50 protein-coding genes and 1 riboswitch (1 of these 51 running past the window's edge) are annotated in these 57,671 nt (G+C 43.8%); of the genes, 24 read left to right on the top strand and 26 right to left on the bottom strand.

Features of this window, described 5'->3' with window-relative positions:
* The 9 genes from ACVBIU_RS17415 to gloA all read left to right on the top strand — a co-directional run.
* On the top strand, positions 1–633 hold the 3' end of the coding sequence (locus ACVBIU_RS17415) for an EAL domain-containing protein (protein ID WP_447164387.1). 1,284 nt of this gene lie to the left of the window's left edge; the window shows 633 of its 1,917 coding nt (coding positions 1,285–1,917); the start codon falls outside the window, past its left edge; its stop codon occupies positions 631–633.
* A 108-nt stretch (positions 634–741) separates the two neighbouring features.
* Entirely contained in the window at positions 742–1,320 is a 579-nt protein-coding gene (rsxA, locus tag ACVBIU_RS17410) for an electron transport complex subunit RsxA (protein WP_012277028.1), read from the top strand.
* A gap of 2 nt (positions 1,321–1,322) precedes the next feature.
* The gene (gene rsxB / locus ACVBIU_RS17405; protein ID WP_447159818.1) at positions 1,323–1,892 is read left to right on the top strand and encodes an electron transport complex subunit RsxB; all 570 of its coding nucleotides are present in this window, start codon (positions 1,323–1,325) and stop codon (positions 1,890–1,892) included.
* On the top strand, positions 1,886–4,435 hold the full coding sequence (gene rsxC / locus ACVBIU_RS17400; RefSeq protein ID WP_447164388.1) for an electron transport complex subunit RsxC: 2,550 nt from the start codon (positions 1,886–1,888) through the stop codon (positions 4,433–4,435). The genes rsxB and rsxC overlap by 7 nt, the downstream gene beginning before the upstream one ends.
* Positions 4,436–4,438: 3 nt before the next feature.
* A complete protein-coding gene (gene rsxD, locus ACVBIU_RS17395) occupies positions 4,439–5,491 on the top strand; it encodes an electron transport complex subunit RsxD (RefSeq protein WP_447164389.1) in 1,053 nt (350 codons plus the stop codon).
* A gap of 18 nt (positions 5,492–5,509) precedes the next feature.
* Positions 5,510–6,148, top strand: coding sequence for an electron transport complex subunit RsxG (gene rsxG / locus ACVBIU_RS17390; RefSeq protein WP_447164390.1), 639 nt, complete (start codon positions 5,510–5,512; stop codon positions 6,146–6,148).
* A complete protein-coding gene (locus tag ACVBIU_RS17385; protein ID WP_447159822.1) occupies positions 6,141–6,836 on the top strand; it encodes an electron transport complex subunit E in 696 nt (231 codons plus the stop codon). The genes rsxG and ACVBIU_RS17385 overlap by 8 nt, the downstream gene beginning before the upstream one ends.
* 130 nt (positions 6,837–6,966) lie before the next feature.
* Positions 6,967–7,608 carry an endonuclease III gene (gene nth, locus ACVBIU_RS17380; protein ID WP_447159823.1) on the top strand — a complete coding sequence of 214 codons (642 nt, stop codon included), beginning with the start codon at positions 6,967–6,969 and terminating at the stop codon, positions 7,606–7,608.
* Positions 7,609–7,971: 363 nt separating this feature from the next.
* A complete protein-coding gene (gene gloA, locus ACVBIU_RS17375; RefSeq protein ID WP_447159824.1) occupies positions 7,972–8,382 on the top strand; it encodes a lactoylglutathione lyase in 411 nt (136 codons plus the stop codon).
* A 65-nt stretch (positions 8,383–8,447) separates the two neighbouring features.
* Here gloA and ACVBIU_RS17370 read toward each other — a convergent pair whose 3' ends face one another.
* The 7 genes from ACVBIU_RS17370 to ACVBIU_RS17340 all read right to left on the bottom strand — a co-directional run bounded on the left by ACVBIU_RS17370 (position 8,448) and on the right by ACVBIU_RS17340 (position 19,914).
* Positions 8,448–11,000, bottom strand: a complete 2,553-nt coding sequence (locus ACVBIU_RS17370; protein ID WP_447164391.1) for a TonB-dependent receptor — start codon at positions 10,998–11,000, stop codon at positions 8,448–8,450.
* Between the two features lie 968 nt (positions 11,001–11,968).
* Positions 11,969–12,982: a Holliday junction branch migration DNA helicase RuvB gene (ruvB, locus tag ACVBIU_RS17365; RefSeq protein ID WP_447159826.1), complete on the bottom strand. Its 1,014-nt coding sequence runs from the start codon at positions 12,980–12,982 to the stop codon at positions 11,969–11,971.
* Positions 12,983–12,991: 9 nt separating this feature from the next.
* Positions 12,992–13,609, bottom strand: coding sequence for a Holliday junction branch migration protein RuvA (gene ruvA / locus ACVBIU_RS17360; RefSeq protein ID WP_447159827.1), 618 nt, complete (start codon positions 13,607–13,609; stop codon positions 12,992–12,994).
* A complete protein-coding gene (gene ruvC / locus ACVBIU_RS17355; RefSeq protein WP_447159828.1) occupies positions 13,606–14,127 on the bottom strand; it encodes a crossover junction endodeoxyribonuclease RuvC in 522 nt (173 codons plus the stop codon). The genes ruvA and ruvC overlap by 4 nt, the downstream gene beginning before the upstream one ends.
* Positions 14,128–14,134: 7 nt before the next feature.
* Positions 14,135–14,878, bottom strand: coding sequence for a YebC/PmpR family DNA-binding transcriptional regulator (locus ACVBIU_RS17350; RefSeq protein ID WP_447159829.1), 744 nt, complete (start codon positions 14,876–14,878; stop codon positions 14,135–14,137).
* A 262-nt stretch (positions 14,879–15,140) separates the two neighbouring features.
* Positions 15,141–16,934: an aspartate--tRNA ligase gene (aspS, locus tag ACVBIU_RS17345; protein ID WP_447159830.1), complete on the bottom strand. Its 1,794-nt coding sequence runs from the start codon at positions 16,932–16,934 to the stop codon at positions 15,141–15,143.
* Positions 16,935–17,103: 169 nt separating this feature from the next.
* On the bottom strand, positions 17,104–19,914 hold the full coding sequence (locus tag ACVBIU_RS17340) for a transporter substrate-binding domain-containing protein (RefSeq protein WP_447164392.1): 2,811 nt from the start codon (positions 19,912–19,914) through the stop codon (positions 17,104–17,106).
* 150 nt (positions 19,915–20,064) lie between these two features.
* Between ACVBIU_RS17340 and cmoA the strand changes: the two genes are divergently transcribed.
* The 8 genes from cmoA to ACVBIU_RS17300 all read left to right on the top strand — a co-directional run bounded on the left by cmoA (position 20,065) and on the right by ACVBIU_RS17300 (position 28,810).
* Positions 20,065–20,796 carry a carboxy-S-adenosyl-L-methionine synthase CmoA gene (cmoA, locus tag ACVBIU_RS17335; protein WP_447164393.1) on the top strand — a complete coding sequence of 244 codons (732 nt, stop codon included), beginning with the start codon at positions 20,065–20,067 and terminating at the stop codon, positions 20,794–20,796.
* The gene (cmoB, locus tag ACVBIU_RS17330; RefSeq protein ID WP_447159833.1) at positions 20,793–21,785 is read left to right on the top strand and encodes a tRNA 5-methoxyuridine(34)/uridine 5-oxyacetic acid(34) synthase CmoB; all 993 of its coding nucleotides are present in this window, start codon (positions 20,793–20,795) and stop codon (positions 21,783–21,785) included. Before cmoA ends, cmoB begins: the two co-directional genes overlap by 4 nt.
* Before the next feature lie 22 nt (positions 21,786–21,807).
* Positions 21,808–22,563, top strand: a complete 756-nt coding sequence (locus ACVBIU_RS17325) for an ATP-dependent zinc protease family protein (RefSeq protein ID WP_447164394.1) — start codon at positions 21,808–21,810, stop codon at positions 22,561–22,563.
* Between the two features lie 11 nt (positions 22,564–22,574).
* Entirely contained in the window at positions 22,575–24,083 is a 1,509-nt protein-coding gene (locus ACVBIU_RS17320; RefSeq protein WP_447159835.1) for a UUP1 family membrane protein, read from the top strand.
* On the top strand, positions 24,083–25,033 hold the full coding sequence (locus ACVBIU_RS17315; RefSeq protein WP_447159836.1) for an alpha-L-glutamate ligase-like protein: 951 nt from the start codon (positions 24,083–24,085) through the stop codon (positions 25,031–25,033). The genes ACVBIU_RS17320 and ACVBIU_RS17315 overlap by 1 nt, the downstream gene beginning before the upstream one ends.
* Positions 25,002–26,759, top strand: a complete 1,758-nt coding sequence (locus ACVBIU_RS17310) for a M3 family metallopeptidase (protein WP_447164395.1) — start codon at positions 25,002–25,004, stop codon at positions 26,757–26,759. Before ACVBIU_RS17315 ends, ACVBIU_RS17310 begins: the two co-directional genes overlap by 32 nt.
* Positions 26,704–27,789, top strand: a complete 1,086-nt coding sequence (locus tag ACVBIU_RS17305) for a DUF3541 domain-containing protein (RefSeq protein ID WP_447164396.1) — start codon at positions 26,704–26,706, stop codon at positions 27,787–27,789. The genes ACVBIU_RS17310 and ACVBIU_RS17305 overlap by 56 nt, the downstream gene beginning before the upstream one ends.
* A gap of 88 nt (positions 27,790–27,877) precedes the next feature.
* A complete protein-coding gene (locus ACVBIU_RS17300; protein ID WP_447164397.1) occupies positions 27,878–28,810 on the top strand; it encodes a LysR family transcriptional regulator in 933 nt (310 codons plus the stop codon).
* A 45-nt stretch (positions 28,811–28,855) separates the two neighbouring features.
* Here the strand turns inward: ACVBIU_RS17300 and ACVBIU_RS17295 are convergent, their stop codons facing one another.
* Positions 28,856–29,956 (bottom strand): 5-(carboxyamino)imidazole ribonucleotide synthase, encoded by a 1,101-nt coding sequence (locus tag ACVBIU_RS17295; RefSeq protein WP_447159840.1) that lies wholly within the window; start codon positions 29,954–29,956, stop codon positions 28,856–28,858.
* Positions 29,956–30,438 carry a 5-(carboxyamino)imidazole ribonucleotide mutase gene (gene purE / locus ACVBIU_RS17290; protein WP_447159841.1) on the bottom strand — a complete coding sequence of 161 codons (483 nt, stop codon included), beginning with the start codon at positions 30,436–30,438 and terminating at the stop codon, positions 29,956–29,958. The genes ACVBIU_RS17295 and purE overlap by 1 nt, the downstream gene beginning before the upstream one ends.
* 199 nt (positions 30,439–30,637) lie before the next feature.
* Here purE and ACVBIU_RS17285 point away from each other — a divergent pair, with 199 nt between their 5' ends.
* Positions 30,638–31,588 carry a LysR family transcriptional regulator gene (locus ACVBIU_RS17285; RefSeq protein ID WP_447159842.1) on the top strand — a complete coding sequence of 317 codons (951 nt, stop codon included), beginning with the start codon at positions 30,638–30,640 and terminating at the stop codon, positions 31,586–31,588.
* Between the two features lie 255 nt (positions 31,589–31,843).
* Here ACVBIU_RS17285 and ACVBIU_RS17280 read toward each other — a convergent pair whose 3' ends face one another.
* Positions 31,844–32,104 carry a chemotaxis protein gene (locus tag ACVBIU_RS17280; protein WP_447164398.1) on the bottom strand — a complete coding sequence of 87 codons (261 nt, stop codon included), beginning with the start codon at positions 32,102–32,104 and terminating at the stop codon, positions 31,844–31,846.
* 232 nt (positions 32,105–32,336) lie between these two features.
* Between ACVBIU_RS17280 and ACVBIU_RS17275 the strand changes: the two genes are divergently transcribed.
* Positions 32,337–32,699: a response regulator gene (locus tag ACVBIU_RS17275; RefSeq protein WP_447159844.1), complete on the top strand. Its 363-nt coding sequence runs from the start codon at positions 32,337–32,339 to the stop codon at positions 32,697–32,699.
* Positions 32,700–32,850: 151 nt separating this feature from the next.
* Here ACVBIU_RS17275 and ACVBIU_RS17270 read toward each other — a convergent pair whose 3' ends face one another.
* From ACVBIU_RS17270 to ACVBIU_RS17235, 8 genes are all read right to left on the bottom strand, one after another.
* On the bottom strand, positions 32,851–33,189 hold the full coding sequence (locus ACVBIU_RS17270; protein WP_447159845.1) for a hypothetical protein: 339 nt from the start codon (positions 33,187–33,189) through the stop codon (positions 32,851–32,853).
* Positions 33,190–33,334: 145 nt separating this feature from the next.
* The gene (thiH, locus tag ACVBIU_RS17265) at positions 33,335–34,483 is read right to left on the bottom strand and encodes a 2-iminoacetate synthase ThiH (protein ID WP_447164399.1); all 1,149 of its coding nucleotides are present in this window, start codon (positions 34,481–34,483) and stop codon (positions 33,335–33,337) included.
* Positions 34,476–35,240 carry a thiazole synthase gene (locus ACVBIU_RS17260; protein ID WP_447159847.1) on the bottom strand — a complete coding sequence of 255 codons (765 nt, stop codon included), beginning with the start codon at positions 35,238–35,240 and terminating at the stop codon, positions 34,476–34,478. The genes thiH and ACVBIU_RS17260 overlap by 8 nt, the downstream gene beginning before the upstream one ends.
* A gap of 1 nt (position 35,241) precedes the next feature.
* Positions 35,242–35,499 carry a sulfur carrier protein ThiS gene (gene thiS, locus ACVBIU_RS17255; RefSeq protein ID WP_447159848.1) on the bottom strand — a complete coding sequence of 86 codons (258 nt, stop codon included), beginning with the start codon at positions 35,497–35,499 and terminating at the stop codon, positions 35,242–35,244.
* Positions 35,500–35,646: 147 nt separating this feature from the next.
* Entirely contained in the window at positions 35,647–36,447 is an 801-nt protein-coding gene (locus ACVBIU_RS17250; protein WP_447164400.1) for a HesA/MoeB/ThiF family protein, read from the bottom strand.
* Between the two features lie 13 nt (positions 36,448–36,460).
* Positions 36,461–38,074 carry a thiamine phosphate synthase gene (gene thiE / locus ACVBIU_RS17245; RefSeq protein WP_447164401.1) on the bottom strand — a complete coding sequence of 538 codons (1,614 nt, stop codon included), beginning with the start codon at positions 38,072–38,074 and terminating at the stop codon, positions 36,461–36,463.
* Positions 38,075–38,076: 2 nt separating this feature from the next.
* Positions 38,077–40,065 carry a phosphomethylpyrimidine synthase ThiC gene (gene thiC, locus ACVBIU_RS17240; RefSeq protein WP_447164402.1) on the bottom strand — a complete coding sequence of 663 codons (1,989 nt, stop codon included), beginning with the start codon at positions 40,063–40,065 and terminating at the stop codon, positions 38,077–38,079.
* 145 nt (positions 40,066–40,210) lie between these two features.
* A riboswitch (TPP riboswitch) is annotated at positions 40,211–40,309 on the bottom strand.
* Between the two features lie 164 nt (positions 40,310–40,473).
* On the bottom strand, positions 40,474–41,487 hold the full coding sequence (locus ACVBIU_RS17235; protein ID WP_447164403.1) for a hypothetical protein: 1,014 nt from the start codon (positions 41,485–41,487) through the stop codon (positions 40,474–40,476).
* Positions 41,488–41,785: 298 nt separating this feature from the next.
* Between ACVBIU_RS17235 and trhA the strand changes: the two genes are divergently transcribed.
* On the top strand, positions 41,786–42,493 hold the full coding sequence (gene trhA, locus ACVBIU_RS17230; protein WP_447159853.1) for a PAQR family membrane homeostasis protein TrhA: 708 nt from the start codon (positions 41,786–41,788) through the stop codon (positions 42,491–42,493).
* A 75-nt stretch (positions 42,494–42,568) separates the two neighbouring features.
* Here trhA and ACVBIU_RS17225 read toward each other — a convergent pair whose 3' ends face one another.
* Positions 42,569–43,117: a DTW domain-containing protein gene (locus ACVBIU_RS17225; RefSeq protein ID WP_447164404.1), complete on the bottom strand. Its 549-nt coding sequence runs from the start codon at positions 43,115–43,117 to the stop codon at positions 42,569–42,571.
* Between the two features lie 154 nt (positions 43,118–43,271).
* Complete coding sequence (gene def, locus ACVBIU_RS17220; protein WP_447159855.1) at positions 43,272–43,763, bottom strand: peptide deformylase; 492 nt, start codon at positions 43,761–43,763, stop codon at positions 43,272–43,274.
* Between the two features lie 235 nt (positions 43,764–43,998).
* On the opposite strand from def, the gene ACVBIU_RS17215 reads away from it, so the two are divergent.
* Positions 43,999–45,720, top strand: coding sequence for an MFS transporter (locus tag ACVBIU_RS17215; protein WP_447164405.1), 1,722 nt, complete (start codon positions 43,999–44,001; stop codon positions 45,718–45,720).
* A gap of 205 nt (positions 45,721–45,925) precedes the next feature.
* Here ACVBIU_RS17215 and ACVBIU_RS17210 read toward each other — a convergent pair whose 3' ends face one another.
* Positions 45,926–46,597, bottom strand: coding sequence for a hypothetical protein (locus ACVBIU_RS17210; RefSeq protein ID WP_447159857.1), 672 nt, complete (start codon positions 46,595–46,597; stop codon positions 45,926–45,928).
* 238 nt (positions 46,598–46,835) lie between these two features.
* On the opposite strand from ACVBIU_RS17210, the gene ACVBIU_RS17205 reads away from it, so the two are divergent.
* Both ACVBIU_RS17205 and ACVBIU_RS17200 read left to right on the top strand, forming a co-directional pair.
* The gene (locus ACVBIU_RS17205) at positions 46,836–47,162 is read left to right on the top strand and encodes an MGMT family protein (protein WP_447160012.1); all 327 of its coding nucleotides are present in this window, start codon (positions 46,836–46,838) and stop codon (positions 47,160–47,162) included.
* A gap of 73 nt (positions 47,163–47,235) precedes the next feature.
* The gene (locus ACVBIU_RS17200; protein WP_447159858.1) at positions 47,236–48,021 is read left to right on the top strand and encodes a DUF3108 domain-containing protein; all 786 of its coding nucleotides are present in this window, start codon (positions 47,236–47,238) and stop codon (positions 48,019–48,021) included.
* Between the two features lie 79 nt (positions 48,022–48,100).
* Here the strand turns inward: ACVBIU_RS17200 and ACVBIU_RS17195 are convergent, their stop codons facing one another.
* Positions 48,101–48,883 carry a class II glutamine amidotransferase gene (locus ACVBIU_RS17195; protein ID WP_447159859.1) on the bottom strand — a complete coding sequence of 261 codons (783 nt, stop codon included), beginning with the start codon at positions 48,881–48,883 and terminating at the stop codon, positions 48,101–48,103.
* Positions 48,884–49,130: 247 nt separating this feature from the next.
* Between ACVBIU_RS17195 and fadE the strand changes: the two genes are divergently transcribed.
* Positions 49,131–51,578 (top strand): acyl-CoA dehydrogenase FadE, encoded by a 2,448-nt coding sequence (gene fadE / locus ACVBIU_RS17190; protein WP_447159860.1) that lies wholly within the window; start codon positions 49,131–49,133, stop codon positions 51,576–51,578.
* A 160-nt stretch (positions 51,579–51,738) separates the two neighbouring features.
* Here fadE and katG read toward each other — a convergent pair whose 3' ends face one another.
* The 4 genes from katG to ACVBIU_RS17170 all read right to left on the bottom strand — a co-directional run bounded on the left by katG (position 51,739) and on the right by ACVBIU_RS17170 (position 57,177).
* The gene (katG, locus tag ACVBIU_RS17185) at positions 51,739–53,895 is read right to left on the bottom strand and encodes a catalase/peroxidase HPI (protein WP_447164406.1); all 2,157 of its coding nucleotides are present in this window, start codon (positions 53,893–53,895) and stop codon (positions 51,739–51,741) included.
* A 768-nt stretch (positions 53,896–54,663) separates the two neighbouring features.
* Positions 54,664–55,050: a hypothetical protein gene (locus tag ACVBIU_RS17180; protein ID WP_447164407.1), complete on the bottom strand. Its 387-nt coding sequence runs from the start codon at positions 55,048–55,050 to the stop codon at positions 54,664–54,666.
* Positions 55,047–55,439, bottom strand: coding sequence for a hypothetical protein (locus tag ACVBIU_RS17175; protein WP_447164408.1), 393 nt, complete (start codon positions 55,437–55,439; stop codon positions 55,047–55,049). Before ACVBIU_RS17175 ends, ACVBIU_RS17180 begins: the two co-directional genes overlap by 4 nt.
* 445 nt (positions 55,440–55,884) lie before the next feature.
* The gene (locus tag ACVBIU_RS17170; RefSeq protein ID WP_447159864.1) at positions 55,885–57,177 is read right to left on the bottom strand and encodes a serine/threonine transporter; all 1,293 of its coding nucleotides are present in this window, start codon (positions 57,175–57,177) and stop codon (positions 55,885–55,887) included.
* Positions 57,178–57,671 lie beyond the last annotated feature (494 nt).

Below are 57,671 nucleotides of genomic sequence, written 5' to 3'. Positions count from 1 at the left end.
TATAATAGCCAAGGTAAACTTTTACCTACGACAACCGTTATAGCAATGGCTGAGCGCCACGGTATGAGCGAAGAGATAGATAAACTCGTCGTCCTTAATACCATGCGCATACTGCTTACTCATCCTAACCTTAGTGGACTTATCGGCATCAACATCAGTGCAGCATCAGCCACCAATAAAGCCTTTGTTTCTTGGCTAAAAACCATCTTGAGTAGACAGAGGCAAATTGCAGCACGATTGGTGTTTGAAGTTAACGAATCAGGAATGCAAACAAACTTGAGTGCGACCTATCACTTTATCAATGAACTGCACAGTGTTGGCTCACGGATATCGATTGAGCGCTTTGGTTTAGGCTTTACCTCATTTAAATTCTTTAAAGAGGTCCGCCCTGACTTTATTAAATTAGATCATAGTTATACCCAAGGGATCAGCCAAGACCAGCATAATAAGTTCTTTGTAAAAATGATTATTGATATTGCTCGAAAGCTCAGCATTCGAGTAATAGCGACCGGTGTAGAGAAACAAGAAGACAAATTGATCATGGAGCAACTGCTCATCGATGGCTTACAGGGCTACTATATTGCCAAACCCACCCCATTTATGCAGGGCGAGGATATGAAAGAGCAAGCTTGATATTGGTTATTTATAAGGCAAACTTTTTAACCTTGCTTTCTATGTGTTGTTAATACCTAAGGAAAAGCCGATAATAGCTGTAATTCTGTCTAACAAAATTGATTCGAGATGAGTGAATATCTCCTTTTATTGATTGGCACTGTGCTAGTCAATAATTTCGTATTAGTAAAATTTCTTGGTTTATGCCCATTTATGGGTGTGTCTAGCAAACTTGAGTCAGCCATTGGCATGTCAATGGCGACCACTTTTGTACTAACCTTGGCCTCAATACTGAGTTACTTAGTCAATCAGTACCTTTTGCTGCCTTTTGACTTAGGCTATTTGCGCACTATGAGCTTTATTTTAGTGATCGCTGTGGTCGTACAGTTCACCGAGATGTTAGTGCAAAAAACCAGTGCGTCTTTGCATCGAGCGTTAGGCATTTACTTACCGCTTATCACTACAAACTGTGCAGTTCTCGGTGTTGCTCTGCTTAATATCAATGAAAAACATGGCTTTATTGAATCTGCTATTTTTGGATTCGGCGCAGCTGTGGGCTTTTCACTGGTATTGGTTCTTTTCTCAGCCATGAGAGAACGCCTTGCCGCTGCCGATGTCCCGACACCGTTCAAGGGGGGCGCAATCGCAATGGTCACAGCAGGACTTATGTCCCTCGCCTTTATGGGATTCACAGGGTTGGTTAAATAAACATGTCAGGTATTGTCATCGCTATTGTTGTACTAACAATACTCGCGCTAGTCTTTGGTGTTCTACTGGGATTTGCCGCTGAAAAATTCAAAGTTGAAGGTAACCCGCTTACAGATCAAGTCGAAGCATTATTGCCTCAAACACAATGCGGCCAATGTGGTTACCCTGGCTGCCGCCCTTATGCTGAAGCCATCGCTAATGGGGATAAAATCAATAAGTGTCCGCCGGGTGGAACGGCCACCATGGAGAAACTTGCCGACTTAATGGGTGTCGATCCTGAGCCTCTCAACGCGACTAATGAAGTGCAAGTAAAAAAAGTTGCCTACATCCGTGAAGAGGAGTGTATTGGCTGTACTAAGTGTATTCAAGCTTGTCCTGTCGATGCCATTCTTGGCTCTGGCAAGTTAATGCATACCGTCATTACAGACTATTGCACAGGTTGCGATCTATGCGTTGCACCTTGCCCTGTTGATTGTATTGACATGCTACCAGTAGAACAAACGACCAAAACTTGGGATTGGCAGCTTAATGCGATCCCCGTAAAACAGTTGCAAGAGGATAAGCCGTGTTAACTTTATTAGAGCAAATTGATAAAGGTACGCTTTGGCGCTCACATGGTGGCGTTCATCCTCCAGAGTTGAAAATATTATCTAACACCAGCCCTATTGGACAACTGCCACTCGCCAGCCAATACATTTTGCCACTAACCCAAGTTGGTGACAGTGCACTCTTGGCCATCAAGGTTGGCGATCGAGTCTTAAAAGGTCAACCTCTGACCACAGGAACCAGCTTTGCGTACAGTCCTGTGCATGCACCGACTTCTGGTACTGTCACAGATATTAAGCCAATGCCAAGTAATCATGCATCCGGTATTAGTGTTCTGAGCTGTATTATCGAAGCTGATGGCCTAGACGCAGCAGTTGAGGTAACCTCAGCCGAACCCGATAAGCTAACAAATCAACAGATCCTGCACAAAATCCAACAGGCTGGTATCGCAGGTCTTGGCGGCGCCGCATTCCCCACTCATATCAAGCTGAGCCCGGCAAGTGAGATTGAACTCGTTATTATCAATGGTATTGAATGCGAACCTTACATCACTTCCGATGACCGTTTAATGCGCGAGCATAGTGATGAGATCTTTTCTGGCATTACTATTATCGAAAAGCTTCTTAAACCTAAACGGATTATTATCGCTATTGAAGATAATAAACCTGAGGCTATCGAGGCGATGCAACATGCGCTTAATCGCAGCACGATGGCAACAGATAGCACCAGAATCACTTCCGTTCCCACCAAGTATCCATCCGGTGGTGAAAAACAGTTAATTCAAATTCTAACTGGCCAAGAAGTACCATCAGGTGCTATTCCTGCCCAGCTCGGTATGTTGGTGCAGAATGTCGGTACTGCTTATGCTATTCATGATGCCGTCATTAATGGCCATGCGCTAACCAGCCGAGTGGTGACCGTAACCGGACTTAATAGCCAAACGCCAGGTAACTATTGGATACCAGTGGGTACGCCGATAAAGCACATTCTTGACTCACTGGGTTTTAATGGCGACTTAGATAGCGATAAAATTATTATTGGCGGTCCTATGATGGGGCACGCATTACCTAACGTACAGGCTCCTGTTTTAAAGGGAACCAACTGCATCCTTCTTCCAAGTAATGAAGAGATAGCAGATGACGCGGTAGAAAAACCTTGTATTCGCTGTGGAGAGTGCGCAGTTGCCTGCCCCGCTCTTTTATTACCGCAACAACTATTCTGGCACGCCAAAGCCGAAGAATATGACAAGGCAGCCAGTTTTAACCTGCATGATTGTATCGAATGCGGTTGCTGCAGCTTTGTATGCCCAAGCGATATTCCACTGGTCGAATATTACCGTGTTGCAAAGTCCGCATTACGTACTCAAACCGAAGAAAAGAAACAAGCTGATTTTGCTAAGCAACGTTTCGAAGCGAGATTACAACGCTTAGAAGAAGAAAAGTTAGCCCGTGAAGCCAAGGCAAAAGAAGCGGCCGAGCGACGCAAAGGTGGGATGACGAATACAGACAAGAATGCAGTAGCGGAAGCTATGGCACGAATAAAAGCCAAAAAGGCTGCAGAAACAATGCAAGCCAGTACCTCAACGCCAGTCGATGACAAAGCGTTGGCTGAAGACAAAACGTTAATCGATAAAAAAGCGCAGGTGGCTGCGGCTATAGCCCGTGCTAAAGCTAAAAAAGACAAACCAAGCTCTGACACATCGGTATCAGCAGAGTCACAAAATGAGTCACAAGATGGGTCCTCGCGTTTATTAAACGACAAGCAGGCCCAAGTTGCAGCCGCGATAGCGCGCGCTAAAGCGAAGAAAGCCGCACAATCAGATTCTAGCTCTCAGGCGAGTACTATTGCCACTGACGAAAGTGATGCGTCCTCTGTCGCTGTTACAGGTGGCAACGATGACAAAAAGGCAAAAATTGCCGCTGCCGTCGCTCGCGCTAAAGCGAGGAAAGCCGCACAAACAGATACTGGCTCTGGCTCTGACTTAGGTTCTAGCTTGAACTCTGGCTCAGCTCAGGGCTCTGAAGCGACTGCTGATGTTGCCGCTTCCCCTGTAGAAAGTGACGTTCCTGTTGTCGCAGATACTGGTGCCAAGGATGACAAAAAGGCAAAAATTGCCGCTGCCATCGCTCGCGCTAAAGCGAGAAAAGCCGCTCAATCGGATACTGGCTCAGACTCTGACTTAGGTTCTAGCTTGAACTCTGGCTCAGCTCAGGGCTCTGAAGCCACTGCTGATGTTGCTGCCACGGTCGAAAGTGATATGCCCTTTGTCGCAGATACTGGTGCCAAGGATGACAAAAAGGCAAAAATTGCCGCTGCCATCGCTCGCGCTAAAGCGAAGAAGACGGCTTTAAATGCGGCAGAACCGCTGGCAATGCTTGAGGCAGAAATCCAGCAAGTAACAAATACACCAGAGACTGTTATGGAGGGAGATGTTGATACTAAGCCCGCAACAGTTCAAGAAAAGCAACAAGATATGACGCCTGAACAACGTAAAAAAGAGCGTATTGCCGCCACTATTGCGAAGGCAAAAGCCAAAAAAGCTCAAGCACAATTGCAGGAAAAGGAATAAACCATGGCGTTTAAGTTAGCCTCATCACCTCATTTAAAGGTACAGCTACAAACCCAGACCGTAATGCGCCGAGTGATTTTATGTGCGCTACCGGGTATTGCGACCCAGTGTTATTTCTTTGGCTGGGGCGTGTTAATCCAAGTGATGTTGGCAGTCGTAGTTGCACTCGCTGCTGAAGCCGCTGTATTAAACTTGCGAAAAAGAGCCGTACTCCCGACGATTAGTGATAATAGCGCTGTATTAACCGCAGTGTTAATTGGTGTTGCAATTCCATCTATTGCACCTTGGTGGATCGTCGTCATCGGCACTTTATTTGCTATTGTTCTTGTTAAACAGCTCTATGGTGGCCTTGGGCAAAATATTTTCAACCCCGCTATGGCTGCCTATGTCATGCTGCTAATCTCATTTCCTGTGCAGATGACAAGTTGGTCAATCCCAACCGCTATTGCGCAAAACCCTATGGATTTAGGGCTAACCCTGCAAGCTATTTTTGGCTCTATGTCTGCAGAGCAGTTAAATGTTTATAAGCTAGGTTTTGATGGTCTTGCGATGGCAACGCCGCTTGACACGGTAAAAACAGATTTAGCGCTTGGCTTAACCATGTCTGAAAGCCTTGGGAAATCGGTATTCTTTGACGGCTTTGGGGTCGGTTGGTTCTGGGTCAATATGGCCTATCTTGCTGGCGGTTTAGTGATGTTAAAACTAAAGGTGATCCGTTGGCATATCAGTGTGGCTATTTTAGGCTCACTCTTTGTCTGCAGCAGTTTTGGCTATCTGTTAAGTCCCGACACGCATGTAGGGCCATTGATGCAGCTGTTTTCTGGTGCCACCATGATTGCCGCATTTTTTATTGCGACCGATCCAGTCACTGCTGCGACAAGTGTACGTGGCAGACTCATTTTCGGTGCGCTTATTGGCGTGCTCGTTTATGTGATTCGAACCTTTGGCGGCTACCCCGATGCTTTTGCTTTTGCCGTACTACTCGCTAACCTTTGTGCACCATTTATTGACTACTACGTCAAACCTCGCACCTATGGCCACCGTACTGGCAACTGAGTATAAAGAGAGTTTACTTTGAAAAAATCTATGTTAAAAAACGGTTTATTACTCGGTCTATTTGCTCTTCTATGTACTGGGCTAGTGGCTGTTGTCAACCAATTTACCTTTGATAAAATTAAGCAGCAAGAGCAAATTGAACTCGCTCGAGTGTTACATCAAATCGTTCCTGATGAAATCCACGATAATGAACTCACGGCACATTGTATTTTGCTCAAGTCCGCTGAATTCTTAGGAACAAGTGATGCCCTACCCGCTTATATCGCGACTAAAAACGATCAAGGTGTGGCGATCGCTATCGAAGCCATTGCCCCAGATGGCTATAACGGAAATATTCGAATTATTATTGGCATTAGTCATACAGGTGAAGTGCTAGGGGTACGAACTCTCTCTCACCAGGAAACACCAGGGCTTGGTGACAAGATAGAGCTGAGGAAGTCTGAATGGGTAAAATCATTCGACGGATTGCAGCTATTATCAGACAAAGACAAGCGTTGGAATGTCAAAAAAGATGGCGGTGAGATAGATCAATTTACCGGTGCAACCATTACGCCGCGCGCTTATGTTAAAGCCGTCAAAAAAGCCGTGCAGTATTTTAATGCCCATAAAGCACAACTGTTATCAGCGCCAGCTAATTGTGAGGTTGGAAATGAGTGATTACAAAGAACTCGCCAGACAAGGCCTGTGGAAAAATAACCCAGGACTGGTTCAATTATTAGGGCTTTGCCCCCTACTTGCGGTAACCGCAACGTTGACCAATGCCTTAGGCCTGGGGTTAGCGACGATGTTAGTACTAATAGGCTCTAATATCCTCGTTTCTCTTGTACGTGATTTTGTCCCTAAAGAGATCCGTATTCCTGTTTTTGTGATGATAATTGCCGCTCTTGTTACCACAGTGCAGTTACTGATCAATGCCTATGCCTATGGGCTATATCTATCGTTAGGTATTTTCTTACCGCTTATCGTTACTAATTGCGTCATTATTGGCCGCGCCGAGGCATTTGCCTCGCGTAATAACGTAGCGAAATCTGCATTTGATGGATTAATGATGGGGCTAGGTTTTACACTTGTTCTTTGCATATTAGGCGCAAGTCGCGAGATCTTAGGTCAAGGCACGCTATTTTATGGTGCAGATCAGTTGTTAGGTGAATGGGCTAAATCATTAACTATTCAAATTTGGCAGGTAGATACCAGCTTCTTATTAGCAATGTTACCACCAGGGGCATTTATTGGTATGGGATTATTGATTGCACTTAAAAATGTCATCGACCAACACTTGGCATCTAAGCAACCTCAAACAGAGCCAGAAGCCCCAACTCGTGCTCGGATCACCAAAGTCAGTTAGCCCTAATATTACAAATATCGATATTACGAGTATTGATAAAACGAGATTTAGTATAAATGTAGTGTCTGCACTTGATAGTAACGGCGCTTACAAACGAGATAATAACAACAATTATTACGGATAATGGATAATGAACGCTGAAAAACGTCGCTTAATTCTGGAACGGTTACGAGCCAATAACCCCCACCCAGAAACTGAACTCAACTTCTCAAGCCCATTTGAACTGCTAGTTGCAGTTACATTATCCGCTCAGGCCACCGATGTCAGTGTCAACAAAGCCACTGACAAACTGTTTCCCGTTGCCAATACCGCCAAAGCCATTGCTGATTTAGGTGTTGAAGGGCTTAAACCGTACATAAAAACTATCGGCTTGTATAACAACAAAGCGATTAACGTGGTTAAGGCCTGTGAAATACTGGTCGAAAAATACAATGGCGAAGTGCCTGAAGACAGAGAAGCACTAGAATCGCTTCCTGGCGTTGGCAGAAAAACGGCTAATGTTGTACTTAATACTGCTTTTGGCTGGCCTACCATCGCTGTAGACACCCATATTGATAGGGTTTCGAATCGCACTAAGTTTGCTATGGGTAAGAACGTAGTTGAGGTTGAGAAAAAGCTGTTAAAAGTGGTCCCAGCTGAATTTAAAGTCGATGTGCACCACTGGCTTATTCTGCATGGACGTTATACATGTATTGCGCGTAAACCACGCTGTGGAAGTTGTATAATTGAAGATCTGTGTGAATTTAAAGATAAAGTCTACCCAGAAGAGTAAGAATACGTTCTATAACACTGATTAAAAATAAAAGTTTAAAACAAAAAAGCCGCTATATGCGGCTTTTTTAATTCAATATCTTAGAACATGCAGATGAAGAAAATAGATAAAGTCACTGCAATAATCGCGCTTAGAGCAAGCGACATTTTTAGTTCGGTTTGCATCAAAATCTCCTTAATTGTCTATTTGCATAATATAAGAAAAATGAGACTTTCTCAGTCTAATTTAAACGTTTTGTGATCTAGATACTGACTAAAAAAATTGATCTCGCTCAATATTTCTAAAAAGTATTTAATCACCTTTTTAGAACTCAATAATAACCGATATACTTGGAACATAAAAACCTTAACCCTAGGACATAAAATGGCACAATTACTACACACCATGCTTCGCGTAGGAAATCTAGATCGCAGTATTGAATTTTACACCAACATTTTAGGCATGAAATTACTCAGACAAAGCGAAAACAGCGAATATAAGTACACCTTGGCTTTTGTCGGCTATGACGACGAGTCTACAGGTAGCGCGGTTATAGAGTTAACTTATAACTGGGGCACTGAAACTTACGATCACGGTAATGCATTTGGCCATATTGCGATTGGTGAAGAGGATATCTATGCTCGCTGTGAAGCGATTCGCGCAGCTGGCGGAAAAGTCATTAGGCCTGCAGGCCCTGTTGCTGGCGGCAGTACTGAAATTGCGTTTGTAGAAGATCCTGACGGCTATAAGATTGAATTTATTCAGATGAGTTCAGCGCAGAAAGGTTTAGGTTAAGCGGTATTTATGACAATAAAAAAGCGCCTTTCGGCGCTTTTTTTAGATCAAATAGCGAGTGCTATTTAGAAGTTCATGGTTACACCAGCAAAGAATGTACGACCGATAACGTCGTATACTTCAGGTACTGTACCGCCGTCACTGCCGTTAGAGACTTTTGATGGCTCTTCATCAGTAAAGTTCTTAACACCTGCCGTTAACATCCAAGCATCGTTGATGAAGTATGATGCTGATAGGTTGTGATAAAGAACTGAATCAACTTTTTCACCGTTTCCTAAGTCATCCATTTCACCGATATAACGGTTAAAGTACATTACACTCCAATCGTCTTGGCCCGCTTTAATACTGAAGTTGTTACGAATTTCAGAATAAGCACCGAAGTTACCGTCGATTGTACCAGTATAATCAATACCGTCTTGCTCAAAGTTCAGCAAGTAAGTGGTATCGTTGCTAACTACCCAGTCAAGGTTCAACGCTTCAAAATTATACGCTAGGTTAAAGTCAAGACCGCTCGTGTCCTGGAATCCAACGTTCGTTAGTGAGTTAGTCAGGTTAGTCAAATCACCATTTGCGCCAATGTTAAAGGTTTCACACGCTTTACCATCCCCCTGACCTGCAGTTTGATAAGCATGACACTCGTTTAGACCTGCTTGCGTATCAAGGCGGGTAATCGCGTTTTTGACTTTAAAGCGCCAGTAATCAAGAGTTAGCGACAATCCTTCAACATAGCTTGGCGAGTAAACTAAACCAGCAGTGTAAGATTCAGACTCTTCAGGCTGTAGATCTTCATCAGATGTACGGTTAACTAAAATCTGTGGGTCTTGCTCTTGCTCCCATGGATCTTTTAGGTAATCGAATGAACCTGAGTTACCACCATATAGCTCGCTAACACTTGGCGCACGGAAACCTGTTGCAGCTACAGTACGAAGCATTAAGTCATCAGTTGCGGCATAAGTAAGACCAATCTTCCAAGTCGATGCGTTACCAAATGTTGAGTAATCATCAAAGCGTAGTGCGAACTCACCGGTTAGCTTATCAGTAAACGGTACGCTCACTTCTTGGAATACAGAGATAACGTTGTAGCTACCATCAGTTGGATCTTGCTGCGCGGCAGTACTTTCACCGGCAACAACAATTGGGTCTGGATTGAAATAGCCACTCTCATAGCGGTATTCTGCACCGATGGCAAATGCAACAGCACCTGCGTCTAGGTCAAATAGCTCGCCATTAAGACCTGCAGAGAACACATGCTGCTCGTTACCACCATCAGATTCTTGATCATATGAAACACTGTTTAGCAGTTCTTGGTCGGTCATAGGCTGACCCGTCATCCAAGGATCTTGATCAGCATAGATAGCATCAGCCATCAAGTTAGCGTTGATTGAGTTCTCTACTGCGGTATCCGCTTTGTTGTTACCGTAGGTATAAGACGCATCCCAGTTCATGCCAGTATTGATATCTAACGAGCCTTCAAGGCCAGCTGAAACACGCCATGTATCTGTATCTTGAGTGTAGACACGGGGGCCTACGTCGTTCATACGCTTTCTGTAGTTAACTTGACCTTTATCATTAGCAACAATTCCACCAGCAACCATCTCATCGGTTAGATTCATGCAACCTGGATCTTCCGCTCCATCTTCAATTTCGTAGCCTGAACCACATACATTTAGATCTAGATTTGCTGGTTGAGGCGCTAACTGTTGGTTTGACTTTCGCTTGGTGTATAAAATATCACCGGTCATTACGATGTCATCAGTTAGCTCTTGGGTCATGTTAGCGAATAAGCTGTAACGCTTACTTGGAGTCTGATAAAAACTGTCTTGGGTATAGTCGTAACCTTCTTCACGAGCGACCCAGTTGCCATCTTTATCTTTAACCTTACCGCCTAAAGAGCCATTTGGAATAAATGAGCTTGCACCTGGATCTGTCCAGTCACGGTCTGACTGGATGACACCTTTACGCTCAGAATATGCGGCACCAAATGTGTAGTTACCAGTATCGGTATTGAAACCGTAAAGTGCGCTTATCTCACCGTTTTCACCGTCACTCTTATCGGTCATGCCGCCTTGGACATCAACTTGAAAACCTTCAAAATCTTTCTTGGTGATGATGTTAACAACACCAGCAATCGCGTCTGAACCGTAAACTGCAGATGCGCCATCTTTTAAAATTTCTACGCGGGCAATCATTGCGACAGGGATAGCGTTAAGATCAACAGCACTATCGGCACCTGAACCAGAATTCACCATACGACGGCCGTTCAACAATACTAGTGTACGTTGCGAGCCCATACCACGTAGATCAACCTGTGCTACGCCGCCTGCTCCATTGTTTGTGCTTGAACCAACTGCAGCACCCGCCATAGATGTTTGCGCTTGAAGTAACTCATCAACAGTTGTAAAACCTTCAGCACGAATTTCAGCAGCATTAATCACAGTCACAGGAGATGCTGTTTCCATGTCTTGACGTTGAATACGGGAGCCGGTAACTGCAATGCGTTCTACATCGGCACCAGCTTCTTCAGCAAAGGCTGTATTTGATACGGTAAATGCGCTGGTAGAAACCGAAGCGATTAAACCAAACTTAATCGCAGAGGCCAATTTAGATGGTCTGTTCATTATGTAGTACTCCCTAAACCTAATTATTTTTATATATACGTCATTTGTTATTCCTGACGTTGATATGGATACTGCAATTTCACGTTTATGCCGTCAATCCAGCAATTCATTAACCATTCGCTATATTCTGTTAAAAAAAATAGCAATAAAGGTAACGTTAATTTTTCACACACCTATTTTACAATGTGACATTCGTCACGCAGCAGTACAATCAGCTGGAATATAATGGATATACAGAGGAACACTCCAAAATGCGCGTAACCATTCGGCAACACAGCGGATACCATTAAGTGTGACGCACGTCACACTTTTAAGGTGATATCTTTAGTAAGTACAGGTGGGTTAATGCGATTTTTTAGAAGTTGCTCATGTTTTTCCTAGTCAATCTAGGTTAGTACTCAGCTCTTGTTCAGCATCAAATTGCACACAATTGAGATAATGTGAATATATGTAACAATTCTAAATACCTGATATTCACAAGGCAACGCAATCAAATCACACTTTGAAACCTCAGTCTCATTGATCCCTGCTCAGTACAAATTCAGTACAAATAGAGTTCGCATCTTGGTACGCCGTTTGCGGATGAAGCTTAGTCTTATGATGTTGGATGTTGGATATTTGGTGTTAGTCACTGGATACAGGAATTCACCTAGCAGGTGATAAATGATGAGGATGGTAAGAGAAAGTGAGGCAGTTGATAGAAAGAAACTAGGCGAAACAGGCCGATAATAGTGTGTACCACTTAAGCCTTCTGGATTGAAACAGACTAACGTGCAAGACAAAACTATTTACTGGTACTGATTTACCGGTACAACATTACAGGTATAGGAGTTTTTGAGGAGCAACAATCTTTGCTCCTCTTACGCTATGCTCTATGCACTATGCACTATGCACTATGCACTATGCTCTATGCTCTATGCTCAGTGCTCAGTGCCGCTTAAGCTTGATAACATCACAAACCGATTGCTTTAAGCATCAGGTTTAATGATATTAAAGTGGTTATAAGCTCTTGGTGTTGCGATTCTGCCTCTTGGCGTTCTTTGTATAAAGCCTTGCTGGATAAGGAATGGTTCAAGGACATCCTCAATGGTTTCTCGCTCTTCGCCAATGGCTGCAGCGAGGTTATCTAGGCCAACAGGCCCCCCCATAAATTTGTCGATAATCGCCAACAACAGTTTTCTGTCCATATAGTCAAAACCTTCAGCATCGACATCTAACATGTCCAGCGCAGCTTCTGCAATCACTTTAGTGACATCACCGCTATGTTTAACCTCGGCAAAATCTCGAACTCGTCTAAGTAAACGATTGGCAATACGCGGCGTACCACGGGAGCGTCGCGCAATTTCTACAGCGCCTTCGTCGTCGATGTCAAGATCCATGACTTTCGCTGAGCGTGCCACGATACTGGACAGATCTTTGACGTTATAAAACTCAAGCCTTAGCGGAATGCCAAATCGTGCTCTTAACGGCGAGGTTAACGCGCCTGCTCGTGTTGTCGCGCCAACTAAGGTAAAAGGCGGTAAGTCTAATTTAATCGAACGCGCAGCGGGGCCTTCACCTATCATGATATCCAGCTGATAATCTTCCATTGCTGGATATAAAATCTCTTCTACGACGGGGCTTAAACGGTGGATTTCATCGATAAATAACACATCATTTGGCTCAAGGTTTGTCAGCAATGCTGCTAAGTCGCCTGCTTTTTCAAGTACGGGTCCAGAGGTTGACTTGATATTCACGCCCATTTCATTGGCAACAATCATCGCCAATGTCGTTTTACCGAGTCCTGGTGGGCCGTAAATCAACATATGATCTAACGCTTCGCCGCGTTTTTGAGCCGCTTCAATAAAGATTTTTAATTGTGCACGAGTATCATCTTGCCCAGTATACTCATCCAACATCTTAGGCCGCATCGCACGATCAACCGCTTCAATTTCATCGCGCTCTATTATATTGGGTTGTATGAGTCGGTCAGCTTCAATCATCTATATTCCTTAAAGCATCGATTTCAATGCAGATTTAATCAGCGTCTCTGAACTCATGCCATCGGTATAAACCGATGACACCGCTTTACTCGCCTGTGCAGGTTTATAACCCAAAGACAGTAATGCTGCGATAGCGTCCTCTTCTGCTGTATTGACCACTACTGGCGCCTTGTAATTCGATTGCAACATAAACTCACGCTCTGAGCCTACAGAAGCTTCCATCAAGCTCTTTAATTTATCGCGCATTTCAACTAATAAGCGCTCTGCCGTTTTCTTACCCACACCCGGTAATTTTACCAGTGTGGCTATATCGTCACGTTCAACACAGACAACAAATTCACCCGCGGTCATACCCGACAAAATTGTTAATGCTAATTTAGGGCCGACACCGTTTGCCTTAATCAATAATCTAAATAGACTTCTTTCTTGTTTAGATACAAAACCATAGAGTAACTGCGCATCTTCTCTTACAATAAAGTGAGTATAAATAACCGCTTCTTGACCCAGTTCAGGCAGCTCAAAAAAACTGGTGAGCGGCATTTGGATCTCATACCCTACTCCAGAGACATCAACTAGCACCTCAGGTGCTTGTTTCTCAATTAATAATCCGCGTATACGACCTATCATTTATATCGTCCATATGTTCTTACACTGGCTCTGCCGCTAAGGGCGGCCAAACTTTGGCTAGTATGATAATGACACACTGCCACACCAAGCGCATCAGCCGCATCTGCTTGCGGCGCACTGGGCAGTTTCAGTAATTGCTGGATCATGTGCTGCACTTGTGATTTTTGCGCACGGCCAGTTCCGACCACTGCACTTTTAATCTGAGTTGCGCTATATTCGGCTACAGGTAAATTAGCTGCAGTTGCCGCAACGATTGCAGCGCCACGAGCTTGTCCGAGTTTGAGCGCTGAATCGGCATTTTTTGCCATAAACACCCGCTCAATAGCAAACTCGTCAGGCTGGTATTGTCTAATAATCTCGGACAAACCATCAAAAATTTGTTTCAAACGAATAGGGAGTTCATCAGAACTCGTTCGAATACAACCACTGCCAACATAAACTTGCTGTCGACCGACGCATTTAATGACGCCGTAACCTGTGATGCGGGATCCCGGATCGACCCCTAAAATTATTGCCATATAGGTTTTATTCCAGACCTTCCATCACTTCGTCAGAAATTTCTGCGTTATGATAAACTTCTTGTACATCATCATGATCTTCTAAGTTGTCGATTAAGCGTAAGAACTTTGGCGCAGTACTCGCATCTAAGTCCGCTTTGGTTGAAGGAACCATGGTCACTTCAGCATTAATTGACTCTAAGCCTGCAGCATCGAGGGCATCTTTGACGCGGCCAAAATCTTCAGGCGACATCAGTACGTCAATAGAGCCATCTTCATGGGTCACAACATCTTCAGCACCCGCTTCTAATGCGGCGTCCATGATTGTGTCTTCATCGACTCCTTCATAAGAGATGATCCCCTTTTTATCAAAAAGGTAGGCGACTGAGCCATCTGTGCCTAAGTTGCCGCCAGACTTACTAAACGCATTGCGCACACCAGACACGGTGCGGTTCTTATTGTCGGTCATTGTTTCCACCAGCACCGCAGTGCCGCCAGGCCCATAACCTTCGTAGATAATTGTTTCTAATACTTGGCCATCAAGCTCACCGGCTCCGCGCTTAATAGCCCGTTCAACAGTGTCGCGAGTCATGTTGTTTGATAGCGATTTATCAATGGCTGCGCGTAAGCGTGGATTAGAATCAGGATCTGAACCACCTTCTCGGGCAGCAACCGTTAATTCTCGAATAAACTTGGTGAACAATTTTCCGCGCTTTGCATCTTGTGCCGCTTTGCGGTGCTTAATGTTTGCCCATTTACTATGTCCTGCCATGTCTATCTCCTCAATTCATTCCTATACCCAAACAACCTATTCCACCCAACGACGCATATGTATTTCACGATCAACAAAGTGACTTTAGTATTAGTGCTTTTAGCATTAGTTAATTGTATTAGTGTTTTTTGTAGCTAGTGTCTTTTTGTATTGGTGACTCTAGTATTCGTAACTCTAGAATTAATGTCTTTATTTTAAAGTGGCTTGGGTATATTTAATCGAAAAAAAAGCCGAGTCTTAACTCGGCTCTTATGACGCTGTATTATTCAGCGTCTTTTGTGTCTTCTTTGGATTCTGCTTCTACAACACTGACGCCAAGTTCAGCTAACTGCACCGGATTTGCAAATCCTGGCGCGTTCGTTAACGGACAAGCCGCTGTCGTTGTTTTCGGGAATGCCATCACATCACGAATTGAGCTCGCACCAGTCATCAACATGATGATACGGTCAAGACCGAATGCTAGACCCGCGTGTGGTGGTGTACCGTAGCGCAATGCTTCAAGTAAGAAGCCAAACTTCTCGCTCGCTTCTTCGTCATTAATACCTAGAATTCTAAATACCGCAGACTGCATTTTGCTATCGTGAATACGAACTGAACCGCCACCTAGCTCACAGCCATTTAGTACCATGTCGTATGCATCAGAGATAGCAGCGATTGGATTCGCTTCTAGCTCTTCAGGAGTCATGTTACTTGGGGCTGTAAATGGGTGGTGCATTGCATGCAGCCCGCCATCAGATGTGCGCTCAAACATTGGGAAGTCAACAACCCAAAGTGGCTTCCACTCGCCTTGTAGCAAGTCAAAATCTTCACCCGCTTTTAGACGCAGTGCGCCCATCGCTTCTGCAACGATATTGGCTTTATCTGCACCAAATAGAATTAGATCGCCAGTTTGTGCGCCAGTGCGCTCAAGTAAGGCCTTAACCACATCTTCGCTTAGGAACTTAAGGACTGGAGATTGAATACCTTCCATACCTTTATCAAGATCATTAACCTTCATCCAAGCTAGACCTTTCGCGCCATAAATAGTGGCATACTTAGCGTATTCATCTAATTGCTTGCGTGAAAGCTTAGCGCCGCCAGGAATACTTAGTACTGCAACGCGACCTTCTGGATCATTTGCTGGGCCGTTAAATACCGCAAACTCGACTTCTTTAACGATGTCTGCAACATCAATAAGCTCAAGAGGGTTACGAAGATCGGGCTTATCTGAACCGAAACGACGCATCGCTTCTTCAAATGTCATTTTAGGAAACTCGCCTAAATCAACATTCAATAGCTCTTGGAATAAACCACGAACCATCTCTTCAGTCTTATCCATCACCTGAGTAGAGGTCATGAACGACGTTTCGATATCGATTTGAGTAAATTCTGGCTGACGGTCAGCACGTAAGTCTTCATCACGGAAACACTTAACGATTTGGTAGTAACGGTCAAAACCAGACATCATCAACAACTGCTTAAATAGTTGTGGTGATTGTGGCAGTGCAAAAAATTGACCTTTGTAAGTACGACTTGGTACTAAGTAGTCACGTGCACCTTCTGGTGTCGCTTTAGTTAAGATAGGTGTTTCAATATCTAAGAAACCGTTACCATCTAAAAAGCGTCTTACAGCACTGGTCACTTTAGAGCGGAACACTATACGGTCAGCCATTTCTGGGCGACGCAAATCTAAGTAACGGTACTTAAGACGTTGCTCTTCAGTGTTGTGCTGGTTTTTGTCCATGTTGATTGGCAATGGCGCAGAGCTGTTTAAAACAGTTAGCTCTAGACCTAAAATCTCAATCTCACCAGTACGCATATCTGCGTTAATCTGGCTATCAGGTCTTGCTCTTACAAGGCCTTTAATCTGAACACAAAATTCGCTGCGTAGTGTGCTTGCAACATCAAACACTTCAGGAAGGTCTGGATCATAAACAACCTGAACGATGCCTTCTCTATCACGAAGATCGAGAAAAACAACGCCGCCTAAATCTCGGCTGCGATTAACCCAACCCACTAGGGTCACTTCTTGACCTACGTGAGACTTATTGACGTCTCCACAATAATGACTGCGCATTTAACTCTTCCTTTATTCCGCAAAGCGATGTTTGAGGTTCTGGTTCAAAACAAGACAAAAGCGGCATTATAGAGAAATATTGCCGTTTTCCAAATAACTTCTCGACTAGTCGGCTAACTATCAAGCAATTTCAATTAAAAATTAATAAGTTCAGCGTATCTTAGCAAAACTAGCAGCTTCTATATGCCCCGCCGCCCGCATTTTTTGCACGATACATCCGTGTGTCCGCGGTTTTTAATAGCGCATCAATGCAATCGCCATCGTTTGGATAGATGGCAACACCAATACTGGCCGATGCAGATACGACTTGCTGATTAATAACAAATGGCTCTGACAAACTATTTAATAAATTATCAGCCACATCGCCAACCGACTCAAAGTCTTTAATTTCATTTAAAATGATAACAAACTCATCCCCGCCCAATCGGCCAACGGTATCCGAGCGGCGGATCCCTTTAATTAAAACCTTGCTAACATGCACTAAGTACTCATCGCCAGCATGATGACCCAAGCTGTCATTCACTTGCTTAAAGCCATCTAAGTCGATAAAGATCACCGCAAACTGTGCCGTGTCCCTTCTATGCATTAAAATCGCTTGCTCTAGTCTATCTTCAAGCAAACTCCGGTTGGGTAACTGGGTCAAACTATCGTGTTTAGCAAAGTGTGCCATTTTATTCTCAGCATCGATGCGTCTTGCTATTTCCTTGCGTAAACGTCGATTAGCTAATAATGCAGCAATAACAACGAGTGATAAAATAACGAAGACTACAATACCTAGCTTTAATCTATTTTCATACTCTTCACGGCCAAACTCAACCGTCTGAGACACCCATTTTTGATGGATTTGCTGTTGCCTCGTTGTATCAATGTTAGCCAAAACAGCATTGACTAATGGCAGCAGGGCCTTTTTACTATTGTGCACACCGATATGACTTCTCTGTTCTGCAAAGTCGACTAACATCGACATCTTCAAACTTGCAAACTTACCGCCTCGTATATTACTGCCCAGGTTAACGACCTTATCAATAAACACATCAGCCTGACCCTGACTAACAGCACTTAAACCCGCATCAATATCAGGCACTAAGATTAATTTCAGGCTAGGATACTTTCTCATTAATTCGCCAACAATATGGTAGCCTTCAATAACGGCGATTCGTTGACCGGTAAGCTCATTCAAACTAAAAATACTCACGCTATTTAATGATGTGACTAATCCCCAAGGTGAAGGCCAATAAGAATCTGAAAAGCCAAGTTGGTATTCACGCTCAGGGGTTATGGCGACACTGCCAGCCATATCAACGCTGCCTGAGACGAGCGCATCGAGCAGGCTTTGCCACTCATCGAACGCGATAGGCTCAATATTCAAGCCAAGTTCCTCACCAATAATACCAATAACATCACTGTTAATGCCGGCGTACTGACCCTCTTCGATAAATTCCATGGGATGCCAGTTTCGTAAAAAACCCACTTTAACGCTGCCTAATTCCTCGACTAAATTCTGCTGTTCGGCGGTCAAGTTTATCTGCATCTGCTGATTGTTATATATTCTATCTTCTGGGTTTAGCATCCACTTTCGTTCAATATCGGCTAACTCGACATTCGACATTTGCAAAAAACCAGCAGCGATACGCTCTGAAAACCCCACATCGCCACTTCGATTTAACACATATAAGTTGGTTTTAAATTCAAGGCCTGCATATTGATGAAAAAGCTCCCAACTCTGATTGAGTAATAGATAATGTTGTGTCCATGCTCCCGCTGCAACGAAGGCGGAGACATCGCCCTGCTTTGCCGCTTCTATCATGTCATCTACAGAAGAGAAATATCGAATATTGGTGTCAGGAAGGGCATCAATTAGCTCCTGTAAATATGGCGATGTCGGCGAGACCGCCACAACCTGACCTTTTAATTCGTCCAAGTTTTGTAAAGGTGTCTGAAAAGAAAATAAACGGCTAGTGACGCTATATATCTTATGGGCATGATTTAGGCCTGTTTGCATTGTCTCGCTTTCTGGATAGCCTAACTGCACATCCGCAATACCGCGTTTTACATTATCTATGCTCTGTTTCATGCTCCCCGGGACGAATCGGATCGGTAATCCCGTTTTCTCAGACCATAGTTTCCAGATATCCACCAGCAACCCATGTGGCAAGCCATCTGTGCCGATATCGGCATAAGGGCCTACTCCAGTTTGCATAGCGATAACAATATCATTTTGATAGCGCTTCTCCCCTAGCCATTGATGAGTATACTGCTCAATAAGCTCAGGTTTTATCAAAGCAAATCCATCCGCCACTTTAGCCGCTAACGCATGATTGGCTTTGTTAAATGTAGGATAAAAAGACAACTCAGAGATAGCCTTACGGTTTTCGATTGGAAACTTTATCGATATGGCATTATTAATTTGGCTTTCTCGCAAAAAGCCTTCTAAGCCAACAAATACCAGCACCTCTTCGGTCATTACGGCCTTAAGTAAATCGGTACGACTTTCAAAATATCGAAATGTTAGGTTAGGCTCTTGCTGCTTTAAAATCTCTATTTGTGCAGCACCGGCAACTACACCAATTTTATAAGGTCGAAGGTCTGCTAATGTTTGTGCCTTAGGTAACTGGTAATTGACATAGAGGAAACTATTTACACTGGTGATTTTAGGGGAAAAAGTAAACTCTTGCTCTCTGCTAACCGTTTTTGCCATACCTATATGTAAGTCCGCAGTCCCCTGCTTAATACTCTCGACGGAGTCTACCCAGTCAGTCGGTTTAAACACCACTTTGGTATTGGTTTGCCTCGACCACTCCAACCAGATATCAACTAACAGCCCACTAGGCTGGTTATTTTCATCGGTAAACTGAAACGGATAAGTGTCATTACTCATCGCAATGATAAGTGATTTAGTCTCTCTAACCGAGTCTGAATAAGCCGGAAATGTGACAAACATCGTCGCCATGGCGAGCAACATACAAGTGATAGTTTTCAATTACATTTCCCAAAAAGGTTAAATTTATGAGTGCATTTTGTTTAATTAGTGCTATTAGACAAAATTTTATGAGTAAATTCCAGTACTAGTCTTGCTGCTTACTGACATGATTAGCTAGAATGAAGTGTTGAACTCCCACTATTTGATCACATGAACTCTTCTACCGATAATCTCTTTGCCAAGCCTTATGAACAAGTCAGCGATTTTCAATTCGATGACAAAGTAGCCGGTGTCTTTAATGACATGATCAGGCGATCGGTTCCTGGCTATGGACAAATCATCAATACCATTGGTGATCTCGCCCAAAAGTATGCGGCGACTAATACTAAAATTTACGATTTAGGTTGCTCTTTAGGCGCGGCAACTTTGAGTATTCGCCGCCGAGTAGAAGGTCGTAATTGCCAAATTGTCGCGATAGATAACAGCGAATCGATGATTGAGCGTTGTAATGAGAATCTGTCGGCATATGTGAGTGAGACGCCTGTCGAACTCGTGTGCGGCGATATTCGCGATATAAAGATTGAAAATGCCTCTTTGGTGGTACTGAATTTCACCATGCAATTTCTTTCTCCTGATGATCGTGAAAGCCTGCTTAAGAATATTTATGAAGGCCTGATCCCTGGTGGTTTATTGATACTGTCTGAAAAACTGTACTTTAAAGAAGATAAAATTCAATCGACTTTAGATGACTTACACCTCGATTTCAAAAGAGCAAATGGTTACAGTGAGTTAGAGATCAGTCAAAAACGCAGTTCATTAGAAAACGTGATGAAACCTGATACACTAGCTGAGCATGAAAATCGGATCAGATCACAAGGTTTTAGCCAGTTCAGCGTTTGGTTCCAGTGTTTTAATTTTGCATCTATGGTGGCAATTAAGTGATTAGTTTTAGTTCTTTCTATAAACAGATTTCAGACTCAAGCCTACAACATTGGCTTGAGACTCTTCCGTCAATTCTCGGCCAATGGCAGCGAGAACATAAGCACGGCTCCCTCCCTAAGTGGGAAAAAGTACTTAATAAACTGCATTACCCAGAAGCCGATATCATCGACTTTAAAACGAGCGTCAAAATTGGCTCAGGTGAGCAGCTTAGCGATGGTGAAAGGCAGAAACTTGAAAATCTATTAACCATTTTTAAGCCTTGGCGTAAAGGTCCGTACTCACTCCATGGCGTAGAAATCGATACCGAGTGGCGATCTGACTGGAAATGGGAGCGTGTCGTTCCGCACATATCTCCTTTAGAAAACCGCACAGTATTAGATGTGGGTTGCGGCAGTGGCTACCATATGTGGCGCATGTTAGGTGAAGGTGCCAAGCACGTGGTCGGTATTGACCCATCACCGTTGTTTATGTGCCAGTTCGAAGCGGTCAAACGACTTGCGGGTAACGATCACCCTATTCACTTCTTACCGCTGGGAATTGAAGAGCTACCCGCTTTAGATGCATTCGATACTGTATTCTCTATGGGCGTGCTCTATCACCGCCGCTCACCCATTGATCATATATTCCAACTGCGAGATCAACTACGGGTTGGGGGTGAGTTGGTACTAGAAACTTTAGTTATCGATGGCGATGAAAATACCGTGCTCATGCCAACGGATAGGTATGGCAAGATGAATAACGTGTGGTTCTTACCTTCAGTTGAAATGCTCATGCTTTGGTTAAAGAAGTGTGATTTCACAGACATACGTTGTGTCGATGTTGATGTCACTTCACTTGCCGAGCAAAGAAGTACACCATGGATGCCAAATGAATCATTAGTTGATTATTTAGATCCTAATGATGTTAGCCTAACAGTTGAAGGCTATCCGGCGCCAAAACGAGCCACAATTATTGCCACCAAGAATCAGCCAAATAAAGATTTAATCTAGCAAATAGTAAATGGGAAGCACTATGTTCAAGCAGATAATTTGTATTGCCGCAATCACAGCCGCCATTTCAGGTTGTGCAACGACCAAAGAAACTAACGCACCGATCCCAGTAGATGCTGCGGTGCTACAAGCCAGTTTAACCAATCAAGAAAGCAATATACTTGGTGCAATCGATACCTGTAACCAGGCTCAAGCTGCAGGGCTTGCATCACTAACTACTCAAATTGATGATCTCAATACAAAAATTGCTCAGCTGAACGTTAAGGAAAAAACGGCGGTCGTCCCAGTGGTTGCACCGGTACAGTGCCCCCCTTCACCTATTGGTGACAAATTTATGTTAGGTGCGCTAGAAAATGTCTATGTCGACGAAGTAAAGGCCAGTTTCAATACCCGTATCGATACGGGTGCGGAATCGTCCTCCCTCGATGCACGCAATATCATTTTGTTTGAAAGAGATGGCAGCCAGTGGGTTAGGTTTGACGTGTTTACTCAAGGAGATAAACAGCCAGCAAAAACGTTTGAATCAAAAGTCGAACGTTTTGTAAGAATTAAACAGGACTCCGATGAGAAAAGTGATCGTCGACCTGTTATTCACGCGCACCTTGAAATTGGCCAATATAAAGCGGAAACCGATCTAAACCTGAGTGACCGTAGCCATTTAGAATACCCTTTGCTACTTGGACGCAAGTTTATGCAAGACATCGCTGTCGTCGATGTTGGCCAAACCTATATCCATGGAAAAAAACAAGACGCTCAGCCGTCTAAAACGAAAAAATAGGATAAATGCAAATGCATTCTAAAAAACCCTTTTACATTTTAGTGGCGTTACTGTTTATTAGCGGCATCGCCGCAAGTGTCTACCGTGGAATTGAACACAGCGTACCATTTTTACCCGGTAAACAAGTTCAGAGCTGGGCAGTCGATGCTAAAGTTAGCTTTCAAGGAACCGGTGAGCCTGCTGAAGTCTCTTTCTCTTTACCTGAAGATCCAGCCTATGAAATTTTGGTTGAAAACGCCACATCACCAGGATATGGCTTAACGATTACTGATAACGCGATTGATCGCCGCGCTATCTGGTCCATTCGTCGAGCAGTTGGTACCCAAGATCTGTATTATAAAGTGACCCTGATCCCGACGGGTCAAGATAAGCTGATAGCCGAGAAAAACCCTACAACGCCTGTTGCATATATGTGGCCTGCGACAGAACAAGCTGCGGCAGAGCAAGCTATCGAAGAGGTTTGGTCTAAAAGCGCGACCAATCTTTCTTTTGCACAGCAGCTAAATAAAGATTTAAATGCCAATGAACGTAGCCAGAACATAGAGCTGCTACTAACCAGTAACTCGCCAAGTAAACTCTTCATCAGAATGCTGCACAGCAAAGGGATCCCAGCGAAAGAAGTTAGCGGTCTTTATCTTGAAGATCAACGCCGTAGGCAACAATTGTCTAACTTTGTTGAAGTGTACAATGACGGTCAATGGCATCTGTTTAATGCCGAAGATGGCAGCCAAGGTCGCCCTGATAACTTACTGCTATGGGACCGAACAGGCACATCGGTACTTGATGTTATCGGCGGTGTTAACTCACAAGTTAACTTCTCAATGTTGCAAGATACTCGTTCTGCTTTAGCCACTGCTATTGATGTCATGAAAAATGATAACGCTTTAGATTTTTCTCTTTATCAGTTACCCCTAGAAGAGCAGAGCCTATTTAAAGGCATTTTGTTAATACCGATTGGCGTATTAATGGTTGTGTTCCTTCGCGTCATCATTGGCATCAAAACCTCTGGCACCTTTATGCCAGTATTGATTGCTTTAGCATTCATTCAAACCACCCTCATAACCGGATTGATTGGGTTCCTACTGATTGTCGCCTTTGGTTTGATGATCCGCTCATATCTGTCGGAGCTCAACCTCTTGCTCATATCGCGGATCTCTGCGGTGATCATTGTTGTTATCGGTATTATTGGTTTATTTACTCTATTGTCTTATAAGTTCGGACTGAGTGAGGGATTAACCATTACCTTCTTCCCAATGATTATTTTGGCATGGACCATTGAGAGAATGTCTATCCTTTGGGAAGAAGAAGGTCCTAAAGAAGTGGTCATACAAGGCGGCGGCAGTCTGTTTGTTGCCACACTGGCTTACTTAGCGATGAGCGCGACTTGGGTACAGCATTGGGTATTTAACTTCTTAGGTATTCACTTGGTGATCTTGGCGCTAGTGTTACTAATGGGTCAATACACTGGATATCGCTTACTTGAGCTTAAACGCTTCAAGCCTTTAGCTGGAGAAAAGTAATGTTTCTAGCGAACCCTTCAGCCTTAAAGCACAACGGTGTGCTTGGTATGAACAAGCGTAATATCGACTATATTGGTCGCTATAACCCACGTAAGTACTACAAACGAGTCGATGACAAATTGACTACCAAGCAATTAGCCCTTGCAAACAATATTGCTGTACCGGATTTAATCGGTACAGTGTCAGAGCAACATGAGATTGCCGATATTCCTGCGATGGTTAATGACAAAGACGGCTTTGTCATTAAGCCATCGAAGGGATCTGGCGGTAAAGGGATTTTGGTTGTCACTAAAGTCGAACATGGTCGTTACTACAAGCCAAATGGTCAAGAAGTCACGCCTTCAGAAGTCTATCGACATGTATCAAACGTGCTCAGTGGGCTATTTTCTCTTGGTGGAAAGCCAGATGTCGCCATTGTTGAGGGCTTGATCCAATTTGACCCTGTATTTGATGGCTACTCTTACGAAGGTGTACCAGATATTCGTCTGATCATCTTTAAAGGCTTTCCCATCATGGGAATGTTACGCCTATCGACTGCAGCGTCAGACGGTAAAGCAAATCTACACCAAGGCGCAGTGGGCGTAGGGATCGACATCGCAACAGGCAAAGGTTTACATGCTGTGCAGTTCGATCAGCCCGTTGACTTTCACCCTGATACGCAAAAGAAGTTGATCTCAATTGCTGTCCCGCAGTGGGATACCCTGCTGCATACTGCATCTATGGCTTATGAAATGTCGGAGCTTGGCTATCTTGGAACCGATATGGTGCTGGATAAAAACAAAGGCCCACTTTTGCTAGAGCTTAATGCCCGCCCAGGTCTTGCCATTCAAATCGCAAATGGCCGTGGTATTTTGCCAAACCTACGTCATGTTGAAAGTATGGGCAACCATAACATGACAGTGGCAGAACGCGTGGCATATGCAAAAATACATTTCAGTGCCAACAGCTAAACACGTTAAATGGCTTTTTAGTCCGCTTTTCATTGTTATCTGTTGGTTCAACACGGCAGCTCATGCTGCCGTGTCGCCTATCCCGATCTTAGTAGAGCAGTGCCTAAGCTATAATTTCCCCGCCCAGCAATCCAGTACTCACTCTGATAAAACATCCGTTCCTCAATACGATAGTAATACACAAGCTATTGAGCTTGAACGTGATTTCATCGGATTTTTTAATATCAACGATAGAATTAAGTACTACCGGCAATTTCCTCTTTCTTATACAGATCGGGAGTTGTTACTTCAGTGTCAGTTATATTTAGCCGATGAATTAGCCCTATACTTTCAATCCACGCAATTTCAATCTACACGATTTAAACTCGCTGATAGTCACGATCCCGCGATTCAAGCTCTAGTGATGCGAATAAATCGCCTCGCTAAAAATACCGAGCGCCCTAAATATAAGGCTCAGTTACATACTGCTCAAGCGGCTTTTAAACAAGGCATTAGCAGTCAATCCCTTAGCCTTAATTTCTTTAATAACGACTGTAAACTAGCTTCAGTTGAGCCAGCAACAGACTTTAACGGTTCACTGGCAAACTATTTGATTCAACAACCAAGTGAGCAGTGCAGAAAACGTGTTTGGCAAGCCTATCAGGCCCGTGCATCGCATAAAAATTACAGGTCGTTAAATTTAATCACTGAGTTACGTCAGCACCAAGCCGAGCTCGATGGGTTTAGCGATTACAGTCACGAGGTGTTGCACCAGCAATGGTTGTCGACACCAGAATTAGTCAAACAGTTTCTACAAACACAAACTCAAGCAATCAATATTGCTCCTTGGGATCTTGGCTTAACTTTATCAAAGGCGACACCTACCCCGGTTAACACCATGGCATCGATGCAGTTACTTCAGCTGCTAGCAGATGCATTACAAACATTTTCGATTACAATGACAGCTGTTAATGAAAAGCTGTATCGAGTCTGGTTAGATGGGCGTCTTCTGGGGGATATCTATTTAACTGAAGGTAATAAAACCCGAGTAAAACCAATTCGACAGCTAGTGGTAGGCCAACAATTTGGTCAGTTCGAGTTGATAGTAAAACCTGAACTTAAAACTTATCAGCAGCAAAGCGCTGTGATTGAGTCGGTGGCAAGCATCATCACCCAACTGGCAAGTGGACAGAAATTTTATCTGCCAAATACCATCGGGGAAACTCAAGATACCGCTCATATCGACACGCTATGGTTACAACAGTACCTTAAGAGTCAACTTCTACCAGAATTAAAGCAAGACAGTAGAGAGTCGGTATTGCTGCAATATGCCCAACAGCTACACATATTTAGGGCTAAAGTGGCTATCAATACCTATTTAGCGGCTAACAGCCCTCTTAAATTCGATCTTAACCAAGCATTTACGCAAGCCTTTGCAGCCCAATGGGATCAAGTCGATGACGCCGCTTATACGTTTAGCGCCCTTGTATTTGAAGGGCCGCTTTATTACCAAAAAATCTGGCAAAAAGCAGTGGCTAACTATATTTACCATTCGACAAAAGACTGTCAGAATCAGAAACTTGTATTCGATTATTTAGTGGTTAATGAATCAGCTAATGACATTGCTAGCATTTTTGAGCAGTTATTAGGTGAGCCAGTGACTAATGACTCACTTATCAAAAGGACTCAACATGCCTTCAATCCTCAAGATCAGCACCCTCGCCGCTGCACTATTTTGCGCCAATAGTTTAGCCGCAGACCTTGCTGTTACAGAGTCAACTAAGGCTCAAGTGTATCAAGGGATCAAAAGTAATCTCGAAGAACACCTATTTGAATTGCCTCCTCGCGTGCAGGGCCATTACGGTATTCGCCAATACCGCATGACAGGAGATCCCAAATATGCCAATTCAGCGCTGGTTGATCTTTATGTCGTCACCGAAGCGCAGGCCTTCTATGCTTGTAACCTAGATAAGCCTGACTTCATTAGCGAACAAGCAGAACAAGCCATATCTGTACTAGGTAAAGGCCCACGAGCTAAAGCCCGTAAAAAAGCACTACAATCTTTTCCTGAATTTATCTTTTATACCGACGTACTACTTCGTTACTCAAGCCGGATCAATGAGTTTGGTTTTGACGGCCCTTGCCACGATAAATTAACGGCGGTTTTAAAAAAGGCTGACTTAAAAACAGGCCTAACCGATAAAGCCATGATAGAAACCTGGGCAGCTCAGCTTGTTAACTATGTGTATTGGGCAAAACAGATAGGTGTTGGCGACTATTTAGCGGACTATAAAAAAGCCTTTATTGAGGTCTACCCTGATAATCAAGACGCAAAATTAAATAAAAAACAGTACCGTAATAAACTCTATGGTATGACCCACTTTATCTTTGCCGACAGTGAGTATTATCAGCACAATGTCGATCCGAAGGAGTTTGCTTGGATTTTAGATCACTTCGAGAACAATATTGACCGCATTTTAAAAGATGCTACAGATGACATTATCGCTGAAGTAGGCATCAGTTTTTTACTCGCAGGAAAGCCGAATCATCCTGTTGTTAAAAAGACCCAACAACATATTATTAATGCCTACAATACTCAGGAGCAGATCATTCCATCACCACGAGGCAATCCAGATCTTGTTATCGGTGAGCATCGAAATGTACTGGCAATGATGCTACTCGATTGGCCTGAAAATTTACACAAAGGACCTTATCTATCTGAGCTTAAGGCAACTAAGAAATATTTGCCAAAGCAGGTCACACCAATTAAAAAATAGGCATAACAGATAACAAAGCTCTTAAAGGCTTTGTTATCTGCCCATTGCAACTAGCACATAAAGCGGATTTCACGAGTCTTGAGTGATTATGGATAGAGCAAAATCAACCTTAGAGCAGTGGCGTATACTGCAAGCTGTCGTCGACTTTGGCGGGTACTCACAAGCTGCCGAAAAACTGAATAAAAGCCAATCGTCGCTTAACCATGCTGTTGCCAAATTACAGTTTCAGCTTGGCGTGCAATTACTCGAAGTTAAAGGACGCAAAGCCTACTTAACCGAATGTGGAGAAGTGTTATTACGTCGCTCAAGACACATTACTCAATCAGTCAATGAGCTAGAGATGTTAGCGAACAACCTAGAAACTGGCTGGGAGCCTTCCTTAACCATTGCCCGTGAAATTATCTACCCAATGGAACACCTAGTTGCTGCTCTGAGCGATTTTCTGCCTGTAAGCCGTGGGACACGAGTCACTGTGCTCGATACCGTTATTACTGGAACGACGGAACAGATTAGCGAACAAAATGTTGATTTAGCCATTTGTGGTGGCCCACCACCTAAAGGCTATTTAGCTGAACCATTATTAGATATCGATTTGTTATTGGTTTGCCACCCTTCTCACCCACTGGCACAGATGAAAGTCATCGAAGATGATCAAACTCTGGCTCAGCATTTACAAATCGTGATTAAAGACACGAGTCTTACTCCACTGAGCGAACTTGGTTGGCTCAAGGCTGAGCAGCGCTGGACGGTGAGTAATTTTCATGAAGCCATTACCATTTTAGAAAGAAATATCGGATTTTGCTGGGTTCCAGAGCACCAAGTTAAACAGTACATTGAAAATAATCAGCTAGTTAAATTAAATCTCAAAGGTTCAAGTAAGCGTAAAGTTACACTCAGTTTAGTGATCCCAAATAGAGATAAACAGGGCCCAGCAAGTGAGTTACTGGAGTCGCTAATCAAAAGGCATCATCAGGTGATAGAAGATTGTATCGATATGACTAAAAATAAAGGCCAACCCTAGGGCTGGCCTCTTAACGAGAAACACTCAGGTTAATCTGACTCTCATTTAACGATTAATGTCTAACTGTGTTTGTGCTTGTAACATTTGTTGTTTCAAGCCGCTATAGTCATCAGCGCTAAAGTTAACGTGACCAAGCTTACGGTTAGGTTTAGGGACCTTATTGTACCAGTGCAGACTGGAAGTGGCAGTAATGCTATCCAGTGGCGGTTTAGCTGTACCCAATAGATTAAGCATCCCCACCTTACCTTGAACCCGGCTCTCGCCTAGTACCAGCCCCGCAATTGCTCGGATATGATTTTCAAACTGACAGGTTTGACTACCAAGCTGTGTCCAATGGCCACTGTTATGAACTCTTGGCGCTAGCTCATTTACCAGTAACTCTCCATTAACCACGAATAACTCTATAGCGAGCACACCAACATAATCTAAATGATGGGTTATACGCCTAAAGTAATCCTCTGCAGCGGCTGTCATTGCAGGTGTAAGGTTTTCAGCTGGTGCCGTCGACGCAATTAAAATGCCATTATCATGGCGATTTTCGGTTAATGGATAGCAAGTAATGTTTCCCTGCTTATCTCTTGCACCAATAATTGATACTTCACGTTCAAAACCGATCCACTCCTCAGCTAAATAAGAGTCTGGCACCAGGTGAGTGGCAACCGAATCAAGATCATCTTGAGTTTTGATCACCCATTGGTTTTTACCGTCATACCCTTCTTCGAGCGACTTAATAACCAAGGGGAAGCCTAGATGCGTACCAAGCTCGTTGATACTTTCACCATGAGAAAAAGCGGCGCAAGGTATATGTAGCTCAGACAACAACTGCTTTTCGGCGATACGGCTCTTACAACGAGCAACACTGTCAACATTTGGACTGGTAGTGCAAAGTGCTGATAGCGCAGTTAACAAACTTAAATCAACTTGCTCCTTTTCAACAGTGACCACATCAGGATGTCCAAGAGCGGCATATAATTGATTCACATCATCATCAATAGACCAATTCAAGATCTTACCAAGACCATTTACACAAGCCGTATCAGTATTGGCTCCGGTATCATTAATAAAGCTAAATTTGATCCCCAGAGGCAAACCCGATAACGCCATCATTCGCGCAAGCTGACCGCAACCAATAATGGCAATATGCATTATTCAACCTCCAGCGGTACACCCGCTGTTTGCGTGGCGCGCCAATCACAAAGTCGCTTAGTTAGCGCTTTATCTGCCAATGCCAATATTTGTGCAGCCATGAGCCCTGCGTTATACGCCCCGGGATCACCAATGGCTTGCGTCGCGACAGCCACACCTTTTGGCATCTGTACTATCGACAATAAGCTGTCCATACCTTTAAGCGCTTTACTTGATACAGGAACCGCAATCACAGGTAGATGGGTCATGGCAGCTGTCATGCCAGGCAAATGCGCAGCACCACCCGCACCAGCAATAATCACTTCGACTCCATTGCTTGCAGCTTGCTGACTAAATTCAACCAAACGCTCGGGTGTTCTGTGTGCAGATACCACTTGAGCGTGATACTTAATACCGAGCTCTTCAAGGACTAGAGTGGCATTTTTCATCGTTGGCCAGTCACTTTGTGACCCCATGATAATAGCGACTTTGACAGGTTCCATAATTACCTCTTTATTGGTTAACCATAATGTGAACAATGCATAAGTAGGAATGCCTACCGACACATAAAAAGGGAACGCAACAGCTAATGAATAAGTAATAGATTGGGTGCGATGTTGCGCAGTGTGCCAGAATTGTTTTATATATGAAAATAGATGTTATCATGTTTATATATAGATAAATAACTATAAAGTTCAAATTATGTCTTTACGTTTGCAAGCCCATATGGGGACCCTAAGACAGTTAGAAATATTACTGGCTGTATATGACTCTGGCACTGTGAGCGGTGCAGCCCTGAACCTGCATCTAACTCAACCGACAATCTCGATGCAATTAAAGAAGTTAGCAGAGGTTATAGGCTTGCCTTTGTATAATGTCATTGGCCGTAAAATCGTCTTTACCGAAGCGGGTCTTGAAGTGGTTAAAACCGCGACCGAGGTACTGGGTAGTTTCGCACGACTCGAGAGTTCACTATCCGATTTAGGCGAGCTGAAATCGGGAACGTTAAGGCTAGCAGTTGTCACCACATCAAAATATTTTATCCCTCACTTATTGGGGCCATTTTGCGAACGGTATCCCAATGTCGATGTACAGCTAAATGTGGGCAATCGACAACAAATTATCGAGCGTTTAAAGCAAGGCGTTGATGACTTCTACGTGTTTAGTCATCCTCCAGCGGATCTCAACACTGAAAGTATTGAGTTTTTTAATAACCCCTTAGTTGCTATCGCTCATGAAAACCATCCATTTTCGAAGCTAAAATCGTTATCACTCGATAAACTCAGTCAAGAACCCTTTTTAATGCGAGAAAACGGTTCTGGTACCCGTTTAGCCATCGAACATTTTATGGAGAAGCAAGGGGTTAACTTAAATATTAAAATGACTATCGAGAGTAATGAAGCCATCAAGCATTCGGTCATGGCAGGCTTAGGGATCAGTATTTTGTCTGCCCATACACTCGTGTTTGGTGGTAATGCGGGGTTAACGCAGCTCAAGGTTAACTCATTACCGATTAACTCAAATTGGTATTTTTTGTGGTTGAAGTCGAAAAGGCAAACCGAGATTGCACAGGCTTTTCTTCGACATGTTGAAACCGACGGACGCCGCATGTTAACGCAATTAAATCGCCACCCCTTATACCAATCAGTATAAGAAGTTGTTCAACGCAGAAGTAGGCAACCAAAAACGCTCCAGAATGGCGAGTTTTAGCGGCTCTGATACTGTGTTAACGAGCTTAAACGTAGAATGACTATGCGCTTCACTCCTTGCAGACCACATCGTCTAGTATGTTCCCGACATACATAAGACATTTCATCCATCCCTGGAGGTCAGATGTGGTGAATGTCATTGCACTTTAATATTACACCTTGATACTGCAGCTTAATCTAGTACCTTGATATTACGATATTACACCTTGATATTAATCAAGCTGCCTATCATATCTGATGCTGTTTGGATCACCTCAGCCGACGCCTGGGCATGAATCACCGCTTGAGTTGCATCAACTAATGCTTGCGTTGTACTGCTTGGCATACTGACATTGTCAACCGTCGTCGTGCCTGCAACTGATTGGCTCGCACCGGCAACATCAATCGTCGCTTGGGTTAAGTCTGTCTGCGCCGCTTGAAATCCATTGTGCCCAGAAATGATACTCGGTGGGATCTGCATTATTTTCTCCATAGCAAACAATTAGTAGCACAATTATCAAGCAAAAATTTAAAGAAGTACAGTTTATACCAATTGTATAAAAAACAGACCGCTAACAATCATTGACCCAATCGATGAATAAAGATTCATTGTTCTGCTAATCTTAGAAATAGCCTTTAAGTCACTAAAATGATACGGTTATCACATAAATACAAGAAATTGGAAATAGCGCAATCTTGCGAGGAGATCTCTAATGAAAAAAGCGAGAATACTGGTCGTAGATGACGATCCTGTCTGCTCAAGCCTTTTATTATCTATCTTAGGCGATGACTACCAAGTCACAACCGTTAATTCAGGTGATGATGTTACTGATATTGCCAATATCCAGCGCCCAGATGTTATCTTTTTAGATATTATGATGCCGGGTAAAAACGGTTATCAGGTACTGAAAGATTTAAAAGAAGATCCACAAACCTCTATGCTACCCGTCATTATCGTGAGCGCCCTTTCGGAACAGTCTGATGAAAACCTTGCATTAAGGATTGGTGCTGACGGCTATATAGCCAAACCTATCACGCCATCAAATGTGTATGAAGTACTTAAAAAGCAGCTCTAACCAAACCACCTTCTAAATGACAAAGTACCAAAGTACAGCTTATGCTCCACAGCTAATTGCTAGTGAAGTATTCCACTAGCGAAAAAGCGGCATTTACACTGTCTGCTGCACAGCTTTATCGTAATGGCTTATTGTTAAGACGTGAGTCTAATCAACTCAGCGCATAGGCAAACACCATAGCGAGCCGTTTAATGCAGCTCAAGGTAAAAGTGATCAGGGTGTAACGTTTTAACTTAGGAAATAGCTCTCGACAAATCACCTGCTTATCTTGGAATACACCGATGTTACTAATCGGAAGCAATAAGGCTTTAATCTGATACGTTTGCTTAGCAAACGTCACAGAATAGCGCTTATAAGGCAGCCATAAGAACTTTTTAAACACGATATTGCCTTCACAGCTCACCCTTAATGTTCCCGATAAACTATGGTAATCGAACTTAACTTGATGACCACTTAGCTCAAGGGTTTTATGATGTTTAAACCAACTCATGGTAAATCCTTTTTATGTCGCTTCCATATGACTATGCACTTGGCTAATGAATAACTTACCTAAACTGATATATCAAACAAGCTCAAATTATTCATCTTGCCTATATGTGCTACCAATATGTACCATCTATATATTTAGACCGCCATCACCAACCTGTTTCCCAGTCTTTCCAAACTGGGTTAACTCCACGTTGCAGCATGGCGTTAGCAACGGCTTGTGGCGTCCGTGCATCACTAATTTCAAACTGATCGAGCTCAGTATTAGGTTCAACATAACCGCCAGGCTGAGTTGAACTGCCCGCACTAACATTCGTCACACCGAGTCCGAACAAATTATCTCGAAGCGTAGGCGTTTCTCGTGTCGATAAACTGATCTCTAGCTGCTGATTAAACAAACGAAAAGCACAGATCATCTGTACCAAGCCTTTGTCTGTTAATTCCACTTTAGGTGACACCCCGCCAGTACAAGGTCTGAGTCGCGGCAGAGAGATACTGTAACGACTTCGCCAATAGGTTTTCTCTAGGTAATCGAGATGGTACCCCATTAACAATGCATCCAAACGCCAATCATCTAAGCCTAACAACACACCTAATCCGATTTTATCAACCCCAGCCCGAGCGACTCTATCGGGTGATTCAAGCCTGTACACAAAGTCCTTCTTTTTTCCTCGAGTATGATGTTCGGCATAAATCACAGGGTTATACGTTTCTTGATACACCATCACCGCATCAAGCCCCTCACTCACTAACTCTCGGTAATCTTGCTCGTCAAGCGGTTGTACCTCCATGGCCACGTGGCTAAATTGCTCACGAACCAAAGGCAGAACTTGTTTAAAATAATCTAGTCCTACTTTAGTTTCGTGCTCACCCGATACCAATAAAATAGAATCGTATCCCATAGCTTTAATTAAGCGCATCTCATCTGACACCTCATCATTAGACAAGGCCTTGCGCTTAATTTTATTACTCATCGTAAAGCCACAGTAATCACATTCATTGGCGCAAAGATTAGATAGGTAAAGCGGAATATACATGCCGACACTTGCACCAAAGCGCTGCCGAGTGAGTGCCGCCGACAGCTGCGCCATCTGCTCAAGATATGGCTCTGCAGCGGGTGATAATAGTGCCAATAAACTATCTAAATTACCCGCAGCCTGATGCAACGCCCGCTCAACATCGTTTGCGGTTTGCGAATAGAGTTTCAGCTTAAGCTCTGAGCGAGACAGCTTTTTAAACACATCAACAAAACTTTTTTGCTGCTCTGTTTGAGGATTTTTCTGACGTTGGTTATTCATTTAAAAACCCTGTTAACGGGCTGGTGTGATGTGCTTGATGACTCACTGCGCCGAGCCCTGCCATATAGGCTTGTCTGCCGGTATTTACCGCTTGTGCGAAGCAGCGCCCCATGGCAACAGGATCAGAACTGCTGGCAATCGCAGTATTAACGAGCACTGCATCGGCCCCCAGCTCCATAGCATGAGTGGCTTGTGACGGTGCGCCAATTCCAGCATCAACAATCACTGGTACTTTAGCTTGCTCAATAATGATCTTTAAAAAGGTTTCGGTGGCTAATCCCTGATTTGATCCTATCGGGCTACCCAGTGGCATCACTGCAGCGCAGCCCACCTCTTCTAAACGTCGACAAAGCACTGGATCTGCATGAACATATGGCAAAACCACATAACCTTGTTCACATAAAATCCGCGCCGCTTCTAAGGTTTCGATAGGATCTGGCATTAAATACTTAGGGTCAGGGTGGATCTCAAGCTTAATCCAATTAGTGCCTAACACCTCTCTCGCCAGATGGGCCGCAAAAATCGCTTCTTTGACGTTGCGAGCCCCTGCCGTATTAGGTAGAAGTTTTACGCCACTGTCTAACAATGGTTTTAATATATTGTCGCTGCCAGTCTTAAGATCCAGTCTTTTAACCGCCAGTGTCACCAGTTGGGATTGAGATGCTTCAATGGCGGCCAACATGGTTTCTGGCCCAACGAACTTACCTGTACCGGTAAATAATCGTGATTCAAATTGATGTTCTGCAATCGTTAACATTTTAGCCTCCGGCTACGACAGAAAAGAGTTCTAGTTTATCGGCTGTTTTACACTGCGTAATAGGCCAGCTTTGTCGAGGTACAACCTCTGCGTTAAGCGCAGCCGCTATCGCCTTTATCTCAATGCCTTGTGCCAGACTATAAGCTTCGATCACAGCCTGTAGTGTTGTGTGGTTAGCGAGCTGCTTAACTTCATCATTGATACTGATTGAAATGCCACGGCAGTCTTTCTGTTCATCATTATTATTAACTTGCTGCATAAAATTGCTCCACAGATTAGCCCCTCGCTGTACAAAATTGAGCTCGAGGCTAATCATTCTCGGTTAATACTTTCCGGTTAAGACTTATCGCCTAATACTTCCCAATTAAAACTTCCCGATTAAGATTTCTCGGCTAATACTCAACGGTTAATAATTGACGGTTTTAATACGGCATACTGAACAGTCTTTATTGCGTGGAACCGTCGCTTCTCGCCAGCTAAATTGGTTACCATCGAAACGAAATAACTTACCGACGGTCTCTCTACAACCTAATAACTGTTGCAGTGCAATCAAAGCTTGCATCGATGCCAGTACGCCTACCATAGGTCCTAATACCCCCACGGTTTGACAGCTTTGACTAACTTGCATATCTGCAGGGAATAGACAGTGATAACAACCAGATTGTGGGCTATATTGCTGGTCTATATGCAATAATTGTCCTTGAAAGTGTGCTGCCGAAGCTGACACCAAAGGCAACTCATGACTCATTGCAAACCCATTAATCAATTGGCGGGTATCAAAGTTGTCACTGCAATCAAGTAATAGATCATATTGGCCAACATCTGTGTTAAGCACTTGCTTGATATTGTTTTTCATCAAGTGTTCAGTAACGGCCTTTAACTTGACGTGAGTGTATGCTTGGCCAAGCTTTTGCTGTGCCACTCGCGCTTTTTTATACCCAATATCGCTGGCCGTAAATATCAGCTGCCGTGGAAGGTTTGATAACTCAACCTCATCACCATCCACCAGCGTTATGCGGCCAACGCCTGCAGCGGCTAGGTACTGAGCAGCTAAATTACCTAACCCTCCAATACCGATTACGGCAACATGCGCATTAGCCAGTGAGACCTGTCCAGCCTCACCCACTTCGGGTAGTAGGACCTGCCGTGAATATAGCAGAAAGTCGCTATCGCTTAACGCGTTGCATACCCCTTTGGTCATTGTCATTTTGATATTCCCGTCATACCGACTCATGCCATGCTTGGGTTAACGTGTTAAATGCGGACGCTGGATCTTCTGCTTCAGTCAAAGCCCGTACAACAGCAATATCATCTACGCCAGTCGCCTTAACACTTTCAAGCCTTGAGGCATCTATCCCCCCAATCGCGACGATGGGTAGCTCCCCCTTCATCAATGACACGTACCTTGCAAGCTTTGCTAGCCCCTGCGGTGTAGAGGGCATCACCTTGGTCGATGTAGCAAATATATGACCAAAAGCGATATAGGACGGGTTGTGCTGCTTAGCGAGCAAAATCTCAAAATAACTATGGCTAGACAAACCAAGTGCCATATTCGCCTCAGCTAACTGCTTAAGATCACAGTCCATTAAGTCTTCCTGACCCAGGTGCACACCGTACGCTTGATGCTTTATCGCCAGTAACCAATGATCATTAATAAACACTCGCGCCTGGTAATCACGCCCGAGCGCAATGGCTTGAATTATCTGCTGCTCCAAAGATTGAGACTTCAATGCAAGCTCTTTGGGATCTTTTAGCCGAAGTTGTATAGTTCTCGCTCCAGCTTTTAACAGCGTTTCGAGTAAAACCACATCTGCTACAACCGGGTACACGCCCAAAGCTGCATTAATCTTTTTAAAACCATTGAGCTCGCCTTCTCTAGTTAGCTCATTATTAGCCAATGAACAGGGTAAGTGGTCTTGCTCGGTGACTTGTTTGATATAAGGGAATAAGTTGATCTCCCTTGGCCACGCCGTTCTTTTTAGGCAGCCGGGGCCTTTCCCCGGTTGATAACTCAAACGCAGGCCTGCACTAACATAAGCTTTAGCCACTACAACGGCATCATTAAGCACAAAACCATGAGCCATCACAGCAGCGATAGCTGATGATAAGGTGCAGCCAGTACCATGATTATTACCGCTGGTTTCTCTTATGCTCGATAACCAAAAGCTTTGCCACTGATGCTGCTTGGATATGCCATCTACATCCCGACAAATCAGTAAGTCATTAGCCTGCTGTTGACACCAACTTGGGCCTTTATCTCCGCCTTTTGCCAGCACTGATGTTGCAAGCATATCAGCAAGCGTTTTAGCCGCTACGATACATGCGTCAATATCATCGAGTGTGTGCCCCGCTAGCACCTCAAGCTCAGCGTTATTGGGAGTGACTAAATTTAGCAGCCCTTTGAAAGGACTAAAGTCTAGCCTGGCATTATTTGCCAGTCGATCACCACAAGTCGCTACCATCACGGGATCTAAGATAACAGGAACCTTAATACCGACTTTAAGCCAACTCGCTTGTTGAGTGCTAAGCCATGACGCTAACGCAGTAATTTGTGACTGGTCTGCCAGTAAACCGATTTTAATCGCAGCTGGCGGCAGGTCTGCTAGCAAAGTATCAAGCTGAGAGCGTAACATTTGCGCGGATACCGCCTCCACCAACGACACCGTCACCGAGCTTTGCGCTGTCACAGCAGTGATAACGCTGCACGCATGGGCATCGAGATCTGACATGGTTGCCAGATCCGCTTGAATACCCGCGCCGCCTCCGCTATCTGAACCCGCAATAGTCCACACTATCGGACGCTTGTCAGGCCAACTATGGGGAGCATTTTTCATGACTAATCCTCTAGCACCACATCACGCTTTTTTTCAGCGGCTTCATGGTAGAGTTCCGCCCCCTTGGCTTTAAACTCAGCCGACATCTGTGCCATGCCCTGCTCACGAACAACAGTCGTTTCACTCACTGTGTATGATTGATATTCAGCATCCGATTTAATATCGATGCTGCTAACCTGTTGTTCACGCTCTTGAGCGGCAGCATAATCACGGACTTCTTGAGTGATCTTCATCGAACAGAATTTTGGGCCACACATGGAGCAAAAGTGTGCTACTTTGGCAGACTCTTGAGGTAAAGATTCATCATGATAAGCACGCGCTTTATCAGGATCTAAACCAAGGTTATATTGATCTTCCCAGCGAAACTCAAAACGTGCTTTTGATAAAGCATTGTCACGAATTTGCGCGCCAGGGTGTCCCTTTGCAACATCGCCAGCATGAGCTGCAATTTTGTAGGTAATAAGTCCTTGTTTCACATCTTCTTTATTCGGCAAGCCTAAATGTTCTTTTGGCGTGACATAACACAACATGGCGCAGCCATACCAAGCGATCATTGCCGCACCAATACCTGAGGTGAAGTGATCGTAACCCGGCGCGATATCTGTTGTTTGCGGGCCTAACGTATAAAATGGCGCTTCATCACACAGCTCAAGCTGTTTATCCATATTCTCTTTGATGAGATTCATTGGAATATGACCTGGTCCCTCGATAATGGTTTGCACATCATATTCCCACGCAATTTTCACCAGCTCGCCTAAGGTTTCTAATTCCGAAAACTGCGCTTCATCGTTTGCATCGGCAATAGATCCCGGACGCATACCGTCCCCCAGCGACAGTGATACATCGTATGCGGCGCAGATCTCACAGATCTCACGAAAATGTTCATAAAGGAAATTTTCTTTATGGTGTGACAAGCACCATTTGGCCATGATTGAACCGCCACGCGACACGATGCCCGTTAAACGTTTTGCCGTCATTGGTACATAACGCAGTAACACACCAGCATGAATAGTGAAGTAGTCTACGCCTTGTTCGGCTTGTTCGATCAAGGTATCGCGAAAGGTTGCCCAATTTAGATCTTCTGCAACGCCGTTTACTTTTTCAAGCGCTTGATAAATTGGTACCGTACCAATTGGCACTGGTGAGTTACGAATAATCCATTCACGGGTTTCATGAATATAACGTCCCGTCGACAAGTCCATCACGGTGTCAGCGCCCCAACGCGTCGACCAAACAAGCTTTTCAACTTCCTCTTCGATTGACGATGTCACCGCAGAGTTACCAATATTGGCGTTAACTTTAACCAAAAAATTACGCCCAATAATCATAGGCTCAGCTTCTGGGTGGTTGATATTTAAAGGGATGATAGCTCGGCCACGGGCAATTTCTTGTCTAACAAATTCAGCGGTTATCGGCTCGCCAATCACTGCGCCAAAACTTTCCCCCTTATCTTTTTGCGTTAAGATAGGGTCTCGTACTTCTACCTGTGCCATGTTTTCACGAATGGCAATGTACTCCATTTCAGGCGTGATAATGCCCTGCCTTGCATAGTGTAACTGCGTCACACATTTACCTATTTTGGCACGACGAGGTGGTAATAATGACTCAAATCGAAGGTGGTCTAAGCCGTCATCAGCTAAGCGCTGCTGAGTAAAGCCAGAGCTGACACCTGCAAGTTGCTCGGTATCATCGCGCTCTTCTATCCAGTGCTCGCGGAACTTTTCTAACCCTTTACGCACATCGATTTTTGCATCAGGATCAGAATACGCACCTGCGCAGTCGTAGACTTTTAGTGGAGGGTTGGCTTCAAATATAGGATTGGCTTCAGAGCCGCTAATTAGGGTATCAGCTTGGTGTATTTGGCGCATACCCACTTTTAGATCTGTTCGACTACCTTGTAGGTAAATTTTTTCAGAATTTGGGTGCTGTAGCGGCTTTAAGTTATCAATAAACTGTTGAGCTTGAGCTCGGGTTTCGCGGCGTTTTGACATTAGCAAACTCACTTTATAAAAAGAAATGAAGTTGCTTGTCAGGAGAAATGAGAATGTGAAAAGTTGAACGGATAGTAAGGCAATAAACGCCAGCTACACGTAACCTTCGAAACATTGCTTAAGCATGTCTTAAACAGACATTTTTGCAATGATTTCGCTTGTTTCCTTCGCAGGTTCTAGCCTGATCAGGTTCAACGGATCCCGAATTAACGGTCTCAGCCATATGGCACTCCGACAAGATGAACTGGCAGTATAGTCCTATCGACTTGTGACATACAAGTGCTTAAGTAGATATTAGACCACAATAAACAAGCAAAAAATTAGAACCATAACCAACTGTTATATATGAGTTTTAACTTGTAAAATGGGTGGTTCCGTTAAAATAGATGAATTTTTATCAACTAAAACTTATCCCTTTTTACTTATCATTCGCTTATCTAGTCGTGCGGAAATCGCATCATTGATCGCTTTTTTTATCTTGTCTCCACCACAATTAAATGGGTAACCCAGGTTTTCTGCAAAGGGGTTAATTTGCGTTGGCACTTGGACAATGCGATAGCACGTATCACCTTGCCTGACGATGCGATTCGGATCTAATCTATGGTTGGTTGTGAGCACCTTGCTGTACTCATCAACTTGAGGGAAAACTAACTCTTGCATGTCGCCATCCATCTCACTCAAGGAACGCTTTTTAGTATATTGATCAGCCTTGTCTATAATGAGTTCATCGAGTTTGCTGGCTCGTTGCTTGCCCAAGTAAGACTGCGTAAACAGGCTTGAGCTTGATGCTAAATTTTGACTACTATTTTGACCTGAACTTGAATTCGCATTTTGAGTAGGAATTAAGTTTAACTTTTCATACTGACTATTCTCACTGCGAGCTATCGTGCCCTTTGTGTTACTCGCCTTTTTTATTGTCAGCTTTGTTATAGTGCCCTTTGTCATAGCCTGCTTTGTTATAGTACCTTTCGTTATAGCGTCCTTTGTTTTACTGACCTTAATTGACCCGTTGTTAGTTTCACGCTCTTGCCACACTTTCTCTTGTAGTTCTTTCTCTTGCGAAGTAGCAGCAACAATCTCTGGATTTACGACAGGTTTTACTGTGACTTCACTTTTCACTTCAAGCTCAATATCCGTTTTTATTACTTGCTCAATAACTTTTTGATCTGTGACTTTTGGCTCAGTGACGTTTTGAGGAACTTGATACAGGTATGATTGAATTTTAGCGCCGGACACATTTTTAGTTACCAGTGCTGTGCCTGTCCATAATTGGTTTATCGCAACGATAGCCACAAGGTGTAATAGTATGACACTGGAGATAATGAGCAAGCCGTTGAATCGAACTTGGCGTTGCTGTTGCTTACTTTTTTCTGCGTTAACGATTTGCTCGCGTTTGGCCTCCCACTTCTGCGTCGCTCTCAATTGGCTCTTCCTGGCTCTTGTGCTTAATTAGACACTCTTCCTATAGTGATAACAGCTTAGAACAATCTCAGCTTAAATAAGTTCACATTAGTTATTTATGCTAGGCTGAGGAGCCCATTGAATATCGCACACTAAACACAGGAGCATCCAAGAGATACTGATTTCAAGAGTGTCAGTCCAGAGTTGTCAGTTTAAGAACTGCCAATTTAAGCGTACACGTGTTCGCTTAAACTGTAGCTTTTACAATCTAAAATGTTACACTGACCACAATTATGGTAATCCAGAAGTCATTTATATAATGCCAGTAGAACATGCGACAGCTCCAGATAATCAAGGTTCTAAGCCAACGAATAAGCCAACAAGTAAACAAATAACCTCTGCTAATTATTGTGCTAATGAAGAGCTAGCCAATAGCCTCAGTCATGGTATTGGCGTACTTGCAGGGATCGTGGGGCTGATTTTATGTCTGCTTAAAGGCTATGATCACCTCAGTTTTATTCAGTTAACCGGCGTGGTCGTATACTGCTGTAGTATTATTTTACTGTTTCTTTGTTCAACCCTTTACCACTATGCAACTTCGCCTCTAGTAAAACATAAGTTAAAAATTGCCGATCACTGCGCCATCTATCTGTTAATTGCCGGAACCTATACGCCGCTGATATTGATTACGCTGGCGAGCAGCGACGCCAATTGGGTATTAATTGCCATTTGGTCACTTGCCATTGGCGGTATTTTGTTTAAAACCCTATTTATTGGCCGCTTTAAAGTGTTTAGCTTAGTCTTGTATTTAGTGATGGGTTGGCTATGTGTGACGGTGATGCAAGAGCTAATCGCCAACATGTCAGATTTAGGTTTCAATTTATTGATAAGCGGTGGGCTCTTTTATAGCTTAGGTGTCATTTTCTACGTCGCTAAACGCATCCCCTTCAATCATGCTATTTGGCACTTGTTTGTTTTAGGTGGCGCGGTATCTCACTTCTTATGTATTTACTTAACCGTGATTTAACTCGCTAATATCGATAACTTTAAGCTTTACTTCACTCGATACAACAAAGGCGCTTATAGCGCCTTTTTTTATGAGTTAATCATCTACTGATAACTGGCAAAAATCGATAAACCTTTCGGTTAACAACTGAGCCTCATCAGTCATTTCGGCTTGTTTAAATAGCTCAATAATACATTCGAGTGTGCACAAACCTCCCTCAACCTGATTGCGCCTGAGATTAAACTGTGAGTCTGGCGTATCGCTTAAAGAGAAAGTGTTAGCTGTTTTTAGATAAGGGCTTTGGCGCAGCATTTTACGGGCTTCTTGCCAAGTCGCATCTAAAATCACTACTGTTTCTGGCCACTTTAGTACTTTATCTGTGTTTCGAGATGCTCGGCATTGAGAAGCACTGCTTTCAACAGCTGTGTTTACCGAGCCTTCATCTTGAGACAGAGCGGCTGAGTCCACCTCAGGGAATAACAGCGCCGTTGTCGATTCAGTTAACTTATCTAATAAAAACTGTGATGGCGTTACCCGTGACCACATGATCCGCTGACAATATTCAGGGAACTGTTGCAGTGCAATATTGCCCGTATTCGTTGGACGGATTGCTTCTCGCTCATGGGTTAGTAATATGACGTGCAATGGTCTGACTCTTAATGTAACAAGATGCGAGTATATACCGAAACAGCTAAAGGTGTAGAAAAACTCATAAAAAAGCGCACCTTACAGAGGTGCGCTTCATTGTACTACAGTGTTTTATCTAAGCCTGCATGCAACTTAGCAATACACTGCTCATCTATTTGTATTTTTTAACTTTCTTTAAGGCTATCTGCTGTTTTAGCATAGAAAGATGATCGGTAAATACCACACCATTTAGGTGATCCATTTCATGCTGCAACACGATTGCTAAAAATTCATCGGTATCAATTTCAAACGTTTTACCGTGACGATCTAATGCGCTTACTTTAACCCCTTCATGGCGATTGACTTTAGCGCGATAACCCGGGATAGATAAACAACCTTCTTCGCCTTGATACGAACCACGCGATTCAATAATCTCTGGGTTAATCAATACTACTGGCTGATCGCGTTCTTCAGATAAGTCGATAACCAAAATAGCATGCAAACTACCAACCTGAGTTGCAGCTAGGCCGATACCGTCATCGGTGTCGTACATAGTCTCAATAAGATCATCAATAAAACCTTGTACAGACTCAATATCTGTTACAGGTACCGCCTTACGCTTAAGGCGTTCATCGGGGATCGTTAAAATGTCTAGCACAGCCATATCATTATCACACTAATGTTAACTAAAAAAATTCGCGCTATTATGACCGAAACAATCGCAAAGGCAACTACCGCGGCGATTTAAGTCTATTTAAGTTCAATAGCCCTTTCAGTATATCTTCTCTATTGCCTCCCAAATCACTACATACACCAGCCGCTAATTTAAACAATTAGCTCCACATTTACGCAACATGTGATAGCATAAAACAAAATGTATAAAATATACGGAAAATAATATGACACAAGCAGGACGCACTGCACTGCCCCCTACATTCTTCGTTGCCAATACGATGGAGATCTTTGAACGCCTTGCTTGGTATGGCTTTTTCGCCCTATCTTCCCTTTATATGACCTCACCGCAAAATCAGGGTGGCTTAGGATTTTCAGATCAAGAACGTGGCTTATTACAAGGTATGATCCCGTTTTTCCTTTATTTATTCCCTGTACTAACTGGAGCACTTGCCGACCGATATGGTTATCGGAAAATGTTCTTAGTGGCTTACGCTATCATGTGCCCCAGCTACTACCTACTTGGCCAAGTTGATACCTTTATGGGATTCTTTGTGGCCTTTATGGGGGTCGCAGTAGGAGCTGCCTGCTTTAAACCTGTGGTCACTGGCACCGTAGCCCGAACAACAGATGATACAAACAGGGGATTAGGCTTCGGGATCTTCTACATGATGGTCAATATCGGTGGGTTCTTAGGTCCCTTCATTGCCGGCTATGTTAGAGCGATTAGCTGGGATTGGGTGTTTATCATGTCATCATTTTGGATTGCAATTAACTTTATTCCAGCTTTCTTTTTCTATAAAGAACCTACGGATCAAAGCCAGCAGAAAGGTAAACCTCTTAAAGCCGTATTCCAAGACATCCAAGAAGTTCTTGGCAACGCCCGCTTTGCCATTTTATTCTTTGGTACGTTAATCATCTTAATGTCCTATGGCGCCAAGTGGATCACGGGGGAGACAACCCTAATCATTTATGCAGCCTGGTTCACTGGCCATATCATCTGGGACAAGCTAGCATCAACAAAACCCAAAGCTCCGTGGTACGCGCAGAAAATCAGTCTAGGTAACAAACCCTTTGTGATCTATCTACTCATCCTATCCGGTATGTGGATGGTCTATCAGCAGATATTTATTACCTTACCTATCTACATTCGAGACTTTGTCGATACATCTGATTTAGTGATGATGCTCGCAGGTTACCCTGACTTATTACAGTTTTTCGCCCCTGTTGATACGAGTTTACTGCAATCGGAATTAACCCGCTTAAGCCATGAGGTGGCTGCAGGGACAGTTAACGTTAAGCAAGCTTACTTTGAACTTGTTCATACAAAAGTCATGGTGCCAACACCTGAGATAAGCCAAGCGGTAAATGCTATATCACAAAACCCTGCGCTTGCGGCGCAATATGCTCAAACATGGGCAAGTGAATATCGCCAAGTTAACCCTGAGTACCTTATTGGACTTAACTTTTTGTCGATTGTAATAATGCAGTTGATGATCAGTCGTTTCGTAGAACGTTTCCAAGCATTACCCGTTTTGGTTGGTGGCACGATTATTCTCGCCTTAGGCACTGCCATTGGCGGACTGGCGCATGGCGCAATCATGGGCGGGGCAATGGTGCTGACCTCTATCTTGGTATTCTCAATTGGCGAAATGGTTGCATCACCGAAAAGCCAAGAGTATGTGGCAAGCTTTGCGCCAAATGACAAAAAAGCCATGTTTATGGGTTACTACTTTGTCTCTTCAGCGATTGGATTCTTACTGGCGGGCCCGCTATCTGGCTACCTATACTCAGAAGTTGCCAAAGGCGCTGGTCGCCCAGGTCTGATGTGGTACATCATAGGGGCACTTGGTTTGGTAACGGCACTTGGTTTAGTACTGTTCCATAAGTTTGGTACCACACCAGAAGCTGCAGATGATACTGCAGTGCCAGTAGCTCAAGCGACTTAAATCATTAACCCTTAAGTAAGTGGTTGTCACTTATTGCGAATATACCCAAGGATAAGCCTATTGATAACTCAAATTTTCAATAGGCGTTAACCAGCAATAAATCTTATTCAACGGCGCTTAAAACCAAAAGCCCATGTCGGTCTAATCAGATCAACATGGGCTTCTTAATGCTACGTTAAAACTCATAGCGTACCAACCGCACTATTTAAAATTGAGAGCGCACCGCAAACACCCACTGAGTGTCTTCGCTTTCAAAGCGATCAAGCTTTTCCCAATCATACTGATAACGCACAAGCCAAGACCATTGTGGGTTAATCTGATAACCAAGTGCTAGCCAACTTCTCGCCTCATAGCGCTCAACGCCGTCAACACCGGCATTACCCTGCAGGTAAAACTCACTATACCAATGTTCAGTCATCGCCTTTAACACAGTCATATTGGCATTGGCAGCAGTGCTGTCTTTATATGACTTAACGGCTAAATGATTCACCGCCAATTCTGTAAATACCTGGGTTGAAAACCAGCCCTGATGCTCGGTCATAAGTCCCATTTGGTACTGATAATGGCTGGCTTTACCTTGGGGTGTATCAGTTTTACCATGAACAACAGAGGCTCTAAAATTTACCTGCTGCGTAGAGTAAAGGTAACCTAAGTGCCATTTATCGCCGCCAATATTGGTATTGGCTGAAAACTTTTGGTGGCTTGTTGCAAAGCTACCACCAAGCTTAAACACATCGCCATCAAAACCAACATAGAGCGAATCATTCAAATTTAATGGATCTGCAATATGTCTAAAATCGCCTGCGAAAACTGGGACTGATGCAACTGAGAGTAATAACAAAGCCCCCAGAAAATGACTTAACCTCTTTACTGACATTATATCTACCGTCAAAAAAGCGCTATTATTACTTTAGCGCCAAGTATCGGCAAGAGCTTTTACTTTATATTACAACCCATTAACCCTGGACTATAGCACCACCAAACCATTAACATTGGTAACACTAATAAGCGTAAATATGAGCCATATAGAGCAAGATTATTGACCTTCTCAAGGTTAAATCTTACGGTAATAAAAGGAACTCGATTTGATTCAAAAAAGCAGTAAGCCTTCAGCAATGACGCAAATTTGGCATATTGTGTCTATGATCCCTGAAGGGAAAGTCTGTTCTTACGGAAAAGTCGCCGACTTAGCAGGCTTACCAGGGCGAGCTCGTTACGTTTCAAAAGCGCTTAAGTTAGCACCCGATGAATTAAACCTGCCATGGCACAGAGTGATTAATAGCCAAGGAAAAATATCATTTGCTGAACATAGCTCGCCATTCATTGAACAGATGCAGCGACTGCGCAGCGAAGACATTATAGTGAACCGTGGCAAAGTTAAGTTGTCTGAATATGAGTGGCAACCTGATATCGCAACATTAGTGCTTTCATTACCATTTTAGATGCTAGTGTCATTAATATATTGTATTAAAATTAGGCCAGTGCCAAATCATCCTCGATTGTAAGGAGTTGTCTTTGTTAAAAACGTTACCAGCTCTATTCGCTACTAGCTTGCTGTTTGTCAGTCATATTTGTCTTGCCAATACAACAGCATTAACACCACATACTGCAGAGTATCAAGTCAATTACGGCAGTATTGAACTAGGCCGCGCCCGCTATATCCTCGATGCGCCCGACGGCAACCTATTTCAATACCGTTTTGATAGTGATGTGGGCTTGCTCATGCTATCTGACCAACGTCATATACGCAGTGAATTTACTTTAGAGGGTAATAATCAGCTGATGCCTATGCGTTATTCAGTTGAGCGCACCGGCACCGGACCAAGTTTTAGAGAGCAAGCCGCTTTTGCAAAAGGCCAAAATGTTATCCATAGCCGATACAAAGATGAGCGAACCCAATTTCCTTATGACAGCCAGTTATTTGATCCGCTGATGGTTCAGTTACAGTTTAGACTCGACATGGAAGCCCATAAAGATGAACTGCATTACACCATGGTAAAAGAGGGCGAGGTCGATGATTACGCTTTTAAAATTGTAGGCAAAGAACGGGTAAATATCGACAGTGGCAGCTACCAAACCATTAAGTTTGAAGTGGTACGCAAGAGCAAAAAACGCCAGACTTTCTTTTGGATGGCGCCAGAACTTAGCTACCTTCCTATCCGCTTAACCCATTTTGAGAAAGGCAGTAAACAACTCGACATCAAACTGCTTAATTATCATTTTGCCCCCGTAAAGCCAATTGATGAATCAACATCAGAACAGGCTCAATTACATGATGTTCCTAGCAATGAAAAAGGCTAATTTCGCAGCTACAGCGTATCAAGTTCTAAAAGCTCGCCACACCAAACGTAGCGAGCTTTTTTATTTCAGTAAGCCGTTATTAACTGGACGAGCTGACTAACTCACCTTTTTTAAATAACTTCCATTCACCGGGAGTTAATACGTTCCACTGTTCGTTATTAGTTAAAGGCCTTGTGGCTATCACCGTGACAACATCGTTAGGTGTGGTCTCTTTATCAAAGTCAATCACCACATCGGTATCAATCAACTTAGCTTTGCCAAAAGGCGCGCGTCGAGTGATATAGCAAAGGTTATTGCTGCAATAACTCATAAGGTGTTCACCGTCACTTAAGATCATATTGAACACACCTAATGTGCGAATTTCATCGGCGAGTGTCGAAATATAATCATAAACCGCTAGCCTATCAGCAGGAGCTGTATCACCAAATGCCTCAACCACTTTGTCCATGATCCAACAAAAAGCCATTTCACTATCGGTATCCCCTACCGCGGTAAAACGCTTTGAGACAAATTTTTGCTCATAACCACTTAGCTGACCATTATGGGCGTATGTCCAATACTGGCCCCAAAGCTCACGCGTAAACGGGTGGGTATTTTCAAGTGAAACACAGCCTCGATTAGCTTGACGGATATGACTTACAACCACTTCGCTTTTTATCGGGTACGATTTTATAAGCTGTGCAACATGAGACTCGCTACTCGGGCGCGCATCTTTAAAGGTGCGGTTACCTTTACCTTCGTAAAACGTGATCCCCCAACCATCGACATGTGGTCCAGTTACACCCCCTCGTTGGGCAAGCCCTGTAAAACTAAATACAATATCGGTCGGAACATTGGCACTCATGGCCAGTAACTCGCACATTAATCTCTATCCCGTTTATCTATTACTATCTTCTCTAATTACACCATTTTACTCACTTGATAGCCATTGTGAAATGTTTATCCCGATACAAAAATTTAAACATTTGTTTAAAAAAATCTTGTATTAAAATTAACTAAGGTTTAGATTTTGTGAGACACAGGTCTGACCACGCACTATAATTGTGAGGAAGAACCTAAAATAAGTGCCTTTAGCACCACTATAGGTCACACATAAAAGGAGAATTACAGTGACGACCCTACTTTGGATCTTGGCGATGATTGTGACGATAGGCGCATTTGCTTATCTCAGAGTCTCTTTACTAACTGCCACCTTAGGCACCGCGATTGTATTAGCAATTGGTACCGGAGCCGCAAGTGTAAGCCCATTACTGTGGGTAGTATTTCTTGTCATTGCTCTACCTCTTAATATCAGCTCATTTAGACAAAACGTTATTACTCGCCCACTTCTAAAAATGTACCGCGGCATCATGCCGGAGATGTCTTCCACAGAAAAAGAAGCCATCGAAGCGGGAACCACCTGGTGGGAAGCCGACCTATTCGCTGGCAAGCCTGACTGGCGCAAGCTACACAATTACCCAAAAGCGAGCTTAAGCGCAGAAGAGCAAGCTTTCTTAGATGGTCCAGTTGAAGAAGTATGTCGCATGCTAAACCAGCATCAAGTGTCTCATGAACTTGGTGATCTTCCTGAAGAGATCTGGCAATACCTTAAAGATCATGGTTTCTTTGCCATGATTATCAAAAAGAAGTACGGCGGTTTAGAGTATTCGGCTTACGCTCAATCACGTGTTCTGCAAAAACTTGCAGGTCTAAGCAGTGAGCTGGCTTCAACCGTTGGTGTACCTAACTCACTCGGTCCTGGTGAATTACTACAGCATTATGGTACTACCGCTCAGCAAGACCATTACTTACCTCGCCTTGCTAAAGGCTTAGAAGTACCTTGTTTTGCACTAACAAGCCCAGAAGCAGGTAGTGATGCTGGCGCAATTCCTGATTACGGTATTGTCTGTAAAGGTGAATGGGAAGGCGAAGAAATATTAGGTATGAAGCTAACCTGGAACAAACGCTATATTACCCTTGCTCCTGTTGCAACCGTACTGGGGCTTGCATTTAAACTGCGCGACCCTGACCAACTGCTTGGTACTCAAGAAGAACTCGGCATCACCTGTGCTCTAATCCCTACCGATATTGAAGGTGTTGAAACTGGACGTCGTCACTTCCCACTAAACTGTATGTTCCAAAATGGTCCTACTCGTGGCAATGAAGTGTTTGTACCGCTCAGCTTTATCATTGGCGGCGTTGAAATGGCTGGCCAAGGCTGGAGAATGTTAGTTGAGTGTCTATCGGTTGGCCGTGGTATTACCTTGCCGTCTAACTCTGCCGGAGGCATTAAAACCGCAGCACTCGCAACAGGCGCTTACGCCCGTATTCGTCGTCAGTTTAAGTTACCTATCGGTAAGCTTGAAGGGATCGAAGAGCCAATGGCGCGCATTGGCGGCAATGCTTATCTAATGGATGCAGTGACCTCACTGACAACGACGGGTATTGATCTAGGCGAAAAGCCGTCAGTTATCTCAGCCATTGTAAAATATCACCTAACAGACAGAATGCAGCGATGCGTTATTGACGCGATGGACATTCACGGTGGTAAAGGTGTGTGCTTAGGCCCAAATAACTACTTAGGCCGCGGATATCAGGCTGCACCCATTGCGATTACCGTAGAAGGTGCCAACATTCTTACCCGTTCGATGATTATCTATGGCCAAGGGGCTATTCGTTGTCATCCGTATGTATTAGCTGAGATGGAATCAGCATTTGATACCGACGCAAGCAGGGGCCTACGCGATTTTGACACGGCTATATTTGGTCACATTGGATTTACCACCAGCAACCTAGTCCGTAGTTTCTGGATGGGTCTAACGTCGAGCCGCTTCTCTAACGCGCCATATTCAGATAAGACTAAACGTTACTATCAGCAGATGAACCGCTTTAGCGCTAACTTAGCACTACTATCGGACCTTGCAATGGCCACTCTTGGCGGTAACCTTAAGCGTAAAGAGCGGATCTCTGCCCGTCTTGGCGACCTACTTAGCCAGCTGTATCTTGCTTCAGCAACCCTTAAGCGCTATGAAGATGAAGGTCGTTTGACTGAAGATCTGCCACTCGTGCAATGGGCTGTAGAAGATTCACTATACAAGTTACAATCATCGCTTGATGACCTATTAGATAACTTCCCTATGGGTCTAGGTGTTGCGCTGCGAGCTGTGATCTTCCCATTTGGTCGTCCACTTAAGCGCCCAAGTGACATACTTGACCATAAGGTAGCAAAAATCATGCAAACACCTTGTGCAAGTCGTGACCGTTTAGGCAAAGGCCAGTTCTGGACGCCTAGCGAACATAACGCTGTGGGTATTCAAGAACAAACCTTTAAAGATATCTTGGCATCTGAGCCTATCTACGACAAAGTCTGTAAAGCGGCAGGTAAGCGCCTGCCCTTCATGTGGCTTGATAAAATCGCAGCTGAAGGTAAGGCGCTTGGGGTACTAAGTGAAGATGAGATTGCCTTGCTTGAGCGAGCTGAAATCGGCCGTATGAAGTCAATCAATGTCGACGATTTTGACCCAGAAGAGTTAAAAGCGCGCACACTTGAGTACACTAAACAGGTACAAGCTGCGTAAGCTTTTCTTGTAAGCTTCTCATGTAGGTTTGACTGATAAACTTTAGTAATAAGCACTACGAAAAAGAGGCCTAAGCTAATAACTTAGGCCTCTTTTTATTGGCTAATTATTGATAAATCGCCCTCATAAAAGACAATCAATACAGTATCAAATAACCCAATTAGCTTAAATCGAAACGGTCTGAGTTCATGACTTTAGCCCACACTGCAACAAAGTCCTGCACGAACTTTTGTTTATTATCATCCTGAGCGTAAACTTCTGCATAGGCGCGAAGAATGGCGTTGGAGCCAAACACAAGATCAACTCGTGTTGCGGTCCACTTAACCTTCCCCGTTTTGCGATCACTGATTTCATACAAATTATTACCTGCGGGTTTCCACGTGTTATTCATGTCGGTCAGGTTAACAAAAAAGTCGTTTGTCAGAACTCCCGGATGTTCGGTTAATACTCCATGGCTCATGCCGGCATAGTTTGTACCTAATACGCGCATACCACCGACGAGTACCGTCATCTCTAGTGCTGAGAGTCCAAGCAACTGCGTTTGATCAAGCATCAACTCTTCAGCGCTGACAACATAATCGCTCTTTAACCAATTACGATAACCATCATGGAGAGGTTCTAAAACATGAAAAGATTCAATATCGGTCATTTCCGCCACAGCATCTCCACGGCCTGGCGAAAATAGAACCGTTGTAGCAAACCCTGCTGCCTTAGCGGCCTGCTCGACACCAAGGTTACCAGCAAGCACAATGACATCTGCCACACTCACGCCATTTTTTACAGCAATGGGTTCGAGCACGGCTAACACCCGGTTAAGCTTTTCAGGCTCGTTGCCTTGCCAGTCTCTTTGTGGTGCCAAACGGATCCGTGCCCCATTAGCACCGCCGCGAAGATCAGAGCCACGGAAGGTTCTTGCACTGTCCCATGCAGTTGTGACCATCTCGCTAATACTTAGACCACACGCCATTATTTGCGCCTTAATCGACGCGACATCGTAATCACTGCGTCCACTAGGCACAGGATCTTGCCAAAGCAGTTCAGCATCTGGTACATCAGGGCCTATATACCTTGTTTTCGGCCCCATATCACGGTGAGTCAGCTTGAACCATGCCCTAGCAAATACTGCAGAAAAGTGTTCAGGATCCTTGTAAAAACGTGCTGAAATCTTCTGGTAATCGGGATCTAACTTCATCGCCATATCGGCATCGGTCATAATAGGATTGTAGCGCCTGGTCAGATCTTCAACATCGACAGGCTTATCCTCTTCTTTTATATTAATAGGTTCCCACTGCCAAGCACCTGCGGGGCTTTTATTTAGCTGCCACTCATGGTTGAGTAGTAACGTAAAATAACCGTTGTCCCACTGAGTTGGATGCGTTGTCCATGCACCTTCAAGGCCACTTGATACCGTATCACGGCCAATGCCCCGTTCGGTTTTATTTATCCAACCCAAGCCCTGATCTTCTACATCAGCACCTTCTGGGACAGGGCCTAATAACTCTGCATCACCATTACCGTGACATTTACCTACGGTATGTCCGCCAGCGGTTAGTGCAACGGTTTCTTCATCATTCATCGCCATTCTCTCAAAGGTGACGCGCACATCTTTGGCTGTTTTTAGTGGGTCAGGATTTCCATCAACCCCTTCAGGATTAACGTAAATAAGTCCCATCATCACTGAAGCTAGTGGGTTTTCCAGATCGCGCTCGCCAGAGTATCGACTGCCTTCGCTGCCGCTGGGGGCTAACCATTCTTTTTCTGCCCCCCAGTAAATATCCTTTTCAGGATGCCAGATATCCTCACGACCAAAAGCAAAACCAAAGGTTTTAAGGCCCATTGATTCATAAGCTATGGTGCCCGCATAAGCAATCAAATCAGCCCAGCTCAGCTTGTTGCCATATTTCTTTTTAATTGGCCAAAGTAGACGGCGAGCCTTATCTAAATTGACATTATCTGGCCAGGAATTAAGTGGCGCAAAACGTTGATTTCCCCTACCCGCACCGCCTCGGCCATCTGCCGTACGGTAAGTCCCTGCGGCATGCCAAGACAAACGGATCATAAGGCCACCATAGTGCCCCCAGTCTGCAGGCCACCAATCTTGGCTATCTGTCATTAACGCATGCAGATCTTTCTTAAGTGCAGCAACATCTAATTGTTTCACCTGTTCACGGTAGTTAAACCCTTCTCCCATCGGGTTAGTTTTCCTATCGTGTTGATGCAAAATATCGAGGTTTAGCGCCTTAGGCCACCACTCCATATTCGACATACTCATTTCAGTGGCGCCGCCATGCATTACAGGGCATTTGTTGTCAGCCATAATTATTCTCCATCGTTTAATTAACCCTATCCAAACGAGTAAAGCGCAATATATTGGACAGTTAAGTTAACTAGTGTAGTTGCTTATGGTGACTTTTCGACATCATGACGGTTTATGTTCTGGCTTAAACTTTCAATTTTCTAAAGAAGCTTAGCCAAGTTCATTAGCAGCAGTTGCCATCTCTTAACCATCAATATCTGAGTACGCTTATGCAGCGATGGGCTCGACACCTTTGTTATGCACTAAAATGGCTTCATCAATGACAGCGTATGAAAGAAAGTGTACTGATACTCGTCTGGAACAAAAAGATGAAACGCTTTTTAATGCCGCAGTCCCTTCTCGGTGCTATCAATAACCAGGGGCGAATACCACGGATCACCTATATAAAAAGCTGATGTATTAATAAAGATGGTTGTTTGAATGCTTTAGTTTGAATGCTTTAGTTTGAATGCTTTAGTTGGAATGCTTTAGCTTTAATTGCTTTAGTCTGCCAGCAACCACTGACAGTATTGTTTAAACTGCTGTCAGCGCTTTTATATGCGGTGCTTATATACTCGCTGCATATAAAAGCGCTGCATAATAACCTCTTACTTCAGTAATACTATAAGCTTAGTAAGAGGTCTAAATATGCCTTTGACAAAAAAGGGAGTCATTAACCTCACTCTAACTGTGAAAAGGAGTGTGGGCGAATAAGCTCTTTTTTCATAAGGTAAACAGACCCACCGAAAAAGCTATGGATCTTCAAGCTAGTGAGACTACGACACAGGCTTAGTCGTTATCGTTATCGTTAGCAATAGCGGTTGCTGCACCAATAATGGCTCCACCAACCAATACTCCCGTCAGAAAATTATCATTTTTATGTTTCCATCTGTCATGGCGGTTATCACTCAATGCATGACGAATTTCACGGCGTGCTTCGCGTTTTTCTCTAGCGACCTCACGGTAACCCTCACGAATTTCACGTTTGGCGCATTTTCGAGTCTTGCAACGTAACACTTCACGGGCAGCTTCGCGTTTTTCGCGGTTAACTTCGCGGCTCCCCTCACGGATCTCTTTACGAACTTCATACCGACCAGCATTGGCATCAAAGCTTACAAGACTGGACATCATCAATACCGTCGATACCATCATGGCAAGTGTTAGGCCTTGTTTCATTTCTCGCCTCTCGTGTCTTGGTAAAATACGCCAGCACGTTTTTCAAAGTTTGCCAACGCTTCTTTGCACTCCTGCACATTGAGTTCAATATTGCTACCGTATCCAAAGCTAGCAGCATAGAGAAACGCTCTGTCCCCCCCCAAGGTGCGACTGATTTCACTATTGATATTCATGGCCTCGGTTTCTAACTGCGCACGTTGCTCTTCTGTCACACAGCCAAGGGCTAAACCAGTCTGATAGCCAAAATTTTTCAGCCCTGTATCAATTTGCTGTTCTTTTAATAGAACGTCCTGTTGTAATAGAACGTCCGGCTGAGATGCGTCAGCCAAGACTGGTGTTGTTAATACCGTTATTGCTACGAGTAATAATATATTTGAGGTGCGATGCATAAATTTCTCCAGTTCCCCAACCTTTGCCTAATTATACTTTTTGAAGTTTAGCACTTCACAACAAGTGAGTAAGTTTCAGTGATTCTTCGCTGATGGCGTTAGTAGGCCTGTGTGGAAATGAACGCAAGCTGAACGCAGACTACAGGTTAGACAATACGACAACGACAAGGGTTCTATTTGATTGGCTGTTATAGCAGCGTTTGACTCATTAATCACAGAGACAAAGACATGAGTGTCGACATAGAAAAACACTGGCAGATAGCCAGTGCTTTAGTTTCATCGCCGAGTAAAAAATCACAACAAACTACCGTTAATCAAAGCATAGCCAAACAGGATGGCGACGATTAATAGTTTAAAGATCAATGCTGATCTTGCAATCTGTAAGGAAGGTCCATCTCAGAGGCTAAAGAGAACAAAAGCCCATGGCTCCTGTCCTCTTTTTATTTTACTGTACCAATGAATAGAAGATTGCCGAGATTGAAACTAGTCCTATAATCACTACAAAAACATTACTGATGGTACCTGAGTATTGCTTCATCGCTGGTACTTTCATGATGGCGTACATCGGCATGATAAACAGCAGCAGCGCGATGATTGGTCCACCTAGACTTTCAATCATTCCCAAAATATTGGGGTTGATAGTTGCGACGGCCCAAGTGGTCAGTAGCATAAAACCAGCAGTAACACGGTTCAGAATAACAGGGTTGACCTCTTTTCCCTTACCGCGTGCAGCCTTGATAATTAAACCATTAAAGCCTTCACTCGCCCCAATATAGTGGCCAAAAAATGACTTAGTGATAGCGATGATAGCAACAATTGGTGCGACATAGGCAATAATGGGTGTATCAAAATGGTTTGCCAGATAAGTTAATATCGACACATTTTGCGCTTTCGCCTCTGCTAAATTGGCAGGCGATAGGCTAAACACACAACTAAATACGAAAAACATCACTGTTACAACCATAAGAATATGGCTAAAAGCTAAGATCCGTGAACACTGTTTCTCAGCATTATCACCGTGAAACTTTCTACGATCGACTGCGAAGGAGGAAATAACCGGAGAGTGGTTAAATGAAAATACCATCACAGGTAGTATTAACCACAATGCCATTAAGATGGTGCTGATCCCACCTTCAGCAGGCATCACATTGCTAAATATTGACGTATTCCAGTAAGGGATTAGGTAAACAGAAAGCAACAGTAGCACGGCAACGAATGGGAAAACCAGTATACTCATCGCCTTGATAATTAACTGTTCACCTAAACGAACTACGGCGATCAAGCCAATAATCAAGATTAAGGCCAGGGTTGCGCGGTTAGGCGGAGTCATGCCTAGCTGATGTTGCATAAAGCTTTCAACAGTATTGGTAAGTGCAACACTGTAGACGAGCAAAATCGGGTAGATGGCAAAGAAATAAAGTAAGGTGATGACCTTACCCATACCAACTCCAAAATGCTCCTCTACCACCTCGGTGATCCCAGCTTCTGGATTTGAACCCGATAACACAAAACGAGTCAGTCCGCGATGAGCGAAGAAGGTCATTGGCAGTGCCAGTAGCGCCATGATAATGAGAGGGATCAAGCCACCTTGGGCCGCATTAATTGGCAGGAAAAGGGTGCCCGCCCCCACAGCTGTACCATATAGCCCCAATACCCATAGAGTATCGCTCTTGTTCCAGCTTGATTTAACCTTGACTTGTGCCGAGGTATTTTCAGTTTTGTTAATTACAGAGTCCATTATGGACAACTCCTTAGACGGTTCTTATATGACCTTTTAAGGGTTCTGTTTTCATATCTAAATCACAGATTGCAGCTGAAAATATCAATCTCAGCAACACCGGCAACATAAGATAGGGAGTTTAACCACAAAGAGTGAATGAAAAACTGGCAGAACCTAGTAAAGGCCGCGCAGTATAGGGAAGAGAGTTAGGGATAAATGTGATTTCGAACAAACTTATTTAGGTTTTACAAATGAACCAACCTGTTCGTTGATTTTTTAACCTACTGAAGAGAAGTTAAACTGCTACTCATGCAGTTCTCGGCGTGTCATAGCTAAAGTCGCCTCAAGAAAACTCGGACTCTACCTCAGCAACAGAGCTCTATTGCTTGCTATAGCATCGAGCTGACTCACTTGCTTTTTAACAGATGCAGCTCACCACGAAGGATACTGAGGCCACGAAGGATACTGAGGCCACGAAGGATACTGAGGCCACGAAGGATACTGAGGCCACG

This window comes from Shewanella sp. 30m-14 (assembly GCF_052977125.1).
This window is presented reverse-complemented; position numbering and strand designations above follow the sequence as displayed.

What these genes read in the sequence shown, in the direction of transcription:
- ACVBIU_RS17385 (WP_447159822.1), top strand. Translation starts at nt 6,141, where the DNA reads ATGAGTGATTACAAAGAACTCGCCAGACAAGGCCTGTGGAAAAATAAC.
- def (WP_447159855.1), bottom strand. Translation starts at nt 43,763, where the DNA reads ATGGCTGTGCTAGACATTTTAACGATCCCCGATGAACGCCTTAAGCGT.
- ACVBIU_RS17270 (WP_447159845.1), bottom strand. Translation starts at nt 33,189, where the DNA reads ATGAGTTGGTTTAAACATCATAAAACCCTTGAGCTAAGTGGTCATCAA.
- katG (WP_447164406.1), bottom strand. Translation starts at nt 53,895, where the DNA reads ATGGCTGACAACAAATGCCCTGTAATGCATGGCGGCGCCACTGAAATG.
- ACVBIU_RS17195 (WP_447159859.1), bottom strand. Translation starts at nt 48,883, where the DNA reads ATGTGCGAGTTACTGGCCATGAGTGCCAATGTTCCGACCGATATTGTA.
- ACVBIU_RS17300 (WP_447164397.1), top strand. Translation starts at nt 27,878, where the DNA reads ATGGATAGAGCAAAATCAACCTTAGAGCAGTGGCGTATACTGCAAGCT.
- rsxA (WP_012277028.1), top strand. Translation starts at nt 742, where the DNA reads ATGAGTGAATATCTCCTTTTATTGATTGGCACTGTGCTAGTCAATAAT.
- rsxD (WP_447164389.1), top strand. Translation starts at nt 4,439, where the DNA reads ATGGCGTTTAAGTTAGCCTCATCACCTCATTTAAAGGTACAGCTACAA.
- ACVBIU_RS17315 (WP_447159836.1), top strand. Translation starts at nt 24,083, where the DNA reads ATGTTTCTAGCGAACCCTTCAGCCTTAAAGCACAACGGTGTGCTTGGT.
- rsxB (WP_447159818.1), top strand. Translation starts at nt 1,323, where the DNA reads ATGTCAGGTATTGTCATCGCTATTGTTGTACTAACAATACTCGCGCTA.
- ACVBIU_RS17305 (WP_447164396.1), top strand. Translation starts at nt 26,704, where the DNA reads ATGCCTTCAATCCTCAAGATCAGCACCCTCGCCGCTGCACTATTTTGC.
- ACVBIU_RS17320 (WP_447159835.1), top strand. Translation starts at nt 22,575, where the DNA reads ATGCATTCTAAAAAACCCTTTTACATTTTAGTGGCGTTACTGTTTATT.
- ACVBIU_RS17210 (WP_447159857.1), bottom strand. Translation starts at nt 46,597, where the DNA reads ATGTCAGTAAAGAGGTTAAGTCATTTTCTGGGGGCTTTGTTATTACTC.
- ACVBIU_RS17350 (WP_447159829.1), bottom strand. Translation starts at nt 14,878, where the DNA reads ATGGCAGGACATAGTAAATGGGCAAACATTAAGCACCGCAAAGCGGCA.
- ACVBIU_RS17180 (WP_447164407.1), bottom strand. Translation starts at nt 55,050, where the DNA reads ATGAAACAAGGCCTAACACTTGCCATGATGGTATCGACGGTATTGATG.
- ACVBIU_RS17250 (WP_447164400.1), bottom strand. Translation starts at nt 36,447, where the DNA reads ATGACAATGACCAAAGGGGTATGCAACGCGTTAAGCGATAGCGACTTT.
- thiH (WP_447164399.1), bottom strand. Translation starts at nt 34,483, where the DNA reads ATGAATAACCAACGTCAGAAAAATCCTCAAACAGAGCAGCAAAAAAGT.
- ACVBIU_RS17325 (WP_447164394.1), top strand. Translation starts at nt 21,808, where the DNA reads ATGTTCAAGCAGATAATTTGTATTGCCGCAATCACAGCCGCCATTTCA.
- ruvA (WP_447159827.1), bottom strand. Translation starts at nt 13,609, where the DNA reads ATGATAGGTCGTATACGCGGATTATTAATTGAGAAACAAGCACCTGAG.
- thiC (WP_447164402.1), bottom strand. Translation starts at nt 40,065, where the DNA reads ATGTCAAAACGCCGCGAAACCCGAGCTCAAGCTCAACAGTTTATTGAT.
- gloA (WP_447159824.1), top strand. Translation starts at nt 7,972, where the DNA reads ATGGCACAATTACTACACACCATGCTTCGCGTAGGAAATCTAGATCGC.
- thiE (WP_447164401.1), bottom strand. Translation starts at nt 38,074, where the DNA reads ATGAAAAATGCTCCCCATAGTTGGCCTGACAAGCGTCCGATAGTGTGG.
- ruvB (WP_447159826.1), bottom strand. Translation starts at nt 12,982, where the DNA reads ATGATTGAAGCTGACCGACTCATACAACCCAATATAATAGAGCGCGAT.
- ACVBIU_RS17275 (WP_447159844.1), top strand. Translation starts at nt 32,337, where the DNA reads ATGAAAAAAGCGAGAATACTGGTCGTAGATGACGATCCTGTCTGCTCA.
- purE (WP_447159841.1), bottom strand. Translation starts at nt 30,438, where the DNA reads ATGGAACCTGTCAAAGTCGCTATTATCATGGGGTCACAAAGTGACTGG.
- ACVBIU_RS17295 (WP_447159840.1), bottom strand. Translation starts at nt 29,956, where the DNA reads ATGCATATTGCCATTATTGGTTGCGGTCAGCTTGCGCGAATGATGGCG.
- ruvC (WP_447159828.1), bottom strand. Translation starts at nt 14,127, where the DNA reads ATGGCAATAATTTTAGGGGTCGATCCGGGATCCCGCATCACAGGTTAC.
- ACVBIU_RS17280 (WP_447164398.1), bottom strand. Translation starts at nt 32,104, where the DNA reads ATGCAGATCCCACCGAGTATCATTTCTGGGCACAATGGATTTCAAGCG.
- ACVBIU_RS17215 (WP_447164405.1), top strand. Translation starts at nt 43,999, where the DNA reads ATGACACAAGCAGGACGCACTGCACTGCCCCCTACATTCTTCGTTGCC.
- ACVBIU_RS17170 (WP_447159864.1), bottom strand. Translation starts at nt 57,177, where the DNA reads ATGGACTCTGTAATTAACAAAACTGAAAATACCTCGGCACAAGTCAAG.
- ACVBIU_RS17175 (WP_447164408.1), bottom strand. Translation starts at nt 55,439, where the DNA reads ATGCATCGCACCTCAAATATATTATTACTCGTAGCAATAACGGTATTA.
- cmoA (WP_447164393.1), top strand. Translation starts at nt 20,065, where the DNA reads ATGAACTCTTCTACCGATAATCTCTTTGCCAAGCCTTATGAACAAGTC.
- nth (WP_447159823.1), top strand. Translation starts at nt 6,967, where the DNA reads ATGAACGCTGAAAAACGTCGCTTAATTCTGGAACGGTTACGAGCCAAT.
- ACVBIU_RS17370 (WP_447164391.1), bottom strand. Translation starts at nt 11,000, where the DNA reads ATGAACAGACCATCTAAATTGGCCTCTGCGATTAAGTTTGGTTTAATC.
- ACVBIU_RS17260 (WP_447159847.1), bottom strand. Translation starts at nt 35,240, where the DNA reads ATGTTAACGATTGCAGAACATCAATTTGAATCACGATTATTTACCGGT.
- ACVBIU_RS17310 (WP_447164395.1), top strand. Translation starts at nt 25,002, where the DNA reads ATGCAAAAATACATTTCAGTGCCAACAGCTAAACACGTTAAATGGCTT.
- trhA (WP_447159853.1), top strand. Translation starts at nt 41,786, where the DNA reads ATGCCAGTAGAACATGCGACAGCTCCAGATAATCAAGGTTCTAAGCCA.
- aspS (WP_447159830.1), bottom strand. Translation starts at nt 16,934, where the DNA reads ATGCGCAGTCATTATTGTGGAGACGTCAATAAGTCTCACGTAGGTCAA.
- ACVBIU_RS17285 (WP_447159842.1), top strand. Translation starts at nt 30,638, where the DNA reads ATGTCTTTACGTTTGCAAGCCCATATGGGGACCCTAAGACAGTTAGAA.
- thiS (WP_447159848.1), bottom strand. Translation starts at nt 35,499, where the DNA reads ATGCAGCAAGTTAATAATAATGATGAACAGAAAGACTGCCGTGGCATT.
- ACVBIU_RS17205 (WP_447160012.1), top strand. Translation starts at nt 46,836, where the DNA reads ATGACGCAAATTTGGCATATTGTGTCTATGATCCCTGAAGGGAAAGTC.